Origin of the sequence: Arthrobacter sp. Marseille-P9274 (genome assembly GCF_946892675.1) — a bacterium.
Lineage (GTDB): Bacteria > Actinomycetota > Actinomycetes > Actinomycetales > Micrococcaceae > Crystallibacter.
Genome location: NZ_CAMPOV010000001.1, coordinates 2,623,898 through 2,677,974, shown reverse-complemented (window position 1 = coordinate 2,677,974; position 54,077 = coordinate 2,623,898). Strand labels below are relative to the sequence as shown.

At 68.5% G+C, this 54,077-nt stretch carries 57 protein-coding genes and 2 riboswitches (1 of these 59 cut by a window edge); of the genes, 29 read left to right on the top strand and 28 right to left on the bottom strand.

What is annotated here, in order from left to right:
• Window positions 1-159 precede the first annotated feature (159 nt).
• Window positions 160-783: an FMN reductase gene (locus tag OC550_RS12420; protein WP_262106074.1), complete on the top strand. Its 624-nt coding sequence runs from the start codon at window positions 160-162 to the stop codon at window positions 781-783.
• A gap of 68 nt (window positions 784-851) precedes the next feature.
• On the opposite strand, the gene OC550_RS12415 is transcribed toward OC550_RS12420, so the two are convergent.
• The 3 genes from OC550_RS12415 to OC550_RS12405 all read right to left on the bottom strand — a co-directional run bounded on the left by OC550_RS12415 (window position 852) and on the right by OC550_RS12405 (window position 5,404).
• Window positions 852-1,277: a pyridoxamine 5'-phosphate oxidase family protein gene (locus tag OC550_RS12415; protein ID WP_262106073.1), complete on the bottom strand. Its 426-nt coding sequence runs from the start codon at window positions 1,275-1,277 to the stop codon at window positions 852-854.
• A complete protein-coding gene (locus OC550_RS12410) occupies window positions 1,274-4,864 on the bottom strand; it encodes a TM0106 family RecB-like putative nuclease (RefSeq protein ID WP_262106072.1) in 3,591 nt (1,196 codons plus the stop codon). The genes OC550_RS12415 and OC550_RS12410 overlap by 4 nt, the downstream gene beginning before the upstream one ends.
• A 198-nt stretch (window positions 4,865-5,062) precedes the next feature.
• Window positions 5,063-5,404: a hypothetical protein gene (locus tag OC550_RS12405; protein WP_262106071.1), complete on the bottom strand. Its 342-nt coding sequence runs from the start codon at window positions 5,402-5,404 to the stop codon at window positions 5,063-5,065.
• Between the two features lie 15 nt (window positions 5,405-5,419).
• Window positions 5,420-5,583, bottom strand: a riboswitch (SAM riboswitch).
• Window positions 5,584-5,749: 166 nt separating this feature from the next.
• Window positions 5,750-5,873: riboswitch (SAM riboswitch) on the top strand.
• Between the two features lie 27 nt (window positions 5,874-5,900).
• Between OC550_RS12405 and OC550_RS12400 the strand changes: the two genes are divergently transcribed.
• The 5 genes from OC550_RS12400 to OC550_RS12380 all read left to right on the top strand — a co-directional run bounded on the left by OC550_RS12400 (window position 5,901) and on the right by OC550_RS12380 (window position 8,195).
• Entirely contained in the window at window positions 5,901-6,062 is a 162-nt protein-coding gene (locus OC550_RS12400) for a hypothetical protein (RefSeq protein ID WP_262106070.1), read from the top strand.
• Window positions 6,059-6,493, top strand: coding sequence for a PIN domain-containing protein (locus OC550_RS12395; protein ID WP_262106069.1), 435 nt, complete (start codon window positions 6,059-6,061; stop codon window positions 6,491-6,493). Before OC550_RS12400 ends, OC550_RS12395 begins: the two co-directional genes overlap by 4 nt.
• A 91-nt stretch (window positions 6,494-6,584) precedes the next feature.
• On the top strand, window positions 6,585-6,866 hold the full coding sequence (locus tag OC550_RS12390; RefSeq protein WP_262106068.1) for a hypothetical protein: 282 nt from the start codon (window positions 6,585-6,587) through the stop codon (window positions 6,864-6,866).
• A 116-nt stretch (window positions 6,867-6,982) separates the two neighbouring features.
• A complete protein-coding gene (locus tag OC550_RS12385) occupies window positions 6,983-7,780 on the top strand; it encodes an alpha/beta fold hydrolase (protein WP_262106067.1) in 798 nt (265 codons plus the stop codon).
• 10 nt (window positions 7,781-7,790) lie between these two features.
• Window positions 7,791-8,195 (top strand): YchJ family protein, encoded by a 405-nt coding sequence (locus tag OC550_RS12380; RefSeq protein ID WP_262106066.1) that lies wholly within the window; start codon window positions 7,791-7,793, stop codon window positions 8,193-8,195.
• Between the two features lie 22 nt (window positions 8,196-8,217).
• Here the strand turns inward: OC550_RS12380 and OC550_RS12375 are convergent, their stop codons facing one another.
• Together OC550_RS12375 and OC550_RS12370 are read right to left on the bottom strand one after the other, a co-directional pair.
• Window positions 8,218-11,550 carry a DEAD/DEAH box helicase gene (locus tag OC550_RS12375; protein ID WP_262106065.1) on the bottom strand — a complete coding sequence of 1,111 codons (3,333 nt, stop codon included), beginning with the start codon at window positions 11,548-11,550 and terminating at the stop codon, window positions 8,218-8,220.
• A gap of 63 nt (window positions 11,551-11,613) precedes the next feature.
• On the bottom strand, window positions 11,614-12,780 hold the full coding sequence (locus OC550_RS12370; protein ID WP_262106064.1) for a glucose-1-phosphate adenylyltransferase family protein: 1,167 nt from the start codon (window positions 12,778-12,780) through the stop codon (window positions 11,614-11,616).
• Between the two features lie 128 nt (window positions 12,781-12,908).
• On the opposite strand from OC550_RS12370, the gene OC550_RS12365 reads away from it, so the two are divergent.
• Window positions 12,909-13,259, top strand: coding sequence for a hypothetical protein (locus OC550_RS12365; protein ID WP_262106063.1), 351 nt, complete (start codon window positions 12,909-12,911; stop codon window positions 13,257-13,259).
• 96 nt (window positions 13,260-13,355) lie between these two features.
• Here the strand turns inward: OC550_RS12365 and OC550_RS12360 are convergent, their stop codons facing one another.
• A complete protein-coding gene (locus tag OC550_RS12360) occupies window positions 13,356-13,805 on the bottom strand; it encodes a lipopolysaccharide assembly LapA domain-containing protein (RefSeq protein WP_262106062.1) in 450 nt (149 codons plus the stop codon).
• A 124-nt stretch (window positions 13,806-13,929) separates the two neighbouring features.
• Between OC550_RS12360 and OC550_RS12355 the strand changes: the two genes are divergently transcribed.
• Window positions 13,930-14,199, top strand: coding sequence for a hypothetical protein (locus OC550_RS12355; protein ID WP_262106061.1), 270 nt, complete (start codon window positions 13,930-13,932; stop codon window positions 14,197-14,199).
• Between the two features lie 5 nt (window positions 14,200-14,204).
• Here the strand turns inward: OC550_RS12355 and OC550_RS12350 are convergent, their stop codons facing one another.
• From OC550_RS12350 to OC550_RS12335, 4 genes are read right to left on the bottom strand one after another with little or no spacing between them, the layout of a single operon-like run.
• Entirely contained in the window at window positions 14,205-16,049 is a 1,845-nt protein-coding gene (locus tag OC550_RS12350) for an IucA/IucC family siderophore biosynthesis protein (RefSeq protein WP_306556922.1), read from the bottom strand.
• Window positions 16,046-16,639, bottom strand: coding sequence for a GNAT family N-acetyltransferase (locus tag OC550_RS12345; protein WP_262106060.1), 594 nt, complete (start codon window positions 16,637-16,639; stop codon window positions 16,046-16,048). The genes OC550_RS12350 and OC550_RS12345 overlap by 4 nt, the downstream gene beginning before the upstream one ends.
• Window positions 16,636-17,976: a lysine N(6)-hydroxylase/L-ornithine N(5)-oxygenase family protein gene (locus OC550_RS12340; protein WP_262106059.1), complete on the bottom strand. Its 1,341-nt coding sequence runs from the start codon at window positions 17,974-17,976 to the stop codon at window positions 16,636-16,638. Before OC550_RS12340 ends, OC550_RS12345 begins: the two co-directional genes overlap by 4 nt.
• Window positions 17,973-19,502: an aspartate aminotransferase family protein gene (locus tag OC550_RS12335; RefSeq protein ID WP_262106058.1), complete on the bottom strand. Its 1,530-nt coding sequence runs from the start codon at window positions 19,500-19,502 to the stop codon at window positions 17,973-17,975. Before OC550_RS12335 ends, OC550_RS12340 begins: the two co-directional genes overlap by 4 nt.
• A 295-nt stretch (window positions 19,503-19,797) precedes the next feature.
• Between OC550_RS12335 and OC550_RS12330 the strand changes: the two genes are divergently transcribed.
• A complete protein-coding gene (locus tag OC550_RS12330) occupies window positions 19,798-21,105 on the top strand; it encodes an Nramp family divalent metal transporter (RefSeq protein ID WP_262106057.1) in 1,308 nt (435 codons plus the stop codon).
• Between the two features lie 237 nt (window positions 21,106-21,342).
• Here the strand turns inward: OC550_RS12330 and OC550_RS12325 are convergent, their stop codons facing one another.
• Entirely contained in the window at window positions 21,343-21,546 is a 204-nt protein-coding gene (locus OC550_RS12325) for a hypothetical protein (protein ID WP_262106056.1), read from the bottom strand.
• 103 nt (window positions 21,547-21,649) lie between these two features.
• The gene (locus OC550_RS12320; protein ID WP_262106055.1) at window positions 21,650-22,897 is read right to left on the bottom strand and encodes an FAD-binding oxidoreductase; all 1,248 of its coding nucleotides are present in this window, start codon (window positions 22,895-22,897) and stop codon (window positions 21,650-21,652) included.
• Window positions 22,898-23,006: 109 nt separating this feature from the next.
• On the opposite strand from OC550_RS12320, the gene OC550_RS12315 reads away from it, so the two are divergent.
• The 6 genes from OC550_RS12315 to OC550_RS12290 all read left to right on the top strand — a co-directional run bounded on the left by OC550_RS12315 (window position 23,007) and on the right by OC550_RS12290 (window position 27,313).
• Window positions 23,007-23,525: an Lrp/AsnC family transcriptional regulator gene (locus OC550_RS12315; protein ID WP_262106054.1), complete on the top strand. Its 519-nt coding sequence runs from the start codon at window positions 23,007-23,009 to the stop codon at window positions 23,523-23,525.
• Window positions 23,526-23,619: 94 nt separating this feature from the next.
• Window positions 23,620-24,102, top strand: a complete 483-nt coding sequence (locus OC550_RS12310; protein ID WP_262106053.1) for an SRPBCC family protein — start codon at window positions 23,620-23,622, stop codon at window positions 24,100-24,102.
• A 212-nt stretch (window positions 24,103-24,314) separates the two neighbouring features.
• A complete protein-coding gene (locus OC550_RS12305) occupies window positions 24,315-24,893 on the top strand; it encodes an NADPH-dependent FMN reductase (protein ID WP_262106339.1) in 579 nt (192 codons plus the stop codon).
• A gap of 168 nt (window positions 24,894-25,061) precedes the next feature.
• Complete coding sequence (locus OC550_RS12300; protein WP_262106052.1) at window positions 25,062-25,214, top strand: hypothetical protein; 153 nt, start codon at window positions 25,062-25,064, stop codon at window positions 25,212-25,214.
• Between the two features lie 250 nt (window positions 25,215-25,464).
• Entirely contained in the window at window positions 25,465-26,133 is a 669-nt protein-coding gene (locus OC550_RS12295; protein WP_262106051.1) for a superoxide dismutase family protein, read from the top strand.
• A 112-nt stretch (window positions 26,134-26,245) separates the two neighbouring features.
• The gene (locus OC550_RS12290) at window positions 26,246-27,313 is read left to right on the top strand and encodes an App1 family protein (RefSeq protein ID WP_262106050.1); all 1,068 of its coding nucleotides are present in this window, start codon (window positions 26,246-26,248) and stop codon (window positions 27,311-27,313) included.
• 25 nt (window positions 27,314-27,338) lie between these two features.
• On the opposite strand, the gene OC550_RS12285 is transcribed toward OC550_RS12290, so the two are convergent.
• Window positions 27,339-27,869: a CarD family transcriptional regulator gene (locus tag OC550_RS12285; protein ID WP_262106049.1), complete on the bottom strand. Its 531-nt coding sequence runs from the start codon at window positions 27,867-27,869 to the stop codon at window positions 27,339-27,341.
• Window positions 27,870-27,996: 127 nt separating this feature from the next.
• Here OC550_RS12285 and OC550_RS12280 point away from each other — a divergent pair, with 127 nt between their 5' ends.
• From OC550_RS12280 to OC550_RS12265, 4 genes are all read left to right on the top strand, one after another.
• Window positions 27,997-28,632: a TetR/AcrR family transcriptional regulator gene (locus OC550_RS12280; protein WP_262106048.1), complete on the top strand. Its 636-nt coding sequence runs from the start codon at window positions 27,997-27,999 to the stop codon at window positions 28,630-28,632.
• 39 nt (window positions 28,633-28,671) lie between these two features.
• Entirely contained in the window at window positions 28,672-29,910 is a 1,239-nt protein-coding gene (locus OC550_RS12275; protein ID WP_262106047.1) for a plasmid pRiA4b ORF-3 family protein, read from the top strand.
• Between the two features lie 71 nt (window positions 29,911-29,981).
• Window positions 29,982-30,413 carry a thioesterase family protein gene (locus OC550_RS12270; RefSeq protein WP_262106338.1) on the top strand — a complete coding sequence of 144 codons (432 nt, stop codon included), beginning with the start codon at window positions 29,982-29,984 and terminating at the stop codon, window positions 30,411-30,413.
• An 84-nt stretch (window positions 30,414-30,497) separates the two neighbouring features.
• Window positions 30,498-31,043, top strand: coding sequence for a DUF488 family protein (locus OC550_RS12265; RefSeq protein WP_262106046.1), 546 nt, complete (start codon window positions 30,498-30,500; stop codon window positions 31,041-31,043).
• A gap of 169 nt (window positions 31,044-31,212) precedes the next feature.
• Here OC550_RS12265 and OC550_RS12260 read toward each other — a convergent pair whose 3' ends face one another.
• Window positions 31,213-31,647, bottom strand: coding sequence for a DoxX family protein (locus OC550_RS12260; protein WP_262106045.1), 435 nt, complete (start codon window positions 31,645-31,647; stop codon window positions 31,213-31,215).
• A gap of 233 nt (window positions 31,648-31,880) precedes the next feature.
• Between OC550_RS12260 and OC550_RS12255 the strand changes: the two genes are divergently transcribed.
• The gene (locus OC550_RS12255; RefSeq protein WP_262106044.1) at window positions 31,881-32,639 is read left to right on the top strand and encodes a M50 family metallopeptidase; all 759 of its coding nucleotides are present in this window, start codon (window positions 31,881-31,883) and stop codon (window positions 32,637-32,639) included.
• 208 nt (window positions 32,640-32,847) lie between these two features.
• Window positions 32,848-33,150: a DUF4193 domain-containing protein gene (locus OC550_RS12250; RefSeq protein WP_262106043.1), complete on the top strand. Its 303-nt coding sequence runs from the start codon at window positions 32,848-32,850 to the stop codon at window positions 33,148-33,150.
• Window positions 33,151-33,205: 55 nt separating this feature from the next.
• Here OC550_RS12250 and OC550_RS12245 read toward each other — a convergent pair whose 3' ends face one another.
• From OC550_RS12245 to OC550_RS12235, 3 genes are all read right to left on the bottom strand, one after another.
• A complete protein-coding gene (locus tag OC550_RS12245; RefSeq protein WP_262106042.1) occupies window positions 33,206-34,021 on the bottom strand; it encodes a family 1 encapsulin nanocompartment shell protein in 816 nt (271 codons plus the stop codon).
• A complete protein-coding gene (locus OC550_RS12240) occupies window positions 34,012-34,401 on the bottom strand; it encodes a hypothetical protein (protein WP_262106041.1) in 390 nt (129 codons plus the stop codon). The genes OC550_RS12245 and OC550_RS12240 overlap by 10 nt, the downstream gene beginning before the upstream one ends.
• A gap of 92 nt (window positions 34,402-34,493) precedes the next feature.
• Entirely contained in the window at window positions 34,494-34,913 is a 420-nt protein-coding gene (locus OC550_RS12235) for a MarR family winged helix-turn-helix transcriptional regulator (protein ID WP_262106040.1), read from the bottom strand.
• 172 nt (window positions 34,914-35,085) lie between these two features.
• Between OC550_RS12235 and OC550_RS12230 the strand changes: the two genes are divergently transcribed.
• From OC550_RS12230 to OC550_RS12220, 3 genes are all read left to right on the top strand, one after another.
• Window positions 35,086-35,985, top strand: coding sequence for a glucose 1-dehydrogenase (locus tag OC550_RS12230; protein ID WP_262106039.1), 900 nt, complete (start codon window positions 35,086-35,088; stop codon window positions 35,983-35,985).
• Between the two features lie 80 nt (window positions 35,986-36,065).
• On the top strand, window positions 36,066-38,888 hold the full coding sequence (locus tag OC550_RS12225) for an aconitate hydratase (RefSeq protein ID WP_262106038.1): 2,823 nt from the start codon (window positions 36,066-36,068) through the stop codon (window positions 38,886-38,888).
• Window positions 38,889-39,098: 210 nt separating this feature from the next.
• Entirely contained in the window at window positions 39,099-39,383 is a 285-nt protein-coding gene (locus OC550_RS12220) for a DUF3040 domain-containing protein (protein ID WP_262106037.1), read from the top strand.
• Here the strand turns inward: OC550_RS12220 and OC550_RS12215 are convergent.
• Window positions 39,380-39,778: a hypothetical protein gene (locus OC550_RS12215; protein WP_262106036.1), complete on the bottom strand. Its 399-nt coding sequence runs from the start codon at window positions 39,776-39,778 to the stop codon at window positions 39,380-39,382. The two genes, OC550_RS12220 and OC550_RS12215, sit on opposite strands and share 4 nt — an antisense overlap.
• Before the next feature lie 149 nt (window positions 39,779-39,927).
• Window positions 39,928-40,218 carry a GNAT family N-acetyltransferase gene (locus tag OC550_RS12210; protein WP_262106035.1) on the bottom strand — a complete coding sequence of 97 codons (291 nt, stop codon included), beginning with the start codon at window positions 40,216-40,218 and terminating at the stop codon, window positions 39,928-39,930.
• A gap of 134 nt (window positions 40,219-40,352) precedes the next feature.
• Between OC550_RS12210 and OC550_RS12205 the strand changes: the two genes are divergently transcribed.
• The gene (locus OC550_RS12205) at window positions 40,353-40,793 is read left to right on the top strand and encodes a CrcB family protein (RefSeq protein ID WP_262106034.1); all 441 of its coding nucleotides are present in this window, start codon (window positions 40,353-40,355) and stop codon (window positions 40,791-40,793) included.
• Complete coding sequence (gene crcB / locus OC550_RS12200; protein ID WP_262106033.1) at window positions 40,790-41,155, top strand: fluoride efflux transporter CrcB; 366 nt, start codon at window positions 40,790-40,792, stop codon at window positions 41,153-41,155. The genes OC550_RS12205 and crcB overlap by 4 nt, the downstream gene beginning before the upstream one ends.
• A gap of 37 nt (window positions 41,156-41,192) precedes the next feature.
• Here crcB and OC550_RS12195 read toward each other — a convergent pair whose 3' ends face one another.
• The 3 genes from OC550_RS12195 to OC550_RS12185 are packed head-to-tail and all read right to left on the bottom strand — an operon-like array spanning window position 41,193 to window position 46,740.
• Window positions 41,193-44,549, bottom strand: a complete 3,357-nt coding sequence (locus tag OC550_RS12195) for an ATP-binding protein (RefSeq protein WP_262106032.1) — start codon at window positions 44,547-44,549, stop codon at window positions 41,193-41,195.
• Window positions 44,546-45,283 carry a DUF4194 domain-containing protein gene (locus tag OC550_RS12190; protein WP_262106031.1) on the bottom strand — a complete coding sequence of 246 codons (738 nt, stop codon included), beginning with the start codon at window positions 45,281-45,283 and terminating at the stop codon, window positions 44,546-44,548. Before OC550_RS12190 ends, OC550_RS12195 begins: the two co-directional genes overlap by 4 nt.
• Window positions 45,280-46,740: a DUF3375 domain-containing protein gene (locus OC550_RS12185; RefSeq protein ID WP_262106030.1), complete on the bottom strand. Its 1,461-nt coding sequence runs from the start codon at window positions 46,738-46,740 to the stop codon at window positions 45,280-45,282. The genes OC550_RS12190 and OC550_RS12185 overlap by 4 nt, the downstream gene beginning before the upstream one ends.
• Window positions 46,741-46,963: 223 nt before the next feature.
• Between OC550_RS12185 and OC550_RS12180 the strand changes: the two genes are divergently transcribed.
• Window positions 46,964-48,481, top strand: a complete 1,518-nt coding sequence (locus tag OC550_RS12180; RefSeq protein ID WP_262106029.1) for an MDR family MFS transporter — start codon at window positions 46,964-46,966, stop codon at window positions 48,479-48,481.
• Window positions 48,482-48,557: 76 nt separating this feature from the next.
• Window positions 48,558-48,965: a hypothetical protein gene (locus tag OC550_RS12175; protein ID WP_306556921.1), complete on the top strand. Its 408-nt coding sequence runs from the start codon at window positions 48,558-48,560 to the stop codon at window positions 48,963-48,965.
• A gap of 2 nt (window positions 48,966-48,967) precedes the next feature.
• Here the strand turns inward: OC550_RS12175 and OC550_RS12170 are convergent, their stop codons facing one another.
• A complete protein-coding gene (locus OC550_RS12170; RefSeq protein ID WP_262106028.1) occupies window positions 48,968-49,906 on the bottom strand; it encodes a hypothetical protein in 939 nt (312 codons plus the stop codon).
• Window positions 49,907-50,040: 134 nt separating this feature from the next.
• Here OC550_RS12170 and OC550_RS12165 point away from each other — a divergent pair, with 134 nt between their 5' ends.
• Window positions 50,041-50,274, top strand: a complete 234-nt coding sequence (locus tag OC550_RS12165; RefSeq protein ID WP_262106027.1) for a hypothetical protein — start codon at window positions 50,041-50,043, stop codon at window positions 50,272-50,274.
• Window positions 50,275-50,313: 39 nt separating this feature from the next.
• Here the strand turns inward: OC550_RS12165 and OC550_RS12160 are convergent, their stop codons facing one another.
• From OC550_RS12160 to OC550_RS12140, 5 genes are all read right to left on the bottom strand, one after another.
• Window positions 50,314-51,012, bottom strand: coding sequence for a response regulator transcription factor (locus OC550_RS12160; protein ID WP_262106026.1), 699 nt, complete (start codon window positions 51,010-51,012; stop codon window positions 50,314-50,316).
• Complete coding sequence (locus tag OC550_RS12155; RefSeq protein WP_262106025.1) at window positions 51,005-52,369, bottom strand: sensor histidine kinase; 1,365 nt, start codon at window positions 52,367-52,369, stop codon at window positions 51,005-51,007. Before OC550_RS12155 ends, OC550_RS12160 begins: the two co-directional genes overlap by 8 nt.
• Window positions 52,370-52,415: 46 nt before the next feature.
• Entirely contained in the window at window positions 52,416-53,030 is a 615-nt protein-coding gene (locus OC550_RS12150) for a hypothetical protein (RefSeq protein ID WP_262106024.1), read from the bottom strand.
• 67 nt (window positions 53,031-53,097) lie between these two features.
• On the bottom strand, window positions 53,098-53,559 hold the full coding sequence (locus tag OC550_RS12145) for a hypothetical protein (RefSeq protein WP_262106023.1): 462 nt from the start codon (window positions 53,557-53,559) through the stop codon (window positions 53,098-53,100).
• 274 nt (window positions 53,560-53,833) lie between these two features.
• Window positions 53,834-54,077: the 3' portion of a LysM peptidoglycan-binding domain-containing C40 family peptidase gene (locus OC550_RS12140; protein ID WP_262106022.1), read on the bottom strand. 626 nt of this gene lie beyond the right edge of the window; 244 of the gene's 870 nt are visible here — the last part of the coding sequence; its start codon lies off the right edge, out of view; it ends in the stop codon at window positions 53,834-53,836.

Here is a 54,077-nt window from a genome sequence, read left to right as displayed (position 1 = left end):
ATGCGATGTGCCCCGGCCGGGATTTGAGTGATGCGATGAGTGGGTTTCGGCCGGAATGAGGCATGCCCGGCCCAATGGGAGTCGCGGAATAATCTCCGGCGTCAACCGGTTTCAATGGTGAATGCAAACGCATGAAGATTCGAGGAGCAGGAGAACAGCATGTCCGAGCGCAAGATCGTTGTACTGTCCGCGGGGCTGGGCGTTCCGTCTTCCAGCCGCATGCTGGCCGACCAGCTGGCCAAGTCCGCTGCCACCCGCTTCGCCCTCTCGGACGAAAGCGTGGCGGTCGAGACCTTCGAGCTGCGCGAGTACGCCGTCGATATCGCCAACAATATGGTGACCGGCTATGCCGGGCCGAAGCTGGCCGCAATGATCGACGCCGTCGCTTCGGCGGATGCGCTGATTGCGGTCACGCCGGTGTTCAGCGCGTCCTACAGCGGCCTGTTCAAATCCTTCTTCGATGTCATCGATAAGGATGCCCTCGCCGGCAAGCCTGTGCTGGTCGGGGCGACCGGCGGAACGGCCCGGCACTCGTTGGCGCTGGACTACGCCATCCGGCCGCTTTTCAGCTACCTGCGTGCGCGCACCACGCAGACCGTTGTCTTCGCCGCTCCTGAGGACTGGGGGTCGGGCGAGGGTGGCGGCAGCAGCATCGAGCGCCGCTCCAACCGTGCGGCCGCCGAACTGGTGGCTCTGGTCCATGAAAGCGCTGCTCCCGAGACAGGTCGCGGCGGGGTGGAATCCCTAAGCTTCGAGGAAATTTTGGCCAACGTCGGCCACTGAGGCCGTAACCGGGCCAGGGGCGGGTCTGGGCGTGCCTGCCGCTGGCCCGGTGGCCCGGCCAGGGTGAGCTAGAAGCGCTCCGGTTGCTCGCCCAGAATGAAGTGGCGGCCGCTGATGTGGGTCGGCTTGACCTGGATATAGAAGTCCTTCAGCGTCGGCACCCAGGTCTTGAGCCCCAGCTGCTCCGCGGCCGCGATCTCCTCGCCGGACTGCAGCACCCTGGCGGTGCCTTTGACGACGACGCTCCACGCCTCATCGCTACCGATGCCGTCCGTCTCGAAGACGACGTTCTCGTTGATCGTGATCTCAGCGAGTTTGGTGCCCGGCGCGCTGCGCATCAGCAGGTGGTTGTCATGGGCGAGATAGTTGATGGGAAAGATGTCTGTCTCGCCAGCCGCCGTCAGGACTATCCTCCCGTGCTGGGTTTTGCTGAGCAGCTTCCAGGACTGCTCGTCGCTGAGTTCAAGGACCGGATCATCGTGTTCGAACATCATGCCCCTATTGTTCTACAGGTCGTAGAAGATTGGGAAGGGGCGGAGCCACAAAGGCCGATGAACGCACCGAGTTCTTCGAGTCCGAGCGGACGGGCGGGGAGATAGCAGGTCAGGGCCTTCGAACGGATAATGACAGCCCGCCATTGGCCCCGGGACACCGCCACGTTTGTCCGGTTGCGGTTCAGCACGAATTCCATGCCCCGAGGTGCCTGCGAGACATCCGACACCGCGGTCGAAACGATCACCACGGGCGCCTCCCGGCCCTGGAATTTGTCCACCGTTCCGACCCGCACGTCAGGGTAGCCGGCGGCCTCCAGGCTGCGGCGGATCAACTGCACCTGGGCGTTGTAGGGCGCGACGACGAGCAGGTCCGCCTGGGTCAAGGGGCGTGGTGCCGACCCGTGCTGCGGATCCGTCCACGGCAGGCCCAGATGATTCTTGACCTGCCGCACCGCCTCTGCGGCCTCTTCCGGGGATGAGGTGGAGTTTCCTTCGTGCTGCACGAGCACGCATTCGACGCCGGGGCGGGCTCCTTCCAGCAGCCGGCCGGCCGCGGCGGGCGCGCTCGCAAGGCGTCCCTCGTAGGAGAGTTCGGAGACGGCCCGGCACAGCTCCGGATGCATCCGCCAGCTCCGGGCGAGGAAGTAGCCCAGGTCCGTCGGCAGCGTGGCATGGCCGGCGGAAAGCCAGCCCAGGGCCGATTCGTCCACCGGTTCCGGGTGGGTGCCCTGCGTGACCTGCGGAAGCTGCTGCGGGTCGCCCAGGAGCAGCAGTCTTCGGCATGCACGGGACACGGCGAGCGTATTGGCCAGGGAGAACTGCCCTGCCTCGTCGATCACCAGCAGGTCCAGCGAGCCGGCGGGGACGCTGTTGCCAGTCATGGTCCACGCCGTCCCGCCGACCAGGGCGCCCCCGGGTCCGTCGAGCAGGCGGGCCACATCCATGTCCGTTGCCTGGCCCCAGGGAACCGGATTGCCGCTGGACTTCTTCGCCACCCGGTCCACTGGGACGCCGCCCTTGTCCACGGCAGCCGTCATCATGTGTTCGACGACGGCGTGGGACTGGGCAACGACTCCTACCTTCCAGCCGCGCTCCACCAGCCGGCCGATGACGTGGGCCCCTACATGCGTCTTGCCGGAACCGGGCGGGCCCTGGACAGCCAAGTAGGAGCGGTCGAGGTCTTCCACCGCAGCCAGGATGGCCTCGATGTAGGCGTCCGGCCCCTCGCCGACGGCCGGCAGCTCCGGCAGAGTGCCCAGCCTCGGAGGGAGCCGCCGCAGGAGGTCCAGCGCAGGCTGGGGTGGAAGTTGCCGAAGGCTGCGGCCCACCTCGGCGGCCAGGGCGGCCAACGCCTCCCGCAACGGCTTGGTGTTGGGAGGCGGGTCAGGAGTGAGCGCCAAAGGGAAGTCCGGGTACTCCTCGGCGCCCTTGGGCAGCCGGTCGAGGAGCAGCAGCACGTCCTTTCCGTCCTCGGCGTCGAGGCCAAGGACCTCGCTGCGAAAGCAATAGGTACGGTAGTTGACGCCGTTGTCCTGCCCGTCCAGGTGCGCAGGGGCCGGCGGGTCGTAGACCCGGCAGACCGTCGTCCCTTCCTTGATGGTGGAACCGGGCGCCAGCCTGCCCGTAAGACGGAGCCGCCGAACGGGGTTTGACCTTGCAGTCGGCTTTGCCCAGTCCTGTAGTACCTCGCCGGATTCCACCGTGAAGATGTCCCGGGATTCCCACCAGTCCGCCAGCGGCGCATTCAGCCGGTCGTAATGTCCCCACCAGAACTGTTTGTCTTCCCTGCGGTGGTATCCCACGGACGCCGCCACCATCGCAACGGCCTGCTCGTCCGGTGTCAGTTCTCCGCCGGCGTGCAGCGCACGCTCGGTGGCGGCCGCTACGTGCTCGAGCAGCCGCGCCTCGTCCGGCGAGGGTTCCTCAGGTTCCGGGCCGGGGTCCGGCTCCGCGGTCAGTGCCCGTGCTATCCCGCGCTCGTCGGCCCGATCCAACAGCCAGTCGCGGAGGCGGAGCGTCGAGAGGCAGTCGTACTCGTTGTAGTCGCGGATGCTGGCCAGGATCGCATCCGCTTCCTGGTGCCGGCCGCTGTCCCGGGCTTCGCAGTAGAGGGCGTAAGCGACGACGGACCCGCCGGCATCTTTGACGTCACCCGAGCGCAGGTGCGATCCCATGTACAGGGGCTCGAGCTTCTTGATGCTGTAGGACTTCTCGGAGATCCGCAGGCTGTTGCGCACCACGTCGTAAAGATCGACCAGCACGCCTTCGCGCAGCAGGGCATCCACGGCGTCCTCGCCGATGACGTGCTGCAGCGAGAGCCGGCGCAGCGCGGCCTTCTCATAGTTGGCGTAGTGGTAGATGTGCAGGTCCGGATGCTGCCTCCGCCGCCGGCCCACGTAGTCAAGGAATTCGGCCAGTGCCTTTCCTTCTTCGGCGCGGCTGTGGGCCCAGAACGGCAGGAAGGGCGGGGCGGCTCCGGGAGACGGCGGGTTCTCCATGACCCCGAACAAGTACTCCAGTCCCCAGGTCCCGGCCTGGTCCTGCCAGAGCGGGTCCCCTTCGAAGTCGAAAAAGATGTCTCCCTCGCTCGGCGCGGGGAGAGTCCCGAGCGCGTTCGCTGCCAGCACCCGGTAGGCGAGGCGGTGCCGGGTTCCGTCGCCGTCCGAGTACTGCACGGCTCCGTCCGGTTCCACTGCACCGGTCTGCATCCTCGCCTGGTCGCGCAGCCGGGCCAGCACGCCGTCCGGGGCCTCGCCCGGGGGCAGCTCCATGGCCGCCAGTTGGTCGATCGTGGTGACGCCCAGGTCCCGCAGCCGGCGGCGACGGGCCGGGCTCATGCGGGAAACCAGCAACACGTCCCGGTGCAGTGCTACCTGCTCGGCGCAGTAGTCGCAGCGCCCGCACGCCGTGTGCCGCTCGTCTCCCCACGCCACGGGGGCAGGCTGGGCCCGGTGGGCTGCAGTGAGCTCCAGGAAGCGGCTGCGGCGCTCGCGGAAGACCGGCAGCAGGTCCCGCAGGCTATGGTCGCTGCGGGAGCCGTCGCCCAGCACCAGGGTCACGGTAGGCGAGGGGGAGATGCCGGCTTTCAGCAGCTGGTCGCCGTAGGCCGCCAGCTGGAGCAGCGCCGTGACCTTGGCGTGCCGGGCTAGCTTGGAGTCATACACCGCGTAGCGGGGCGAGCCGCCGTCCTCCTCCTTGACCAGGAAATCCGAACGCCCGTGGAAGCTGCCGTCGAAGAAGGAGGCCTGGAACACCACGTCCGCACCGGAGCGCAGGGCGGCGATCGATTCGCGATGCTTGGCTTCAAGCAGCGGCCTGGTATAGCCCGCGATCTCGGCGATCTCCACTACTCCGGCGCCGAAAGTGTCCCGGAAGTCCTGGAGCACGCGGTGCTCGTGGACGTCGCCCAGCTCGGCCGTGCGCGCCAGCATCTCGTCCGGCGGGAACTCCGCCTTCGGGTTGCGTCCGAGCTTTTCATCCAGCTTCCGCAGCAGCTGGTATTCGCACTGGGCGGCCACCACCAGGTCGCTCGCGGTGAAGATCAGGTCCCGGGGCGCGCCGGGCGCCAGCGGATCGAGCAGGAACACGGTGCCTCCTGGAGGAGAAGTTGGTCCCGCCGGCGCCGAAACCCCTGTCGGGGGCCCCGGGCCGGCGGGCGGCTCATATGCTCAACTTCTATCAGCCGGGTCCGACAGTTTGCGCACGTTCCGCCGGACCGCCCGTATCCGGGCAGGCGGGAAACGCCATCAGCAAGGAGCGGACGCAGCACCGCGGCGTAAGGTGCGCTAGCTGCAGTCCCGCGGTCCGCCGTCGTCGTTCAACATCCTGCGCAGCGAGAAGAAACGGTTGCCCGCGCCCGGACGGGTGCTGGGAATGAGCAGCTTGGAGTACTTTTCGCACCACAGCGCGGACCCGTCCGAGTCCATGGCCGCTTCCAGCACGGCGCCGATGTCCTCGGAGTACAGCATTTTCTGTTCGCCGTCCTGGCACAACTGGACCAGGCTTAGCTCAGCCTCGATATGGACGGCAACCTCGACCCACTCGTCCAGGACAGTGTTGTCCCTGAGACGGACTGTGCGCTCGCGGTTGCTGCTGCGGCTGTCTTTTTCTATTGGATATGCACTCATCATTCTTGTTCTCTCCGGTTGTTCTTGCCCGCACCGAGTCCCCTTCAGAACCTCGTTGTCCTGTGAAATGCAGGCCGCTTCGTCATCCGAACCACCCGCGAACATGGGGTTGGTGTGTGACCGGTCGGAGCCTTGCAGCGCCCGGCGAGCCGGTGTGCTGCGGATCACATCTCGTGAAGCAGTACCAACTATAGGGTCCTGCATGCACATAGCCAAACGGTTGCTGCGAAGTAAACAATTTGTTGTAGGCCCGTTACCCCTCGTAACGGGATGTTGGGCCGTGTTACTTCCGGTGACGAAACGGCCCGTGACTGGCGGCACAAGCTCTGGTTATACTCGCTTCAGCTTCAGGAATTGCGGCCGCTAAGCTCCGACTTGGCCGCGTACCAACCCCACGCTCTCTGGGTGGTTCGGATGACGAAGCGGCCTGCATTCGCCCACGGGCAAATGGTGCGGGCAAGAGCACGTGAAAGGACCGGTGCCCGGCACCGCTTCCATGAGTACACCTAATCCTGCCCACGCCGGCCTGCGCGTGATGAGCCTTGCCGACTACGAACAAGTAACGGCCGTACGCCAGGAATTCGTCGACTTCCTGCTCGGGCCCGCCGGCCTCCCGGTCCGGCAGGATGCGCGGACGCCACGCGCGGCGGGCTTGTGAGGGGTCCCTCGGGCCTGTTGCTGGACACCGACGTCGTCGCCGAAGTGCGCCGCGCGGAGCCGCATCCGGCGGTCGTCGATTTCCTGCAGCGCCGCCGGCACCTCGGCATCTACATTTCCGCGCTGTCCGTGGCGGAGCTCCATCTGCTGGGCAGCCAGGACGCCGGGGGGTCGGACGACGGCGGCGCCTGGCTCGGCGAACTGGCGTCGCGCTTCTCGGGCTTTATCCTGCCGGTCGACCTGGACGTCGCGATGGCCTGGGCGCCGATGGCGGGGCATCCCGAGGTCACGGCGGTTGATTCGCTGATCGCGGCGACGGCCGTGCAGCACTGCCTGACGATCGTGTCCCGGAACGTCGAGGGGTACCGCAAGCTGGCGGTCCCGGCCATCGACCCGTGGCAGGTGGGGCAGTTCGCCGAGAGTCCGGTGTAGGGCTGTGTACGTCGCCTGCCGCCTTCCGGCACTTCCGGTTCGGCGGCCCGAGGGCGACAATGGTGCTACGGGCTCCCTGGAGGAGATGGCCATGGCACGCAAAGACAGAAGCACCCGCGGCGCGTACGGAACGGAGCGGGCGGAGGGCATGGGCCCGCTGCCGCTGCACGGCTCGGGAGACGATCCGGTGATGCCGAACCTGGCCGCGGCACAGATTCCCGGTCCCGGCACCGCCCACGTCAGAGCGGGGGAGGGCGGCGTCCTCCCGGACGATGCCTCCGACCCATTCGAGCAGGAGGGCCACCAGCATCCGGGGGTCGTCCGCAGCGGCGGTGGATTCCGGCGCTGGCTGAGACGTCTGCGCCGGGCCTGAAGGGCATCTCTCCTCCGGCGCGGCTGAACCGCCCGCGCCGGGGCCGAGTGCAGCCATCTTCGCCCTTCCCGCCGGTGCGGCACGGGCAGCGGCGGTGGCCTGCCTAGACTTGGACCATGCCCAACGCCCTAAACTCCGTGGACCGAACGCCGATCGCTTATGACGTCACTGGGGACGGGCCCGCCGTCGTACTCCTGCACGGTTCCGCGCTGTCACGGGCGATTTGGCGCGGGCTCGGGTACGTGGGAGCACTGGCCGGCGATTTCACCGTGGTCCGGACCGACCTGCGGGGCCACGGCCGCAGCGGCAAGCCGCACGACGCCGACGCCTATCGGATGCCGCTGGTCGTCGGCGACGTCCTGGCCGTCCTGGACGCGGAGGGGATCGCCAGTGCAGCGGTGGCGGGCTACTCCTTCGGGGCGCGCGTGGGATTCGCGCTGGCCGCCGCGGCGCCCGAACGCGTGGAACGGCTGGCCACGCTGGGCGGCACCTACAGGGCGCAGGAGGGGCAGGTGGCGAGGATCTTTTTCGACGGCTACCTCGAGGCGCTGCGCCACGGCGGGATGGAGGGCTTCATCGACGGACTGGAGGCGGCGGGGAGGTCGCTGGATGCCGCCACGAAGGCGGCCTTCAAGGCCAACGACCCCCAGGCCTTGGTGGCCTACTTCGAACGAACCGAGGAGGAACCCGGGCTCACCGAAGCCCAGCTGGCCTCGCTGGGGATGCCGGCCCTGCTCATGGCGGGCACCGAGGACACGGCCAGGTTCGCCGACTCCAGGCGCGCGGCTTCGCTGATGCCCGGCGCCGGCTTCGTCCCGCGGCCGGGACGCACGCACGCCTCGACGCTCTTCCCGGCGCATGAGGTCCTGGCCGAGCTGGTGCCTTTCCTCGGGGCCGGGCAGGCGGCGGCGTAGGGTGGCAGCCATGTTCCGCGAATCGATTGCGCCGTCCGACCCCTGTCCCTGCGGCAGCACGGCGGCCTACCGCGACTGCTGCGGGCGCCTCCACGCCGGTCTGGCCGAGGCGGGGACGGCCGAGGAGCTGATGCGCTCGCGCTATTCGGCTTTCGTCGCCGGGGACAGTGCCTACCTGCTGCGGAGCTGGTCTTCGGAGACAAGGCCGCGCTCGCTGGAGCTCGATCCGGAGCAGCAGTGGGAGGGCCTCGAGATCGTCCGGGTGGTGAGGGGCGGCGCGAACGACACGGCAGGAACGGTCGAGTTCCGCGCACGCTTCCGGACCGGTGGAGCGGCGCAGGAACAGCATGAAGTCAGCACGTTCGTGCGTGAGGACGGCCGGTGGGTCTACCGCGGGGCGCTCGCACTCCGCTGAGCGGTTGGTCCGGCCCGGCTACTCAGTTCTCCAGCAGGCCGCGGATGTCCTCGGCGGTCAGCTTGGAGGAGAACATCGCGTCGTCGTCCATCACCGACGAGAAGAGCTTGGCCTTGCTTTCCTTCAGCGCCATGACCTTCTCTTCGATGGTGCCCTTTGCGACCATCCGGTAGACCATGACGTTCTTGGTCTGGCCGATCCGGTGCGTGCGGTCCACGGCCTGGGCCTCGCTTGCGGGGTTCCACCACGGATCGAGCAGGAAGCAATAATCCGCCTCGGTGAGGTTGAGCCCGAAGCCGCCGGCCTTGAGGCTGATCAGGAAGACGGGTGCCTTGCCTTCCTTGAAGCGGTTGATCACTTCGGCCCGACGGCGCGTTGTGCCGTCCAGGTAGCTGTACTCCACGCCTTCGACGTCCAACCGGGCGGCGGCCTTCTTCAGGAAGCTGGTGAACTGGCTGAAGATCAGGGCGCGGTGGCCTTCGCCCAGTACGTCCTCCAATTGTTCGAAGAGCACATCGAGCTTGCTGGAGGGCACGGACGAGTAGTCCTCGTGGACCAGCGAGGCATCCAGGCTGAGCATGCGCAGCAGCGTCAGCGACTGGAAGATGGTGAAGCGGTGCCGGTCCATGTCCTCGACCAGCCGCAGGATCTTCTGGCGCTCCCGCTGCAGGTGCGTGTCATAGATCTTCCGGTGCTTGGGGCTGAGATCCACCTCCAGCACCTGTTCCTGTTTCGGCGGGAGGTCCGTGGCGACGGCTTCCTTGGTGCGGCGCAGCATGAGGGGGCGGATGCGTCGTCGTAGTTTGCCCAGTAATTCCGCGCTGCCGGAGCGTTCAATCGGCCGCTGGTAGTGGTCCGCGAACTTCTGCGCCGAGGGGAACAGGCCGGGGGCCGCGATCGCGAGGATGGACCACAGCTCCATCAGGTTGTTCTCCATCGGTGTGCCGGTGATGGCCAGCTTGAACCCGGTTTTCAGGTCGCGTGCGGCATGGTGCGCCTTCGTGGTGCGGTTCTTGACGAACTGGGCTTCGTCGAGGATGAGGCCGGCCCACTCCTGCGCCTGGTACTCCTGGGCGTTGATCCTGAAGAGCGCGTAGGAAGTAACGACGACGTCCGCCTCCGCAGCGGTTTCGGCCAGCGGCCGGCGGCTGCGCGCCTGGGTCTCGGCCACCGCGGCGACCCTCAGCCCGGGAGTGAAGCGAGCGGCTTCGTGGGCCCAGTTCGGCACCACCGAGGTGGGTGCGACCACCAGGAACGGGGCAGCAGGCGGGTCCGCGGATTCCTTGGCGTGGCTGATCAGCGCCAAGGCCTGCAGGGTCTTGCCGAGGCCCATGTCATCCGCCAGCACGCCGCCCAGGCGGTAACGCCAGAGGAAGGCCAGCCAGTTGAAGCCCTCGCGCTGGTATGGCCGCAGGTCGGCGTGCAGGCCCCGCGGCAGTTCCGTTGGCTCGACGGAGGAGAGCTGCAGCAGGCCGCTGACGGAGTCCTGCCAGGCCCTGGCCTGTTCCGTCTCGACGGCCAGCTCCTCGAGGTCCTCCCAGAGGCCGGCCTGGTAGCGGCTGATCTGTAGCTCCCCGCTGTTCCGGTCCTGCAAGGCCATCGCCTCGTCGACAAGGACGCGGAGCCGGTCGAAGACGGGCTGTTCGAGGGAGAGATAGGTCTTGTCGACCAGCAGCAGCTTCTTCTGGCCCTTGGAAAGCGCGCGGAAAATGTTGCCGAAGGGAATTTCGCGTCCCTCGATCTTGACCATGACGCCGAGGTCGAACCAGTCCGTCTGTTCCGTCTCCACGGTGCTGATGGTCAGCTCGGGCGTGGCGGTCAGCTCCCGGTAGTCCGGGCGCTCGCCGACGATGTCCACCCTGACGTCGTCCAGTTTCTCCAGCCGCGGGAGCGCGTCCTGGGTGAACTCGACGGCGGCCATATCCCGCAGCGTTGCTTCCGCCTGCGCAGGTTCGGCGCCCAGGACCCGGCGGACCGCGGCGCGCAGCGCGGTTTCGGTCTCCGTGTCGCGGTACCCGCCATCCGACGCGGCAGCATCGAGCGGTTTCCGCACCGCGTCTTCGCCGGAACGGTATTCGAATTCCCATCTGAGCTTCAGGGTATTGGACTTGCCGTACGTGGCGGTGAGCACGAGCTGCGGCGGGACGATCTCGGGCAGCTCGACGGACGCATCCGTGCTGGTGAGGCTGATGGTACGCTGCAGCCGGGGGTAGACCCGTTCCAGGAATTCCGGGACGTCCTCGGCAGGCACGCTCACGGTCGCGGGGCGCTGCAGCAGCTCCTGCTCTGCGCGGCTCAGCTTCCGGTCCACCGGAGCCAGGGTGATTTGCCGCAGCTCCGCCTGGTAGCTGTAGGCGCCGTGGTTGCCGATGGCTCCGGCCCCCTGGAGCGGCTGGATCTCGCCGTCAATGAACAGCACCGGATCGAGGTTGAGACCGGTTCCCTCCTTTGGGGAGCGCGCGTCCAGCCGCAGTTCCGCATGCCGGCCGATGACCAGGCTGGTGTCGGCCTTGGCGCCCATCAGCTCGATCCCCAGCTGCCTGGCCTCCTCGAGGAGGCGCCACAGCAGGGGGCTGCTGAACTCGTCCAGGTAGAGCCAGTCATTGTCCTCGCCGAAGTGCAGCTGGCCGTTGGCGCGGTGCAGCGGCACGAACTGCGAGAACCAGCGGTGCTGCTCGGGGTCCAGGTTCAGCCCGTACGTCTTGAAGCTGATCGAGTTCCAGCGCAGGTTGCTGCGCACCCAGCGGCCGTTGTCGCTCCGGACGACCGGACGGACGCCTAACTGCAGGCGGCTGGCGGGCACCCGGCCGCTGTGGCTGACGCCCGAGCCCGGCCGCCACCGTTGATGCGCCTGCAGGGTCTGGTCACGCACCTCGAACTGCAGGCCCAGCGGCTGAACCTTTCCGGCGGGCCGTTTGCCGGCGAGCCGGGGCGTGCGTGCGGAAGCTGCCGCCGCAGGCTCGAGCAGGGGACCCAGCGCCTGCTGCCACTGCGGCACTCCGGCGGGGGAGGCGGCCGGTGCCGGCAGCTTGAGCTCCTCCCGGGACTGGAGGTTGCTGAGGTTTGCGAAGAGCAGTGTGGCCGCGACATGCTTGCAGTCCCAGCCCACCGGACAGCTGCACGAGTTTTCCTCGAGCCGGTAGCCGGCGCCGGTCTGCTTCAGCCGGATGCGGCAGCGGTAAGGCACCGCCGCCGTGCCCTGGACGCGGCTTGCCAGCACGCCCGTATCCGGGTCCCAGCTCAGGTCCTGGACCGAGCGCCCGCTGGAGTACGTCTTTCCCCGGGCAAAGGCAGCCCCGCCGACGTGGCGGATGATTTCGCCGGCGTCGACCTGAGGGAAGGAAAGCTGTGGCACGCCTTCCATCTTTTCATGCGCGGCCGACGGGATGCCCTGAGCGCTTGCGGCTGTGGAGGACAACTACGGGGCCTCGGGGTCCAGTTCAGAGCCGGCCGGTACCTTTTGGTTTCGCGGCACGGAAGCGCCGCTGCCCAGGACGGTGATGTCGCCGTCGGAAGCGCCCGCCATGGCGCCTGCCTCTGCCTCGGAAGAAGCGTCGGCCACGACCCGCACCAGTTTGGCGCCGCTGCGCGCCTTGGCGTCCTGCAGGAGCACCGATTCCGCCACGTACGCGCCGGCCTCGACTACCGCGCCGGGCCCGATGACGCTGCGCACCACCGTGCCGCGGACGGTGGCGCCCGCGGAAACCAGGCTGTCCTCGATCCGTGCCCCGGCAGCGACCCGCGCAGGCATCAGCTGCGGGCTGGCGGTCAGGATGGGCCAGCCGGCATCGTGCAGGTCGAAGCCGTCATCGGTGAGCAGCTCCATGTGCGCTTCCCAATAGCTGCGGATCGTGCCGACATCCCGCCAGTAGCCCTCCAGCCGGTGTTCGGCCACGGTCTGCCGCTCGACGAAATGCGGGATCAGGCTGTCGCCGTAGTCCTTCAGGCCACCCTCTGCTTCCGCAAGCCGGTCCATCGCCTCCAGCAGGGCGTCCGCGTCGTACAGGAAAATCTCGGCCGCGACCAGGTTGGATCCGGGCCGCTCCGGCTTGTAGTCGAATCCGGTGACGCGCCCATGCTCCGCTTGGACCACGCCGTAACGCGAGGCATCGCCGTCCACGGTCGTGGTGACCATGGTCAACGCGGATTCCGCGGCCAGATGCGTGTCGACGACGTCGCGGAAGTCGAGCCGGTAGAGGTGGTCCGCGCTGAGCACCAGCACCAGGTCCGGATCGAATTCGCGGATCAGGGCGGCCTGCCGGTGCAGCGCGTCCGCATTCCCCTCGGCGAAGCCTTCGCCCTCCGCGCCCTCGTACGGCGGCAGGATGCGCAGTCCGCCGCTGGTGCGGTCCAGGTCCCAGGGCCGGCCGTTCGAGATATGGTCGTTGAGCGAGTACGGCAGGTACTGCTCGACAATCCAGACATCGGGAATGTGGCTGTGCTTGAGGTTGGAGAGCGGGATGTCGATGAGCCGGTAGTGGCCGCCGAAGGCCATCGCGGGTTTCGACCGCTGGTCCGTCAGCACGCCGAGCCTGCTGCCGGCACCCCCGGCCAGAATGATTGCAAGAATGGTCGGACGCTTCATTCCTCTAGCCTACTGACGTTCCGCCGCCCGGCGCTCATGCTCCCTTTACCGGTACCGCCGGGCCGGTTAGCGTGGGCTGTGCGCGGCCGATGCCGTGCGCAATGCAGCGCCAAGGCGAGGAGCACTCGATGAGCGAGGAACCGGAAGCAGCAGAGGACCGTCCGACGCAGGACGACCAGGACCGGCGGGCGCAGGAGGCGGCGCCGGAGCAGGAGCAGACGGCTGAGCCGGAGCAGGACCATGAGGGCAGCGGAGAACAGGCGGCCGAGGCGCCCTACCCGGGGCCCGAGCCGGTGGCGTACGAGGAACAGTCGCCCGACCTCGGTGCACCCGAGGTCGCCTCCGCCGACGACCCGCTGGCCAGCCCGGAGCACACCGCGTTCCCGGAACCGGGCGTGACCCCGGGGCCGGCCGAGGAACTGGACCGGGAGACTCCGGACGACCGGGGCCTAACCACGGAGACGTCCTCCAGCGGTTAACAGCCGCGAGCAGATAGCAGCCGCTCGAGGGCAACAGCTGCGGGCCGCCGGAATGTGCCGGCAATCCCTGTCCCGGTGAACTCCCCGGGCGTCCGGCTACCCCTCCGGGAAGCGGTCCCGACTTCCGGCCGGCGGCTCTGCGGCGGCTTCGGGTGAGCCGGCATCGCCGGCTCCCGCGTCAAGACGGCGCGGTTCCGAAACCGGTGCCTCGGTCGCGTCCGGGTCGGCCGCGCCGGGGGCCGGGCGTCCGTTGTGCCGCTTCCCCGTGCGGCGGGCCTTGATCCGCAGCGCGGTCACCCGGGCGATGCCGGAGATCGCGACCAGCAGGCCGCCCGCGACGGCGGCGATGAGCAGGGCGACACCCAAGGGCAACTGCCCCTCCAGCCCGAAGTAGCGGACCAGGACGGCGTCCTGGTTCTGCAGGATGAAGATGATTAAGAGGACGAGCAGGAGGAGGGCCGCGATCGTGAAGACCCAGATCATCGCGGTGCGGCTCGCGGTCCTTGCGCGTTCGGCCGGTCGGTTGGTTGGGGTTTGGTCTGCCATGGCACGGTTTCCCTTCTGTCCAGCGGATCAGGTAAGCCTGCTGACCAACGTGCGGTTCCGCTGTTAGCGTGGAGTCTACGGCCCCCGGGCCGCATTCTGCACCCGCCGACCCAAGGAGACGGCCATGAGCGAAGACAACGGTTCCCAGTCCCGCGCCGACGGCAAAACCGGCCCGGAAGGCACCATCCCCAATACCCGGAACGGCGTCGGAGTGGGCGCAGGTGGGGCTGACTCGACCTTTGAACCGGAGGAGACTCCGGAAGCGGCCCCGGAGACCGCGGGCACGGGTACGGACGCTCCGGAGCCGGACGAGGCCGCCGGTCCCGCCGAGGAGAAGGACCGGCAGACCTCGGATGACCGGGGCCTGACCACGGACACCACGCCCAGCGACTGACAGGCTCAGGGCCGGAACCTGGCCAGCGGATTGGCCAGTGTTCCGGCGAACTGCAGGCTGCCGGAGGGATCGGCGAGGTCCAGCATCTGCCGGTTGTTGCGCAGCTGCAGGCGGTTCAGGCACGAGAGTGCGAACTCCGGGGCAAAGAGGTCGTACTTGGCGAACTCCGCCCGCAGGTCCTCATGCCCCGCCTGGTAGGCCGCCACGGTCGCGGCGACCGTGCGCCAGAAGGCGGTCTCCTCCAACTGCCCGTCGTCGTCCAGGATGGCGGCGAGAAAGCGGAAGAAGCAGTCGAAGACGTCGGTGAAGATGGACAGCAGCTTGTCCTGCTCCGGCACGTTGACGCGGACGCGGGCGGCCTCGTCCGGCAGCCGGACGGTGTCTGCCATGAGCACGACCTCTTCGCCGATGTCCTTCAGGATGGCCCGCACCGGGACGCCGTCCTCAAGCACGAGGATGATGTTCTCGCCGTGCGGCATGCTCACGAGCTGGTACCGGTAGAAGCAGTGCAGCAGCGGCACCAGGTAGGCCTCCAGGTACCGCCGCAGCCATTCAGCGGCGGGCAGCCCTGACCGCCGGATGTATTCCGACACCAGCGGGCGCCCTGAGCCGTCAAGGTGCAGCAGGGAAGCCATGGTAGCCAGCTGCTGCCCCGGCTTGAGCTGCGGCAGCGGACTCTCCCGCCACAGCGCGGCGAGCATCTTGCGGTGGCCCGAACCGCTCGGTGCGCCCTCTTCGTAGTACCGGTTCCGGTAGCCGATCGCCGCAGTTTCGCGGAGAATGCTGAAGCCGTGCCGCCGCAGCGTCGGATCGGCCGAGACCAGCTCGTGCAGCCACTGGTTGATCGCCGGCGTCGCGGCCATGTACTCCGCCGAGAGCCCCCGCATGAATCCCATGTTGAGCACGGACAGCGCCGTCTTCACGTAGCCCTTGTGCGGCGCGGTCCGGTTGAAGAAGGTGCGGATCGACTGCTGGGCCTGGTAGCTCTCCGTCCCTTCGCCGAGCAGGACGATCCGGGACTGGGCGATCTCCGCGGCGAAGGTCACCGCCAGCTTGTTCTCCCATTGCCACGGATGCACCGGCATCATCAGGTAGTCCTCCGGCAGCAGGCCGCGGGCTTCCAGCTCCGCTTCGAAGGCGGCCAGCATGCCGCTGCCCAGTTCAGCGGCCAGATGTTCGCGGAGGCCGAGCCCGGGCAGCGCGCTGAACGCGGCGTGGTCGCGGTGGACGGCGATCCAGACCAGCCGCACCGGCTGGCCGGTTTCCGGCGCATAGGCAAGGTAGTCGGTGAGCCCGAAGCCCAGCCGGCCGTTGTTCGCCACGAAGCAGGGATGTCCCTCCGACATGCTCCGTTCGATCTCCTGGAAGTCCGACGCCGGGTCCTGGCCGGCGCTGGATCCTGCGGCGAGCCGGGGCGCGCCGGGGTCCTGGGCCGTGAGCTTGTAGGCGTGCCCGGCCAGCGTGCTGCTGATTTCCTCGAGGTACACCGGCAGCATGTCCTCGCCGATGCCCAGGGCGCGCCGGAACTCCAGGATGAAGTCCAGCGCGTCCGGCGCTAGTTCCCTGCCTTGGCGCACCCGGTGGATGCTGGCGGCGGGAATGCTCCAGTGGTCCAGTTCCAGCCGGTCGGCGGCGAAGTGGTAGACCGACGTGCCGTCGTCGGAGGCGAGCCGGTAGGCGCCGCCGCCCAAGGGCTCGGGGTGCAGGAGGCGCTCGTGCGAGAACTCGGCGATCGCCTTGCGGACCAGCCGGCGGTTGGCGGCGGCCCAGGCATCGGCCCGCAGGTGGGCGGGGTCCGGCATGGCCGGGCGGCCGGGCGTCATGCTGTCGGGGAGTGCTGTGGCGGTCATGGGGTGGCTCCTTCGGGCGTGCGGGTGGAAGTTCGGGCTGAAGTCGGGACGGAGAGGGAGAGGCTGGCGCGGGCGAAGTCCTCACGGCTGCAGAAGCTCAGCCAGGCCTCCTTGTCCGGCAGCCGGATGCGGTTCTGCCGGACGAAGCCCAGGCGCCGGTTCAGGGCCAGGATCTTGGTGTTGCGGACGTCCGGCTCGACGACGATCCGGCGGACGGTGGGGGAGGAGAAAAGGAATTCCAGCACGCTGCGGAAGACCGCCGTGGTGTACCCCGCCCGGGGTGCGTCCGGTGGCCCCACCAGCAGGTGCATCCCGATGTCGCCCTCCGCCGCCGGATAGAACCCGGCCAAGGGCGAATGCTGCGGCAGGTACCGCTCCATCAGAAAGGCGGGAACGCCGCCGTCGTACCCCAGCCAGGCCTCATGGTGCGGGTTGGCGGCGATGCCGGCGAGCTCGCCTCGGACGTCGTCGGGGGAGGCCTCGAGCATGCCCCAAAAGCGGGCGTAGTCGCGCGTGACCCAGCCGTGGAGCAGCTCGCCATGGAGTTGGGGGTCCGCCGGCACGAAGCGGAACGTCGGCGGCGCGCTCATCGGACGGCCTCCGCGCCCGCGGGAACCGGAACCGGACCTGCCGCGCCCGGCGGCGGCGCTCCGAACTCCTGGAAGGCGATGCGCCGCTCCACGGGGTAGTACTCCCAGCCGAGCATGTCGCGGATGATGCAGGAATTCCGGTAGGCGGCCATCCCCAGGTCCGGCGTCACGAAGCCGTGGGTGTGCAGCTCGGCGTTCTGCACGAAGATTTCGGCCGGCTCGGTGCCGATGCTGTAGTTGCGGGAGACGTCGAACCGTCCGTCCGGCCCGCGGCGGATGCGGTGGCCGATGCCGGCGAGGAAGTCCGGTTCGCGGTACTGATAGCCGGTGGCGAGCACGACGGCGGCGCTGTCCAGGCGGTGGCGGCGGTCCTGTTCGCCGTGGTGCAGTTCCAGCCGGTGGAGGCCGGAGGCCGGGTCATAGGAGGCGCCGGTCACGGCGGAGCCCGGCAGCAGCCGGGTGCGGACCGGGCCGGCGAGGCTCTTCGCGTAGAGCAGGTCGTAGATCGCATTGACCAACGTCCCGTCGATGCCCTTATAGAGGTTCTTCTGCTCCGCATTGAGCTGCTGCCGGGTGCCGCCGGGGAGGGCGTGGAAGTAGTCCACGTACTCGGGCGAGGTCAGTTCAAGGGTCAGCTTGGTGTATTCCAGCGGGAAGTACCGGCCGGAGCGGGTGACCCAGTTGAGTTCGTAGCCGTGGGCATCGATGTCCTGGAGCAGTTCGTAGTAGATCTCCGCGGCGCTCTGGCCGCTGCCCACGATCGTGATGCTGGGGCTGGCCTGCAGCTCGGCCTTCCGCGCCAGATACCCGGAGTTATGCAGGGCGGCCCCGCCGGCGCCGACAATGTCCCGGCAGGCAGTCGGTACGTAGGGCACGGTGCCGGTGCCGAGCACGAGCCGGCGGGCGCTGCGCACGGTCTCCCCGCTGCGGTTCCGGGAGCGCACGCGGTAGAGGCCGCTGCTGTAGTCGATGCCGGTCACGTGTTCGCCGAACAGCACGTTCGGCAGCCGGCCGGCGACCCACTGGCAGTAGGCGTTGAACTCGGCGCGGAGCGGGTAGAAGTCCTCGCGGATGTAGAAGCGGTACAGCCGGTCGGCCTGCTTCAGGTAGTTCAGGAAGGAGTACGGCGAGGTCGGATCCGCCATCGTGACGAGGTCCGCCATGAACGGGACCTGCAGGTGCGAGCCCTCGAGCATCATGCCGGGATGCCAGTCGAACCCGGGGCGGGACTCGAGGACGAGGCCGTCGAGCTCCGCGATGGGTTCGGCCAGGGCCGCCAGCCCCAGGTTGAACGGCCCGGCGCCGATCGCGAGGTAATCGTGGACTCGGGTGCTCATGCTTCGCCTCCGTTCAACCAGGCATCGCCGGTGCGGCTGACGAGCTCCAGGATCCCGGCCAGGTCGGCCAGGGTGGTCTCGGCGTTGAGGAGCGTGAGTTTCAGGAAGTGCCGGCCGTCCACAGTGGTTCCGGCGACCACCGCATCGCCAGAGGCGAAGAGCGCGCGCCGAATATGGCGGTTGAGGTTGTCGGCGCAGTCCTGGCCGACGCCCGCGGGACGGTAGCGGAAGACGATGGTGCTCAGCTGCGGGGGAGCGGCCAGTTCGAAATCCGGGTCCGCTTCCAGCAGCCGTGCGGTCCGGAAGGTCAGGTCGATCGCCGTGTCGAGCAGCGTGCCGATCGCATCCGCACCCATCATGCGCAGCGTCAGCCACAGTTTGAGGGCGTCGAACCGCCGGGTGGTCTGCAGGCTCTTGTCCACCTGGTTGGGAATCTGCTCGCCGGCCGCGCTCGCCGGGTTCAGGTAGTCGGCATGGAACGTGACGTGGCGCAGCATCGAGCCGTCCCGGACCAGCACGGCGCTGGAGCTGACCGGCTGGAAGAACGTCTTGTGGAAGTCCACGGTGACGGAGTCTGCGGCGGCAATGCCGTCCAGCAGGTGCCGGTAGCGCAGCGATGCCAGCAGGCCGCCGCCGTACGCCGCGTCCACGTGCAGCCAGCTGCCGGCCTCGCGCGCCAGCCGAGCCACCGGCCCCAGCGGATCGATGCTGCCGAAGTCGGTGGTGCCCGCGGTGGCCACCACCGCCATGGGGTGCTCGCCGCGGGCCCGGCTGTCCGCGAGGGCCGTGCGCAGCGCGTCCGGATCCATCCTGCGGTGACGGTCGCACTCGACGGGAATCACGGCGTCGTACCCCAACCCCAGCAGCGCGGCGGACTTGGCGATGCTGAAGTGGCAGGCGCGGGAGGCGAAGATCCGCAGCGGGGCGAGGGCTTGCGGCAACCGCAGGCCGCCGTCCACCCCGTGCCGCTGTTCGACCGCGTGGTTGCGGGCCAGCAGCAGCGCCTGGAGGTTGGACTGCGTGCCGCCGCTGGTGAAGACGCCGTCGGCCGCAGGGCCGAGCCCCAGCCTTTCCGCCGTCCAGCTGACCAGCCGGCGCTCGATGAGCGTGGCGCCCGCACTCTGGTCCCAGGTGTCCAGCGAAGAATTGACCGCGGAGAGCACCGCCTCGGCCACCAGCGCGGGGATCACCACCGGGCAGTTCAGATGGGCGGCGTACTTGGTGTCGTGGAAGTAGACCGCGTCGCGCAGGTAGACGGTTTCGAGTTCCTCCAAGGCCGCGGCCGTCTCGCACAGGGGGCGGTCCAGATCGATCGCGTCGACGGCGGGACGCAGCTGTGCAGAGGACATGCCGGTGAATGGTTTGCCCGTCGCCGCGATCTTGGCCGCCACGGCGTTGACGGCCTGCAGCACGTCCGCTGCATACCGTTCCGCGTTCCGCGGATTGAGCAGCTGCCCGCCCGGTTCCGGGGCAAGTCCGACGGCGGAGCCGAACCTTAGGTCGTCGAGTTGGGGCGAGAGGGTCATGGGGAGGACTCCTTGTAGGCCGAGCCGGTCAGAACATAGGCAAGCCTTACTTAGGTGATCCTTAACAGCAAACTTTTGTGTCGTAATTTTGAAATCCGGCTTCGCATCCGGATTTGCCCCTGTTTGGCCCTTCACCTGAAGATCCGGTGGTGGTAGATTACGCCGCCGTTTCGCGTCCGAGGGGAATTACCGACTGACCGGTCGGATCCTGTGGGAGAATACACGGGGCCCTGTGACGGCCGGGACACGGCGGCCAGCGGCTCGCGCACTCTGATAGGTAAGGAATTCCCCACAAATGTCCTCTGAAAACATCCCCGCGGGGACGGTGAACCACGCCGACCGTGTCGACAACGACGGCGGCGCACCCGCGAAATGGAAAATTATCGGCCCGGGCCTCGTGGTCGCGGCCACCGGCGTCGGTGCTGCGGACATGGTGGCCACGCTCGTGGCCGGCTCCCAGTTCGGCTACCAGCTGTTCTGGGCCGTGATTGTCGGCGTCATCCTGAAGATCGTCCTGGTCGAGGGCGCCGGCCGCTACACCCTCGCCACGGGCAAAACGATCTTCGAGGGCTGGCGCTCGCTGGGCCGCTGGACCACCTGGTACTTCGGCCCGTACATCCTCATTTGGGGTTTCGTCTACGGCGGTACGGCCATGTCCTCGGCGGCCCTGCCGCTCGCCGCGCTGTTCCCGGTGCTGCCGTTGTGGGCCTGGGCCATCCTGATGGGCCTGGCCGGCTTCGTCATGGTCTGGTTCGGCAAATACGCGACGTTCGAGAAGATCACCGCCGTGCTGGTGGGCATCATGTTCGTCACCGTCGTCGGACTGGCGGTCATCGCCATGCCCAACATCCCCGAAATGCTGAAGGGCCTGGTCCCGTCCATTCCGGAAGAGGGCGGCCTGCTGTCCACCTTGGCCCTCGCCGGCGGCGTCGGCGGCACCATCACGCTCGCCGCCTACGGCTACTGGCTGCGTGAAAAGGGCTGGTACACCCCCAAGTGGATGCGCGTCATGCGGATCGACAACTCGGTCGCCTACATCATGACCGGCATCTTCGTCCTGGCCATGCTGGTTGTCGGCGCCGAGGTGGTCCGTTCCGCGGGTGTCTCGATCAGCGGCGGCGACGAAGGCCTGCTGGACCTGGCCGAGGTCCTCAACGCCCGCTACGGCGAGGTCATCGGCACCAGCTTCCTGGTCGGATTCTGGGCCGCCTCGTTCTCCTCCATCATCGGCGTCTGGAACGGCGTGTCCCTCATGTTCGCCGACTTCTGGGGCCACATGCGCAAGAAGGAATCGGGCCACCCGGACACCCGCGTCGGCGGCAAGTACTTCAAGTTCTACGTGCTCTGGCTGACGTTCCCGCCCATGATCCTGTTTGCCCTGGGCAAGCCGATCGCGCTGATCCTGGCATACGGCGTGCTCGGTTCGCTGTTCATGCCGTTCCTGGCGCTGACCCTGCTGGGCCTCCTCAACGGCAAGCGCGTTCCCAAGGAATGGGCCAACCGGCTGCACACCAACATCGCCCTGGGCGTGTGTGCCCTGCTGTTCGGCGTCCTCGGCATCCAGCAGCTGGTGAAGGCGATTGCTCCGGTCTTCGGCGGCTGACAGTTCTCGCCAAAGCGGGTCCGTTGAGGCTGGCCGGCGGCACTGCCTGCGCACCCTAGCGGTGCGCAGGCAGTGTGCTTTAACGACGACGGCGGATGGCGGGGCATCGGCGTCAACGTCCGCCGTGCGCCTCATCGTCATGGGCGGGCGCCGCCATGAGCGGCGCAATGGAGACGACGCCATGCCCGCCCTCACGGAACGCGTCCTCACCGGACGGTCCGGCCAGCGCTTGCGGCTCTAGGTCGCTGAGTGCTTGGGCTTATCAGGCCCGGGCTCGCCGACCATCGAGGCCAGGAACTCGTCGGCTTCCGTCAGTCCCCGTGCGGCGCGGCACAGAATGGCCCGCGCCTCAGCTTCCAGCGTTCGCCCGTGGGACTCGGCCAGGATGCGGAGCCCCTCCATGATCCGTGGCTCCAGATCGGGTATCGTCAGCGCTTCCATGACCGCCACCTTCCTGCGTGAAGTCCATGCTAGACCTGCCGCTGGCGGCTGTCATCGCCCCGGAGCCGCCTTGCGGGTGGCCGGAACCTCTCGGCGCGGACCGCTAACGCAGCGGATCGAAGGGCTTGAGCTCCTCGGGCACGGTGCCGTTGACGATCTGGCCCGCGAGCAGTTTGCCCGTGGCCGGGCCGAGGACGATGCCCCACATGCCGTGGCCGCCGGCAACGAAGACGCCGGGGGAGCGGGTGGCGCCGATGACCGGCAGCCCGTCCGGAGTCACCGGGCGCGGGCCAACCCAGAGGTCCTCGAGCTGCTCCAGGTCCAGGCCGGTGAAGAGCGGCCGCACGGCGGCGAGGATGGCCTCGATCCTGCCCGTCTGCAGCGGCTCGTCCGGTCCGCGGAACTCCATGGTGCCGGCGATCCGCAGCCGCCCCTGGTACGGGGTGCACGCGACGCGGCGGGCCGGGAAGTAGATCGGGAACTCGGCCGGCTCCTCGGTCGCGACGCTGAACGAGTACCCGCGGCCGGCCTGGATCTGCGTCCGCACCCCGAGCGGCTTGGCCAGCTTCGGCAGCCACGCGCCGGTGGCCAGGACCACGACGTCGGCGGACAGCGGATCGTGCCCGTAACTGTCCACCGCGATCCCGCCCGGGCCGTGCCGCAGCCCGCGCACGTCGGCGCCGGAGATGATGGACGCGCCGCGTGCCCGCACGGCGTCCGCAAGGGCCTCGACGAACGGCCCGGGTTCGATGAAGCGCTGGCCGTCCATCTCGAGGACGGTGCTGACCCCGGCGGAAAGCTGCGGCACCTTCAGCCGCGGGTTCTCGAGCGGCCGCAGCGGCACGCTTTGCCCGGCCCGCTCCACCTGCTGGATCTCGTGGATGAACGGCTTGCTCTCCTGCTCGTTCTCGAAGCCGACGATGAACGGCCCGCTGCGGGTCCAGGAGTCCACTCCGTTCGAGGTCAACTCGTCGAAGGCATCGAGCGCGATCCGGTCGATGGGCGTCAGCGCATCCATCGTGCGCTTCCACGCCCTGGACGTGGCATGCAGCCCGAACCGCGCCAGGAACATCCACAGCCTGACGTCCAGCCGTGCCGGGATATGCAGCGGGGCGGTCGCGTCCAGCAGTGCCTTGGGGGCGTAGGACCACAGGGTCGGGTCGGCCAGCGGCATGGCCATACCGGGCGTCAGCCATCCGGCATTGCCCCAGGAGGCGCCGGCGGCGACGCCGGACCGGTCGACGACCGTCACCTCGATCCCGTGTTCCTGCAGGTGCCACGCGGTGGACAGGCCCACCATTCCGGCCCCAACAACGACGGCGGTCTGCGGCTTGCGGGAACGCGAATACATACACTCTCCTTGGTCGTGATCTACGACACGTACTCTAGCTTCATTGTGAATATTTGGAGGAGACGTTGCACTAAGATTGAAGATCATTCGTCGAGAAGGGCGGTCAGGCATGAATACTGCGGGAACCCGGCGCAGCACCCCCGCTGGGCCGAAGAACCTTCGGGGCGCTGAATTGGATGGCACGGACCGGTTGATCCTGCGCCTGCTGCAGGATGATGCGCGCCTGCCGAACAATGCCATCGCGGCAGCGGCGGGCATCGCCGCCTCGACCTGCCATGCGAGGATAAGGTCGCTGCAGGAGCGCGGCGTCATCCGCGGCTTCCACGCCGACGTGGACCCCGCCGCCGTCGGCCGCGGACTGCAGGCGCTGATTTCGATACGGCTGCAGGCCCACGCGCGCGCCAATCTGACGCGCTTCGAGGAGTACCTGGCCGAACTGCCGGCCGTGGAGGGCATCTTCTTTGTGACCGGAGACCGGGACTTCCTCATCCATGTCGCCGTTCCGGACTCGGATGCGCTGCGGGAGCTGGTCGCCAACAATCTCAGCGTCCGGCCGGAAGTCGCCGGCACCAGCACCGCGGTGCTCTTCGACTACGTCAGGCCCGGCGCGGCGCGCCCGGCGGGCTGAACGCGCACCCGCCGATTCGGGCCTTGACGCGACGGGCCGGCAGGCCGATGCTGAAATCCGGGACGGGCGGCGCGGCGAGTAAGGGGTTGGCGGCATGCAGACGTTGGATCAGGACGAACTGAGCATCCATATCAACGCCGCGCCGGAAGCCGTCTACAAACTGGTTGCGGACGTCACCAGGACGCCCGAATACAGCCCGGAGGTCAGTGCAGCCAAGTGGGTGAAGGGCGCACAGGGGCCGGCGGCCGGAGCGAGGTTCCGGGCGACGAACACCATCGGAAAGTTCTCCTGGCACAACACTCCCATCGTCACAGCGGCCGAGCCCGGCAGGGAGTTCACCTTCGCCCGGACGGAGCGACTCTGCGGCACGGTGCAATGGCGGTACCGGTTCGAGCCGGAAGCCGACGGCACCCGCGTCACGGAGTCCTACCTCGTGGTCCGTCCGATTACCCGCATCGGCTGGGTCCTGGTCAGTGGCATGGGCACGGACAAGAACCGCCGCCGGACCATGCACGAAGGGATCAGAGCGAGCCTTGAACGTTTGCGGACGGTAGCAGAATATGAATCCTCCGCCTAGCAAGGGCGCGCGGTGTTGTTGACGTGTCAATCAGGTTCTGCGACAGTGATTGAAACGTCAACCAACTTGTGAAGGTAGAGATGTCCTGGTTCAAGAAGCTCTTTTCGTCCAAGGCGCGCACCGAGAGCACGCCAACTCCCGCTGAGGCTCCTACCGGCAAACACGCTGCTGCTCCCGTCGCCGCACCCGCCGAGCAGGTGGCCGAACAGTCCCTGCCGCGCATCGCCGTCGTTACCGGCAGCACCCGGCCCGGGCGCGTCAACAACTCCGTGGCCGACTGGGTGATGGCCGAACTGGCCGAGCGCAGCGACGCCGTGTTCGAGCTTGTCGACATCAACGACTTCAACCTGCCGCTGCTGGACGAGCCGGCGCCCGCCGCCTACCAGAGCTACCAGAACGAGCACACCAAGGCCTGGTCCGGGAAGATCGCCGCCTTCGACGGCTTCATCTTCGTCGCCAACGAGTACAACCACACGGTGGGCCCGGCCCTGACCAACGCCCTGTCCTTCCTGAACGTCGAGTTCAACAACAAGGCCGCCGGCATCGTCTCCTACGGTTCCATGGGCGGCGTCCGCTCCGCGGAGCACCTGCGCAACATCCTGGCCGAACTGCAGGTTGCCGTGGTCCGGAACCAGGTCATGTTCAGCCTGTTCACCGACTTCGAGAACTTCGCCGACTTCAAGCCGACGGAACAGAACGCCGGAACGCTGGCGCCCATGGTGGACCAGCTGGTTCCGTGGGCCAAGGGCTTCGCGGCCGTCCGCAGCGAACAGGCCGTCGCCGCCGCCTGACCGGGCCGCGCCAGACTATCGAAAACCGCCCTGCCGCTGAGTGCGGCGGGGCGGTTTTCCTTTAGTCCTTACCAATGGAACGCCACACTGTTAATGTGGAAGTACCGGCAGTTGGGCAGGCCGGCCGGCCGGGGGAAGTCAGAGGCGCCAGCCTGCAGGAGGCGGACAATGCGAACGCAGGACCAGATGCAACAGAGTGCGGACCAGCCGGTCCCGGATCCCGGCACCACGGGAACTTCAGCCCATGAGGATGTGGAATTGGACGAGCCGCTCGGGCACGAGGACGGGCCCAGCAAGGAGGCGGTCCCGGAAACGGACTGACCTTCCACGCAGGAGGCTGGAAGAGGAAGTGCCCCGCACAGGCGCGGGGCATTTTCATGTGGCCGGGCCACTGAACGGGGTTGCCGGGCACGTGCACTCCCGTTGCCGGTAGTGCGGGCCCTGTGGCGGCATGCGCCAGCAACGGCGGCGGACGCCGGTTTCCGTCGGATCGATCGCCAGTGTGCCCTGTCGGGTCCGCGGCCAGGTGGGTAGGCTGCGAATCGTAAGCCAATCACCGATTCAGGAGCCGATGATGGAGAACAAGTACGGATTCCCGCTGCTCGGCGCCGCGGCGCTGGCAATGGTCCTGACAGCCTGCGGACCTGCCGAACCTGACCAGGAACTGCCCGATAACCCCTCCCCGCAGACGGCGGTGCCAACCACCCCGGGCGCCACGCCCGGTGGGCCGGCTGCGAGCGGCTCGCCGAGCACGCCGGCCGGCGCCGAAAGCGAGGTGTCGGCCAAGTTCGAGTCCTACTCCGCGGGCGCCACCGCCATCACCTACGACCCCCAGCGCGTGCCCGTCGGGGCTGAGGTCGAGGTGGAAGCCGAAAACGAAGACGGTGGCACCAAGGTCAAGCTGAAGGTCGAGGGGCTGGAGGCGGACACGGCCTTCGGTTCGCACGTGCACGTCGCCGCCTGCGGCGAGAGCCCGGACGACGCCGGCCCGCATTACCAGGACAAGGCTGATCCGCAAAAGCCATCGACCGATCCGAAGTATGCCAATCCGCAGAACGAGGTCTGGCTCGACTTCACCACTGACAGCAAGGGCGAGGGCGAGGCCGAAAGCAAGGTCGGTTGGACGCTGCGCGAGGGCGAGGGCCAGTCCGTGGTCATCCACGCTATGCCGACGATGACCGAGGCGGGCAAGGCGGGGACTGCCGGCGACCGGCTGGCCTGCATCAATATCCGGCAGTAGGGCCGCTCCGGCCGCCGGCGCATCGTCCGGGCCCACCATCCGGGCGCATCCGCGGCTGCGCGGAATGGGTCCGGTTTACGCCGCGGCCGCTCCAGCGTGGCAAACTGTCGGTATGTCATCGCGGACGGAACACAAGACCGAGATCCAGGACAAGGCCGCGCACATCGGCATGCGGATCGAGGACCGGTGGCAGATCTGGCGTGAAAGCCGTGCGCGGGAGCGCGGGGACCTGGCGACCGTTCTGCCGTTCACTGGCTACGGGTCGGCGGGCTGGGTCCGCGTGCTGGGGCGGGTCGTGATGGCCAAGCCGGACGCATTCGAGAACGGCCGGGTCTCTTCCAGGCTCATCGCGGACGGCATCCGCGGGTGGCGCAATTTCATCAGCCCGCCTGTGGCCAGCGCCAAGGTCAGCATCCAGGTCGACGGCCAGCAGCACGAGGTTACCGCGGACCGGGGCGGCGTCATCGACGCGCACGTCCCGGCGGACCTGCCCGAGGGGTGGAACACCGTCCGCCTCAGCTGCGAAGGCTCGACGCCGGTGGAGGCGCCGGTGTACATCGTCCCGTCCGCCAAGACGTTCGGTGTGGTGTCTGACGTCGACGACACCGTGATGGTCACCGCGCTCCCGCGTCCGATGCTCGCCGCCTGGAACACCTTCGTGCTGGATGAGCACGCGCGCAACGCGACTCCGGGGATGGCCGTGATGCTCGAACGCGTCACCCGCCAGCACCCTGGCAGCCCGGTGCTCTATCTATCGACCGGCGCCTGGAACGTGGCGCAGACGCTCACGCGCTTCCTCACGCGCAACATGTACCCGGACGGTGCGCTGCTGCTGACGGACTGGGGGCCCACCAAGGACCGGTGGTTCCGCAGCGGCATGGAACACAAGACCACGCAGCTGATGCGCCTGGCCCAGGAGTTCCCGCAGGTGAAGTGGCTGCTGATCGGGGACGACGGCCAGCACGACGAAGCGATCTACGCCGGCTTCGCCCAGCGCTACCCGGACCATGTGGCGGCCATCGCCATCCGCCAGCTTTCGGTCAGTGAGGCCGTGCTCGCCGGCGGCCGCTCGCAGGCAAAGCCCGGCAATGCCACGCCCGGCATTCCGTGGATCTACGCGCCGGACGGGGCCGGCATCACCGCCCAGCTGCGCGAGCTGGGGATCATCACCGCGGACTGAGCCCCGGCGGGCCCCGCTGAGGCGCTCAGCTCGCCTTGGCGCGCTTCGCCGTCGTACCTTCCTGCTGTACGTCCTCGGGGAGCAGGATGTCGTCGATGATGGCGCCGGCGCCGTCGGCGTCCGTCTGCTCGGACAGGGCCAGCTCGGACACCAGGATGCGGCGGGCCTGGTCCAGCTGCCGCTTTTCGCCGGCCGGTGCCAGTCCTGCCTGCAGCCGCCGGGTGAGGTCGCGGACGACTTCGGACACCTTATAGACATCGCCGGTGGTGATCTTCTCCTGGTTCGCCTTGAAACGGCGCGACCAGATTTCCTTTTCCATCGAGGCCGGCTGGCGCAGGATGCTCACGATTTTCTGCACGCCCTTCTTGCCGATGGCAGGGCGGACGCCGAGGTCCTTGGCCTTAGCTGCGGGCACCTCGATGGTCAGGCCATCGTGGTGGACGCGGAACTGAACATAGGAGGTCTCGGTCTCTTTGAAAGTCCGGTTGGTCAGACCCGTGACCGTGACGGCGCCGTGCGGCGGGTAGACAAGGTTTTCGCCCACTGTAAGTTTCATTTTGTCCTCTCATGCCATTGTGGCAGATACTGCCATATTGGCATGGGGAGCGCAAATGTGCGATATCGTGGAAGCTCACGGCTTTCCGGATGTTACCGGCGGCCGGCTGAAGAATTGGAAGGGGCCCATGAGCGCAAGGACCGCGGAATTACGCGCCACCAAGCCGGCCGGACAGGGCCTGCGGGAGCGACGGCGGCAGCAGACCAGGGCCGAAATCACGGATGCCGCGCTCGAATTGTTCGCTCAGGGCACAGTGGCGGCCACGACGGTGGACGATATCGCGGCTGCCGCGGGAGTGTCCCCGCGGACCTTCTTCCGCTACTTCTCCAGCAAGGAGGAAGCAGCCTTGCCGGTGCACCAGGAGTTCAACGAGGCCCTCGCCGACGGCCTGCCCTCCGTTGATCCGGGCGGCGACCTGCGCAGGGAGGTCAACGGGCTGTACGGGCTGATGGTGCAGCCCTACCTGGACAATGGTTCGACCGCGGCACAACGGATGCTGCAGGTGAGCCGGCTGATCCGGAAAGAGCCGGCGCTTCGCGCGGCCATGGTGCGGCAGAACCTCGAGCGCACCGAGGAGGTGCAGCAGGCTCTGGCGGCCAGGCTCGGGCCGGAGCGGACTGATCCGCTGGAACTGCGGCTGGCCATCGACGTCGCCTCGGTCGTCGTGCGCGCCTCGCTGGACACCTGGGCCTCGCAGTTGGAAGCCGGCGGGCCCGCGGATCTTGCGGCAATTTACCGGCGGGCCCTCGCCTTCACTAAGTAGGTCTGCCGAACGGCCTCGCTGACTGGCAGAATGTCGTTCATGCGAGCCGCCGTGAAAGCCCTCGATCTGCATATCGTCCTCGCCGGGACGGCCGAGCCGATCTGGCGCGACGTCCGCGTTCCGGCCGGGCTCACACTGCCTGAACTGCACCGCGTCATCCAGCTCGCGTTCGATTGGGAGGATCGGCACCTCCACCTGTTCCGGACCGGCGGTCCCGGCGGCCGGGAGCGGATCTTCGCCGGGGACGAGGACACCGCCCTGGAACTCGGGATGGAGTCCGCCGAGGGCTACACGCTGGAAGACATCTTCTCCGCCAGGAACACCCGGCTGGTCTACGAGTACGACTTCGGTGACTGCTGGCTGCACGAGATCGAGGTGGCCGGACACGCCGTCGTGCCCGCCGGGGAACTGGTCTGCCTGGCAGGCGCCAACCGGGGACCGGTGGAGGACTCGGGCGGGATGGACGGCTACGCCCGGCTCTGCGCCGCGGCCCAGGACCCCGCGCATCCGGAACACAAGGCGGTGCAGGAGTGGCTCTATGGGGTCGCGGGGGAGCTGTCCTTCGATCCGGCGCACTTCGACCGCGAGCAGGTGAACCGCAGGCTCACCCGGCTGGGGCTGCGGTGGTCCGACGCGCCGCCGACGTCGGAGGAGATCGCCGCAGTGGTCCGGCCGGTCAAATGGCTGCTGCAGCGCGTGGGTCCGGACGGGCTGGAACTGACCAAGGATGGCTACCTTCGCCCTGCCGTGGTGCAGGAAGCGGTCGTCGCGCTAGGGCTGGCCGGGCGCGTCTACGGCAAGGGGAACCGCGAGGTCAACACCCGTGAGGTCCTCGGGCTGCGCCGGCAGGTGCAGGAATGGGGACTGCTGCGCAAGTACAAGGGGCGGCTGCTCCGCACGCCGGCGGGCCGTGAGCATTGCGACGACGACGAAGGGCTCTGGCGCTATCTCGCGTCGCGGATGGCCAAGCCGGGCAGCCTCGGAGAGGACTTCCTGCACCGGCTGTTCACCGAGTGGCTGGTGGAGAACCAGCTGCCCCCGGTGTCCGTGCGCGGCGAGATCCTGGTGGAGATCATGACGGCGGAGGGGTTCCACGGGCCGGACCGGCGGCCCATCGCGCTGCCGGCGGGCCGGGACCTCGCCCGCCGGATGGCGGACACGTTCGGGCATCTGAATATCTACCTGCCCTCGAGCAAGCCGTGGCTGAGCCAGGAACTCTCCGAGGCCGGCATGAAGTTCCTGCTGGAGGTCCAGCGGCGGCAAAATAGTTTCCGATGACTGATACAAAGGCTGTGAACCGCAATCCCGGCGGTCCGGCGGCAGGCCTGCGGCTGAGCTGCAGCGTGCCGATGCGCTGGGGAGACATGGATGCCTACGGGCACATCAACAACGTGGAGATCCTGCGCATCCTCGAGGAAGCGCGGATCCACGCCTTCGGCCCGCCGGCCGGGACCGGCGGCGAAGGGCTTGAGGTGGATCTGCCGGTCTTCTCCGACCTGCCCGCGGACACGCAGGCACTCGTGGTCGAGCATCGGGTCAGGTATGTCCGGCCGCTCAATTACCGGAACATCCCGGCGCATGTCGAGGTGTGGATCAGCGCGTTGAAGGCCGCGAGCCTGACCATCGGGTACGTGGTCAAGGATCCGGTGACCCTCGAAGAGTGCGTGAAGGCGGAGACGACGCTGGCGTTCTTCAACGAAGCCACAGGCCGGCTGCTCCGGGTGACCGCGGACCACAAAGCGCGGCTGGCTCCGTACGTGGGGGAGTCCAACTTCCCGTAGGGATCCAGGGCCGGGGTATTGCGTCGGCACCCACTGCCCGGGCTCCGCTGGACACTGTCCGCCGGAGGCGCCGAAACTGGGCAGATGGCACCCTCCTCGGCGAAACGGATCTTCACCCTCGGCCACGGGACCAGCAGCACCGACGAGCTGGCCGGAGTGCTCACCGACGCCGGGGTCGAGGTCCTGGTGGACGTGCGCCGTTTTCCCGGGAGCCGCAAGCATCCGGAGATGGCCAGGGACGCGCTGGGCGAGTGGTTGCCGCGGGCCGGCATCGGCTACCGCTGGGAAGAAGACCTGGGCGGGCGCCGGCGTATTCCGGCAGGGGAGCCGGAACCTGACATCTGGTGGAAGGTCGAGGCGTTCCGGGCCTACGCGGCCTATACCCGCACGCCAGCGTTCGCGGCGGGACTCGGCCGGCTCCTGGACCTGGCTGCGGGCGAAGCCGCCGCGATCATGTGCAGCGAGACGGTGTGGTGGCGCTGCCACCGCCGGCTCATTTCCGACGTCCTGGTCCTGCGGCACGGTGTGGAAGTCGTCCACCTGATGCCTGGTGGAAAGCGGTCCGCGCATGGCCCTTCCGAAGGGGCGCGGATGACAGACGACGGCCTCGTGTGGGACCGCGCCGCTTAGCGCCCCCGTCGAAGCGCCGCAGAGCGGCGGCACCGTAACAATGCAGGCGCCCAACGGGGTGCCGAATAAAGGCGCCCGCAGCCTCGGACCGGCCTAGCCGCTCAGGCGGGCGGCGGGCGGATCGAGGCTGCGGGCGTGTTTCCCGAAGGGAAGGAAAGCTTCGCGTGGGCTACGCGAGGACGCTGAGCTTGGAGTCCTTGCGGCCAAACAGCGCGTGGTCCACCGAGATGCGGCCCGGGCCCACCAAGGCGATGGCCAACGCGGCGGCGGCCATCAGCAGCACCAGCTCGTAGCCACCATTGGCGGCGAAGACGCCGGCGCTAATGTGGACCAAAAACATGGCGCCGAGCATGTTCAGCATCAGCAGGATGGCCATCGGGCGGGTGAGCAGGCCGAGGATCAGGGCGATGCCGCCGGCGACTTCCAGGACGGCCACCAGCGGGGCGGCAATCTCCGCGGCCGGGATGCCCATCTGGCCGAAGGCGGCCTGTGTGCCGGCGATCGTCCACTCGTTGAACTTCTGGAAGCCATGGGCGGCAAACAGGAAGCCGAGGACAACGCGCAGGACGGTGCGGGCGGTCGTGTTCAAAGCGGGGTTCTTCATGATGTTTTCACCGTTTCGTTTGGTCATTGGATCGGCCGTCTGGAACGAGCGACAAGCATCAATTGTTGACGCTTCAATAAAATGCTGACAGGTAATAGGTTGAACTGTCAAGTTTTCAGTCCTGTCATGCCTGTCACATGCCCTCCGGAAGGTGGGACGGCGGATCCGAGGCCGTACAGCTTGGCCTGCTACAGTCCGCAAACGAAATAGTCGGAGCCAACACCGAGGACACGATGGACCTGAACGACGTGCAAGGAATCGCCGCCGAATGGTGGAGCAGGATCCTCGCCGGCTTCCACCGGGACCCGGGCCTGGAGCCGACGCTGCTGGAGCTGGCCCTGATCCTCGCGGTTGCCCTGGCGGTGACCGTCCCGAGATCCAGCTGGCGGTACTTCGGGCTGTTCGTCACCACGGTCCACGAGCTTGGCCATGCCTTCGCGGCGCTGACGACCGGCCGCCTGGTCAGTGGCATCCATCTGAGGTTCGACCAGTCCGGCGCAATGATGAGCCGCGGGTCCCGCCGGGCGGGTGCGGTCTGGACCGGCTTCTGGGGCTATCCCGTGCCGGCGGTGGTCGGCTGCGTCCTGGTCCTGGCGGCCTTCAATGGCTGGTCCTCCTTGGTGCTCTCCGTCAGCGCGCTGCTGCTGCTGGCCACCCTGCTGTTTATCCGCAATGCCCAGGGCGCGGTGATCGCCGTCGGCCTGGCCCTGGCATCCAGCCTCCTGGTCTGGTTCGCGCCGGACGGCTGGCTGGGCCACCTGACCCTGGCCCTGGGGATCGGTCTGCTCGTGGGAGCGGTCCGGGACTGGCTCAACCTGCTCGGTGTCCACACCCAGAGGCGGCACCAACTGGCCAACTCGGACGCCCACATCCTCTCCCGCCGAACGGGTGTCCCCGCGGCCCTGTGGCTCGCCGGTTTTGCTGCCGTGATCACGGCCTGCTGGGTGCTGGCCGGAATGGCCCTCGCCGCGGTGGCGGGCTTCCCCGCCTGAGCGGGCCGGCCAGTCGTCCGGCCCCGGATTCGTTCCCCCTCCGGCCGTCGATCCATGCCCGAAAATCGGCCTGCACGCGGGAATTACTGGCCCCCGCCGCTCGTTATCATCGCGACGAGGAAAATAGATGTTGATTATTCAGTGCGAAACGCTAAAATGGGCCGACACCTCGTCAATACGACAACAGCTTCAGGAGTTCTAGACCCGCATGGCAACCGACTACGACGCACCCCGCAACAAGGACGAAGACCAGAGCAACGAGTCCCTGGAAGCGCTGCAGTCCCAGCGTGGGGGCGGCGCCAAGACCGCAATCATCGATGTTGAAGATTCGGACACCGCTGAAGGCATCGACCTCCCCGGTGCCGATCTTTCCGGCGAGGAACTGGTAGTCCAGGTCGTCCCCCCGCGCGAGGACGAGTTCACCTGTTCTTCCTGCTTCCTGGTCCGCCACCGCAGCCAGGTGGCGCGCGAAAAGAACGGCGAACTGTACTGCCGCGACTGCGAAGGCTAAACAGCCCGCGTACAGCCAAGATAAACCCCGCGCCCGCCGGCGCGGGGTTTTTTGGTCAGCCGCTGCTGGTCAGGTGGATGCCCGCCTCCGGCGTCGCCACACGGAAGGAGAACGACTCCTCGATATACAGGTACACCTTCTCCGCGTCGTGATGGTCGTAGCCCAGCGACAGGTCCTGGCCGGACTCGAACAGGAAGTCGCCGCCGCGCATGCTCATCACCACGGCCCCGCGGACACCCGGCGCCCAGACGATCGGGCCGTCGAGGATCCGGCGGAGGTGCTCGGACAGCAGGTAGCCGCCGCGTTCGGCGGTTTCGACGACGGCGGTGTAGTGGCCGGGGCCAAGCGCCAGCCCGAACGGACCGCCGATGCCCGCCTTGAGCAGCACCGCCACGGCCTTGGCGATCCGCTTCGGGTAGTCGTTGAAGTCCTCCACCCTCGGCACGGGGGACAGCGGCGTGGCCGCCGTGACGCCGGTGATGCCCGCGCCCTGCCAGCCGTGGAAAACCGCCACGTTCTCGGCGCTGGCGATCCGAAGGGCCGCCTCGTCCAGGTCGGTCAGATCGACGTCCGCGGCGCCCCGGTCGTGGTTCAGCAGTTCGTGCCGCGACACCGCGAAATCGGCCCGCACCTCGACCAGCGGCAGGATCCGCCGGCGCAGCGCCGAGACGCCGTCGGTGGGGGAGCCGTCCACGTCCTCGGTCCGGCCGAGGTTGGTGGCGGAGTATTCCCAGCCGAGCGGGCCTTTGAAATCCACTAGCTTCCGGGCGCCCAACGCGACGGTGAGCCGCTGCCGGGCCTCTTCGTCGAGCAGCCGCCACGCGCCGTCGGAAATCGGCGCGTGCTCGCGCAGGAGATGGTTCATCGCCATGACTGTTGCCCCTTCAGGCTCCCGATGCCGAGTGAGGGATCGGAAGCCGCCGGATCTTCGGCGGAGCCGTTCGCGGCCGCCTCCGCGGCCTCGCCGTGCTCCACGATGTCCCCGTCGCGGAACAGCACTCCGCGGGCTGTCTCGCGCCATTTCGGTTTGCGCCGCAGCAGGAACTCCAGGTCCATGCTGAAATGCTTGAACTCCTCGCCCATGGAGTCCTCCATGATCGCGCGGGCGGCTGGATCGGGTTCCAGCGAGATCCGCTGCTCGTACCAGCCGATCGCCTCGGCTTCCTCCGTCAGGTTCGCGCACATGCGGGCGAAGGTGCGGGTCTCGGCCGAGAGCTCCCCGGCCGGCTCGTGATATTGGTCAAAGCCCATCGGACGTCCTTTGACGTTGGTCGTCGGAACCGTGCACAGTGCCTATCCGCCAGCCTAGCGAGCCGCACCGGGCTTGACTACCCTGCGGCGGGTCAGCCGTCCCAGCCCAGGTTGCGCGCCATCCGCTGCAGCACGTCGAGGGCCGCGTCGTATTCGTCCGCGGACACGCCCTCGGTGATCCGTTGACGGTTCCGGTCCACGACCTCGCCCAGCGACGCGAGGCTGCTGCGGCCCAGATCGGTCAGCGAGAAGCGGTCGCCCTCGTTGGACACCCAGCCGCTCTCCAGCAGTTCGTCGAGGTGCTCGGCGGACGACTCATCCGCGGTCTGGCTGAAGAACGGCTTCAGCGCGTCGTTCAGTTCGGCCGCGGTCGAGGGCTGCTCCGCCAGCACGTTGAGGATCTGCCATTGGCGCCGGGTGACGCCGTGTTCCTCGACCATGGTGTCGAACTGCTCGTTGATCAGGCCGTCGACCAGCCGGAGCCAGAATCCAAGGGGACGTTGTTCTGCCATGCACCCACCATACAAAGCCGGTCAACAGTTAGGGCAAGGGGCGCAAAACAACGACGGCGGTGCCCGGCTTGGGCGGGTGCCTTGCCGCGGTGCCGGGGCGCTTATACGGTGAGGAACGGGCCCGCGCGGGCGAACAGCGGGCCCGTCTGCACCACCTGACAAGGAGGACAGCATGAGCGAGGAGCCGCACGGGACGCTGGAGAGGGAGAACCCCCGTGAACCGAAGGTCGACGTTTCCACCGAGACCCAGGAGTATCCGGGCTTCACGGAGGAGATGCAGCCGCGGCCGGATCATGGCGAGGACAGCTATCGCGGCAACAGCCGGCTGGAGGGCAAGAGGGCGCTGATCACCGGCGGGGACTCGGGCATCGGCCGCGCCGTCGCGCTCGCCTTCGCCAGGGAGGGCGCCGACGTCGCAATTTCCTACCTGAAGGAGGAGGAAGAGGACGGGCAGGACTGCCTCGAACTGATCCTCGCGGAGGGCCGCAAGGCCGTCGCGGTCCCGGGTGACGTGCGGGAGGAAGACTACGCGGCCAAGGCCGTTGCGGAGGTGGTCGAGGAGCTGGGCGGGCTCGACATCCTGGTCAACAACGCCGGCTACCACCTCGAGCAGCCTAACGGGATCGCCGATATCAGCGCCGGGCAGCTGCGCCGGACCTTCGAGACCAACGTCTTCGGCACCTTCTGGATGATCCAGGCCGCGCTGCCGCACCTGTCGCCGGGCTCGGCCATCATCAACACGACTTCGATCCAGGGCTACCACCCGTCGACGGGGCTGATGGACTACGCCGCGACCAAGGCCGCGCTGAACAACCTCACCTTCAGCCTTGCCGAGCTGCTGGGGCCGAAGGGCATCCGCGTCAATGCCGTGGCGCCGGGGCCGATCTGGACGCCGCTGCAGCCGGCCACCACGTCGCCGGAGAAGCTGGAGAGCTTCGGCGACGCGACGCCGCTGGGCCGCGCCGGGCAGCCGGCGGAGGTCGCCGGGGCGTTCGTCTACCTGGCTTCGAACGACGCGCGCTATGTCTCCGGCGAGGTCATCGGCGTGACCGGGGGCATGCACCTGGCCTGACGGCAGTCCATATACAAAAGACAGGCAGCGAAATAGCCTAGTCCTAGCCCCACCCATCGGTCTTTCGAAGGGATCCAACCATGGCTTCAGTCAATTCATTCGGTTCGCAGGGCACGCTGGATGTGGCCGGAACCGGCTACCAGATCTACCGGCTCAATGCGGTGGACGGCGCCGAGCGTCTTCCCTACAGCCTCAAGGTGCTGCTGGAGAACCTGCTGCGCACGGAGGACGGCCAGAACATCACGGCGAACCACGTCAATGCGCTAGCGCAGTGGGACCCGGACGCCGAACCCTCCACCGAAATCCAGTTCACGCCGGCCCGTGTGATCATGCAGGACTTCACCGGCGTCCCGTGCGTGGTGGACCTAGCCACCATGCGGGAGGCCGTGGCGGACCTGGGCGGCGACCCGAAGCGCGTCAACCCGCTGGCGCCGGCGGAACTGGTGATCGACCACTCCGTGCAGATCGACGTCTTCGGCAATGCCCAGGCCCTCGAGCGGAACATCGAGATCGAGTACCAGCGCAATGGCGAGCGGTACCAGTTCCTGCGCTGGGGCCAGACCGCATTCGACGACTTCAAGGTGGTGCCGCCGGGCATGGGGATCGTGCACCAGGTGAACCTGGAGTACCTGGCCCGCACCATCATGACCCGCGACGTGGAGGGGACGCTGCAGGCCTACCCGGACACCTGCGTCGGCACGGACTCGCACACCACCATGGTCAACGGCCTCGGCGTGCTGGGCTGGGGTGTCGGCGGCATCGAGGCCGAGGCCGCGATGCTGGGCCAGCCCGTGTCGATGCTGATCCCGCGCGTGGTCGGCTTCAAGCTCACCGGCGAGATCCCTGCCGGTGCCACCGCTACCGACGTGGTGCTGACCATTACCGAGATGCTGCGCGAGCATGGCGTCGTCGGCAAGTTCGTGGAGTTCTACGGCGAGGGCGTTGCGGCGGTGCCCCTGGCCAACCGCGCCACCATCGGCAACATGAGCCCCGAGTTCGGCTCCACCGCCGCGATCTTCCCGATCGACGACGTGACCCTGGAGTACCTGCGGCTGACCGGCCGCTCCGACCAGGACGTGGCGCTGGTCGAGGCCTACACCAAGGAGCAGGGCCTCTGGCACGACCCGTCCAAGGAGGTCAAGTTCTCCGAGTACCTCGAGTTGGACCTCTCCACCGTGGTTCCCTCCATCGCCGGGCCCAAGCGCCCGCAGGACCGCGTGGAACTCACCAACGCGAAGATGCAGTTCCACCGGGACCTCGAGAACTACGTGCACAAGGAGGTGGAGGCCGAGGGGCCGAGCGTGGACGAGGCCGTCGAGGAATCGTTCCCGGCATCGGACCCGCCCACCTACACGGACGCCGGCAGCAAGGCCAAGAACCCGTCGCACCTGACGGTGAAGAAGACCGACCCGGACTCCGGTCGCGCCACCCATCCGGTGGAACTGACGATGCCTGACGGGCGGAACTTCTTGCTGGACCACGGGGCCGTGACGATCGCCTCGATCACCTCCTGCACCAACACCTCCAACCCGTCGGTGATGCTGGCGGCCGCGGTGCTCGCGCGCAACGCCGTCGAGAAGGGCCTGGCCTCCAAGCCGTGGGTCAAGACCTCGGTCGCCCCGGGCTCGAAGGTCGTCACGGACTACTACGAGCGATCAGGCCTGACCCCTTACCTGGAGAAGCTCGGCTTCTACCTGGTGGGTTACGGCTGCACGACCTGCATCGGCAACTCCGGGCCGCTGGAGGAGGAGATCTCGCAGGCCATCGGAGACAACGACCTCGCCGTCTCCGCCGTGCTGTCCGGCAACCGCAACTTCGAGGGCCGGATCAACCCGGACGTGAAGATGAACTACCTGGCCTCGCCGCCGCTGGTGGTGGCCTACGCGCTGGCCGGTTCCATGGACTTCGACTTCGATGACGATCCGCTGGGCCAGGACGCGGACGGCAACGACGTCTTCCTCAGGGACATCTGGCCTGATCCGATCGAGGTCCAGCGCATCATCGACTCGTCGATCGACAAGGAAATGTTCACCTCGAGCTACGAGACTATTTTCGACGGCGACCAGCGCTGGCAATCGCTGCCGACTCCTTCCGGAGACACGTTCGCCTGGGACCCGCAGTCCACGTACGTCCGCAAGCCCCCGTACTTCGAGGGAATGCAGGCGCAGCCGGAACCGGTCACGGACGTCAGCGGGGCCCGCGTCCTGCTGAAGCTGGGGGACTCGGTCACCACGGACCACATCAGCCCGGCGGGCTCCTTCAAGTCGGAGACCCCGGCCGGCAAGTACCTGCTGGAACACGGCGTGGAGCGCAAGGACTTCAACTCCTACGGTTCCCGCCGCGGCAACCACGAGGTGATGATCCGCGGCACGTTTGCCAACATCCGCATCAGGAACCAGCTGCTGGACGGAGTGGAGGGCGGCTTCACCCGCGACTTCAGCCAGGACGGCGGCCCGCAGTCCACGGTCTACGACGCGGCGATGAACTACCAGGCCGCCGGCACTCCGCTGGTGGTCCTGGCCGGCAAGGAGTACGGTTCCGGCTCGTCCCGCGACTGGGCGGCCAAGGGCACCGCGCTGCTGGGCGTCAAGGCCGTCATCGCCGAGAGCTTCGAGCGCATCCACCGGTCCAACCTGATCGGCATGGGCGTGCTGCCGCTGCAGTTCCCGGTGGGGGAGAGCGCGGCGTCGCTGGGTCTCGACGGCACAGAGACGTTCGCGATCGAGGGCGTCACGGCGCTCAACGACGGCGCCTCCCCCCGGACCGTGCGGGTCACCGCGACGGCGGCGGACGGGACGCAGAAGCAGTTCGACGCCGACGTCCGGATCGACACCCCGGGTGAGGCCGACTACTACCGCCACGGCGGCATCCTGCAGTTCGTCCTCCGCCAGCTGGCAGTGTAGGGAACCCGCGGGAAGGCACCGGCGCGGCGGCCCGGACAACCGAGCCGCCGCGCCGGTATTTTTCCCGGCGCGCCGTGCACGGCCGGGCTGCGGGAGATCTCGTAATCTGTTCCAGGCCACAACGGTGGCAGCAGGCCCCACGGGAGAAGACCATGGAACTTTCAGCGCAAGGACGCGTGCGTCCCGACTTCACAGGAGTCGGAGACGGCGATGCCGCTTTCTGACGACGAACGCGAACAGCTGCGGCTGCTGGAGCAGCAACTTAGGATAGAGGCCCCGGAGCTCTATGAGTTCCTGGCCCCGCCGCCCCACTCCAGAAGGAACCGGCTGCTCGCCGGGTGGCTGCTGGCCTTCCTCGGCGCCGTGGCCATCCTGCTGGGCCTGTACGCCTCGCTGGTGCCGGTGGCGTCGATCGGCCTCGTGGGAATCGCCGTCGGCCTCTTCGTGGCCCATGGCGAGCAGACCGGGCCCGCCGACGTCACGCCGGCGCGCTAGGAGATCCCGGCCACGAGCCAGGCACCGATCCGTTCCCGCCAGAGCATCTCCACCGTTGCCTGCGTGCCGGCAGGCAAGGTGGATCGGACGGCCACATCAACCGCCCCTCGCTCGGGGTGCGTGCTGCCTGCCAGGTAGTCCGGCTCGGGAATGGCCTCCACGATCCGGGCCGCCGCGCTGAAGTCGCCCCAATCGGCCAGCAATTCGGGCACCACCAGGCTCTCCAGCGTGGCCCGGTAATGGCGGCGGTCCAGGAGCGCCTCGCAGAACAGGGCGGCCACTTCCACCGCGTCCCGGACCGCAGACTCGTCCGGCAGGGCGGGCCCGCGGGCTGCGTCATAGCCGCTGCGGCGGTGGCCCAGCCAGTGCACGTCCGGGGGCAGATTCGGGTCCATGCCAACACCTTAGTCACCGCCACTGACAGGCACGCTCCTGCCGCGCCGCACAAGTGAGCTGGCACGGACGGCTGCCTCGCGCGACAGGCGCGGGCGCCGTCGTCGTTGGTTGCCACCCGTGACGCCGGCGGCCCGCGGCAGCAGGCGACCTAGCGAGTGGCCAGGGAATGCGCGGACACGGCCTGGCGACGGGCCAGCAGGTGGTGGTACTCGGGATGCTCCACCATGGTCTTGCGCACCGTGCGGTCGAACGGGCGGACCGCAAGGTGCCGGCGGTGGGCGCTGTCGAGGGCGTTCATCACCAACACGGTTTCGAGATCCCGGTTCCTGAAGCCACGGTCGATCGTGGTGCGCAGGAACCAGATTTCATTTCCCTCGAGCCGGTAGCGCAGCGAACCGGCGACTACTCCATCCCAATAAATCGTGAATTGTGCGCTCATGTGGTCGTCTTGGACGGCAGGCATCGGAATCCCCCCTTTGGCGAGTCCGGCACGAGGAGAACGCGCCGGATACTCCTTAGACGTAAGAGTGAGGCATCAGGTTCAATGGGTCAAGGAAAATTTTCAGGAGGCGCATGCACACCCCGACCGACGGTCCAGACCAGCGTCCGCTGCACCTGCAACCCGGCGCGATCCTGCTCGTGGTGGCCGGCGGCACGCTCGGAACCCTCGCCCGCTTCGGCGTCTCGCAACTGCTTCCGCCGGCCGCTGGCTGGCCTCTGGGCACGCTGGCGGTCAACCTCAGCGGCGCCTTTGCGCTGGGCCTGATGCTGGAGTTCCTGCTGCTGCGGGCACCGGACGACGGCGGTCGCCGGGCCTTGCGGCTAGTGGCGGCGACGGGGTTCATCGGGGCTTTCACCACCTACAGCACGCTCGCGCTGGAGGGCAACCTGCTACTGGCGGCATCCGGGCCGGGCCAAGCGGCTGCCTACTGGCTCCTCACTCTGGTCGGCGGCTTCCTGGCGAGCCTGGCCGGAGTAGCCGCGGCGTCGCACTGGGGCGGCCGCCGCGCATGACGCTGCTGCTGATGGCACTGGCCGGAGGCGCCGGTGCCGGCACCCGCTTCCTGATTGATGGGCTCGTCCACCAGTGGGTGGAGCGCGCCGCGTTTCCGCTGGGGACCCTCCTGGTGAACACCACAGGTGCCTTCCTGCTGGGACTGCTGACCGGCGTCGTATTTTCACACCACGCCGGGCCGGAACTGCAGCTCATCCTGGGGACCGGATTCCTCGGCGGCTACACGACCTTCAGCACAGCCAGCGTGGATACGGTCCGGCTGGTCCAGCAGGCACATTGGGGGTCCGCGCTCACCAACGCGCTCGGGACCCTGCTGCTGACCGCGGTGGCCTGCGCGGCCGGCCTGGCGCTGGCGGCCTGACCCGGGGTGCAGTTCGGCCGGCCCCCGGCCCTTCCCCTCAGCGGAGCACGATCTCGGTGGCCGTCGCGGGCGATTTGCCGGAGACCACGAAGCCGGAGACGTTCGCATCCGGGTGCTTGATGATGTCGGTGATCGAGCCAAGGTGCCGCGACAGGTCCACCTTGTCTTCGGGCGCGGCCAGCAGTAGCTGGAAGCCGAATTCCTGCAGCGCGTTGATGCCGGCGCCGGCATATTCAGAGTTGGCCTGGATGAAGGCCTCGTCGATCATGACCGTGCCGTAGCTGCTGTAGCCCTGGCTGGCGATGCCGAGCTGGTAGGCCAGCGCGGCGCCCATGATGAACGAGGTGAAGCGCTGGCCTTCGCCGCCGGAGAGCGTGCCTGGCTCCAGGCCGGTCTCGATCTCGCCGTTGGGCCGATGTTCGTTGCAGCTGATGGTGACGTGCTGGCGGACATCGAGGACGGTGTCGCGCCAGTGCTGCCGGGCCGGGTCGTTTAGCGCTTCGACGATCCGCTCCAGCGCCCTGTAGCTGGCCGACATCTGCTCCGGCGTCTGCTTCACGTAGGCGTTGCCGAGCGCCTCCTTCAGCTGGGTGCGGAAGGTCCGCGCCTCCTGGGGAATGGTGGTCCTGACTTCGATTTTGAGCCGGCTGCCGTGATCGAAGGGGACGTCGGCGAGGATCTGGTTCAGGGGCAGGATCCGCTCCTCGATGGCGCGGCGTTCCTCTTCCAGCAGCTGCAGCAGGTCGGAGAAGCGTTCGTAGGAGCGGTTGTTGAAGTATTCGCGGAACTCGTCCTCGCGCTGCGGCAAGCCTTCGTCGATGATGCTTTCGTAGAGCGCCTCGTACTGCGCGGCGCTTTCGACGCCGGTGCCGAAGGAGGCGTTCAGGTGCTCGCCGAAGTCGCGGGCGAAGAACTTGAAGGTATCGGTCAGCGCGGCTTCGGTGCGGTGCAGTTCCTCGCGGAGCGCGGCGGCTTCCTCGTTCAGCTTCAGGTGCGCCGCGTGGAACCGGGCCTCGAGCGCGTCCAGTCCGGAGGGAGCGGCATGCCCGGCCGAATCCGCCGCTGCTCCGTCGGACGGGGACCGTTCGTCCTCCGGTGCCGGGGTATAGACGGCGAGCGCTTCGGCGGCCCAGTCGGCCGGGGCGTCGGCCGCGGCCTTGGCTTCGGTCTGTTCCCAGGCGGCGCGGGACTTCTCCAGCCGCCGGTCCAGGCCCTGCAGCTCATTGCGCTGCACCGCCAGCCGGCCGACGCAGGCCTCCAATTCGGCCTTGGCCGCCTTGAGTTCCGCATGGATGCCGGCGAGGGTTGCGCTGCTGTCCACGGTTTCGCGGAGCCGGTCCTCCAGCGCCTCCAGCGCGGCGCGCAGCGGGGAGGCGTCGACGGCGGCAAACTCCCGCCGGTCCGCGGCCACGCGCTGCAGGGCCTCCAGCCGGCCGGAGAGGGCGTCCTTGGCCTTGCTGCGTTCGTCGGCGAGCTCCGCGGCGTCCTCCTGCTCCTGCCGGATGGCCTCGGCCTCCGCCTGGAGCTGGGCGATCTTCTCCGTGTTGTTGAAGCCGAGCAGGTAGTCGCCGGGGTTGACGGTCCGGGTGTCGCGCTCGAAGGCGCTGCGGCCGAGTTTCAGGGTGCCGGCCAGGCTGATGGCCTTGTCCTCGTCATGCAGCCCCTCGTCCGATTCGACACAGGTGAAGGCGTAATCGGCGGTTATTTTGCCCCGCAGCCAGGCGCCGGCGTCGGAGTTCTTAAATTCCAGCTTGGTGACCAGGTCCGCCGGGCCGGCGGTGGCCGGGCGCGGCTCCGAGGCGATGTTGATCCAGCGCAGCTTGCCGTGGGCCTGCAGCCCGTCGATGGCGCGCGTGACGGCGCGGAGGTGCTCGCCGCGGACCAGCAGCGTGGTGGCCAGGGAACGCAGCGCCTTCTCCGCCGCGGGACGCCAGGCCAGGTGCTCCGGCCCGATATCCACGAGCTCGCCGGCAAACGGCATGTCCTCGAAGGCGATGCCGGTGGCGGCGCTAATCTGCCGGCGGGCCGCCGCGCTGGCGCCGTCGATGTTGCTCCCGCGCCGCTGGTAGGAGGCGATCTCCGCCCGCAGTTTCTTCTCGCGGTCCTTGGCGTTGATGCTCGCGGCGACGGCTTCGTACTCCAGCGTCCGCGCAGCCTTGGCCTCCTCGGCGAGGGAATCGACGGTCCGCGCGGCCTCCTCGCGCGCCGCCGCCAGACCCGCCTCGGACCACTCAAGCCCCAGTCCTGCGTCGTCCATCTCCCGCCGGACCTGCGACTCGATCCGTTCGCGCTGCTCCAGCTCCACGCCGGCGGCGCGGATGTCCCGCTCCAGCGACTCAATGGCCCGGCCGCCGTGGCTGGCATGGCGCTCCTCGAGCGACCGGACCTGTTCTTCCAGGCTTTCCTTGGCGGCGGCCTCGGCCTCGATCTGCGCCGCCGTGTCCGCGCGCCGGTCTTCCAGCTGCTTCGTCCCGGCCGCCAGCACCGCCGCGGCCTGCTGCTGCCGCAGCAGCGGCAGCTGGACGGTGGCCAGCTCGGTGTTGCGCCCGAGCAGGCCGGCCAGTTCCCGGTACCGGCGGTGCTGCTCCGGCACCTTGGCCAGGGCGTCGCGCTGGCCGCGGGCGTCCTCCAGTTGCCGGTAGATCCCGCGCAGATGGCTGAAGTCCTCCGCCGCGCCAGCCGCCGCGGCGAGGGTCGACGGGATGTCCAGTACCTCGTAGCGGAAGAACCTATTCACACCCTTGTCGAGGCCCTTGCCGTTCTGCAGCGTGCGGAGCAGGCTGAAGGCCTTGTCATTGTCGATGCCGAGCCGGCGGCGGAACCGTTCGGCGAAGGCCTTATGGACGTCGAAGGCTTCGCAGCCCGGCAGGGCCGCCTGGAGGGAGGTGGGGGAGAAGCGGCGTCCGCCGTGGTTCTCCAGGGCGGCCGTGTCGAGCGGCCGGTTGTGGATGACGTAGTGCTTGCCGACCTGGCCTTCCAGACCGTTGGCCGGCAGGTCGAACAGAGCCGCGATGCTCACCTGGCGGCCCAGGCCGTCGTCGTACACGAGGGCGATGGCCGACCACGTGGCGCCGGGACGCTGGTAGGTGACCCCGGCGGCGGTCTTGGCCTTGCGCCCGCGCATGTAGCTGTACGTGGTGCGCCGGTCCTGCCGGTTGCTGGCCTCGTTGGCGGACTCGTTCAGGCGCGGTGCCGCATAGAAAATGTGCTGGATGCCGTCGAACAGGGTGGACTTGCCCACGCCGGGATGGCCGGTCAGCAGGGTGCCGGCCCGGTCGACGTACATGGCGTGCCGCCCGTGGAACGTGCCCCAGTTGATCACCTGGATGCTGCTCAGCCGGTACTGGCCCGGATTGATCTCTTCGCCCAACGGCAGCGTCTGCGCGATGCTCACAGCTCGTCATCCTCTTCTTCGGCCGCGGCCACCAGGTCGGTCTCGTCCGCCGCGCCGCCGCCCGCGTCGGCATCGTCGGTGTCCTCGTCGGCGGGCATGGTCCCGGCGGTCCGCGCCAGTGCCTCCAGATAGGGCGGGATCTCATCGATGTGGTCGAACGGCAGCGCCATGGCCAGCGCGTTGCTGACCCGGTAGACGCCCTCCAGGTCCGTCGGCAGGAGCAGCCGCAGGGACAGGAGCCGGTGGATCGAGGCGTCGGTGAGTTCCTCCAGCCGCTTGTCGTCGGCCGAGCCGGGCTGCCGGTGTTCCTCGAGGATCTCGCGCGCCCCGGCACGCGAGATCGTCGCGTCCGTGCCGGAACCGGCGTGCCGGTCCAGCAGCAGGCGCAGCCGAAGCGCCAGCAGGGTCTCCTCGCGGCGCAGTGGCTTGCGCGGCTGGATCGCGGTGGTATGCACGGCGTCCACCTCCGCCGGGGCCAGCATGGCAATCTTGCGGTCCGGGTCGAGGCTCAGGACCAGAAAGATCTCGCAGAAGTAGTCGGCGATGGCACTGCGGTTGTCGAGGATGGTGCTCCAGAGCCGCGGCTCGGCCACGCCGTCGATATACGGCCCCCGCAGCAACCGCACGATCGCCTGCCGCAGCGGCAGGGCGAAGGTGCCGGTGTCGCCGTCGAAAAGCTGCCGCTCCGCGCGGTAGCCGTTTTCGACGTCGGAACTGAGGTCAGTGGCGGTCATGCGGATTCCTTCGTGAACGTGATGAGCGGCAGGTAGGCCTTGCGGCTGGCGCCGCCGAGTTCGGTGAATTCGACCGCTTCGAAGCGGTCGCCTGAGATGTCCTGCCCGGTGTTGCGCGCAGTGAGCACCAGGCCGCGGACGGTGTTGATGTGCCGTTGGTCCGCCGGCAGTCGGTCCAGCACCGCCCCCAGCGTTGCCCGGCCGCCCGGTGCGGCCGTCGTCGCCTCCGCCACCGCCGCATCAATGGCGGCGAAATCCGCCTTCGGCGTGGACGGCGTGCGCTGGATGTCTGCCTCGCCCAGCCTCGGCGGGTCCGCCAGCTTCGGCGGGGGAACATGGTCGTCGGGGTTGAACAGGCCGATCCCGGCGAGCGTCTCGAACTCCGGGGCGAACAGGTGGAGCCGGGCTACCGGCGTGCGGGTGCGCAGCGCGGGGGAACGGGCGACCGAGAGTTCGGCGCTCCGGATCGCCCGGCGCAGCAGCATCGATTCGCGGAACTCGTCGCTCTGGACGTAGGTGTGCAGGCTCTCCGACAGCCGGCCATAGATCGCGTGCACCTCGGAGGCCTGCCGGCGCAGCTCCCGGACCAGGTTCGCGAGCGTGTGGCGCTCGTCCGCGGCCAGCTCCTCGACGAACTCCCGCTCCAGCACCTCGCACACGGCCTGCCGGAACCGCGCCTGCTGCTGCGGATCGTTGAGGAATTCGGTGAAGCCGCGGAACGTCTCGCCTTCGGCGGTGCTGCGCAGCTGCCGGTCACCTTCCAGGACCTGTCCGACGGCGACACCTTTGGCCACGCTCGATTCCATGATTTCCTGCCGGATCGCGTGCAGCATCCGCTCGACGCCGTCACGCATCCGCTTGAAGTCCGCCGGCAGGCTGGAGGCCAGGTCCAGGATGCTCCGCGCGGCCGCCACGGCCGTGTCGTGCGGGAGCACGTCGGGTTCCGCGCCGGCTTCCAGCGCACGGATCTGGGCCTGGCGCTCTTCGATTTCCGCCTCGAGCTGCCGGATCCGGGCGTCCGCATCGGGGTCGGTTTCGTGGGCGAGCGACTCGATGCTCGTCAGCAGCGTATTGAGCCGCGACGAGTTCAGGTTCGTCCGCTCCCGGGTCAGGCCGTCGATGAAGTTCAGCACGCGCTGGGTGGACGCAGTCGGTTCGTAGACGAACTGGCCGTCGATCATGGGGCGCGCCAGGAACTGCTGGCGGACCCACGAGTCCGCGTAGTTCGATGCCTGCCACTGTTCGTTCAGGCTCAGATGTTCCTCGCGCAGTTCGGCGATGAAGGCGGCCAGCGCCGCGTGGAACTCCTCCATCCCGATCCGCGGCCGGTTCGCGGTGAACTCGGACCGGAAGAAGGCGACTGTCCAGGGGGCGGCCGACAGCAGCTTCCACGCGGGAGAGAGCTTGAACTCCTTCTGGGCATGCCAGTTGGCGACGGCTTGCTGAGTGGAACGCATCAAGAACTTTCTGCCAGCCGCTTGGCTGCGGTGGGACTCTGGCTAACGTGGGACCCGACCATCGATCTTAATCGATGCAGCACCGGTCCTCCTATTGGGGAATAGACCTGGTCCCGGCTGGCGTTTATGCTTTTGCCTGTGCGTTCCTGATTGAGAGATGCCGATCACTCCGGCAGACTTCCATTCCGCCCTATATTCTTCTCCCGTTCCTTAAGGAAAAACTGTGCCTGAAAACAAATCGACCCTTGCGTCCGAGCAGGCACTGCAGCAGCCGCCTCAGGGGCCCACTGAATCCGCGGCCGTCGGGGACAAGCTGTCCCCGCGCGACCGCACGGTGATCACACTGCTCCTGGTTTCGGCGTTCGTGGTGATCCTCAACGAGACCATCATGGGTGTGGCACTGCCGCGCCTGATGGAGGACCTGGACATCACGGCCGGTGCGGCGCAATGGCTGACGACTGCCTTCATGCTGACCATGGCGGTCGTGATCCCGGTGACGGGCTTCCTGCTCCAGCGCTTCAACACCCGGCCGGTGTTTGCCGCCGCGATGAGCCTGTTCAGCCTGGGCACCCTGGTGTCCGCGCTGGCACCGGGGTTCGAGGTCCTGCTCGCGGGCCGGGTGGTCCAGGCGACCGGAACCGCGATCATGATGCCCCTGCTGATGACCACGGTGATGACGCTCGTGCCGCCGTCGTCCCGGGGAAAGGTCATGGGCAACATCTCGATCGTCATTTCCGTGGCGCCCGCCATCGGCCCGACGATTTCCGGTTTCATCCTTAGCATTCTTGACTGGCGCTGGATGTTCTGGCTGGTGCTGCCGATCGCCCTGGCCGCACTGACCATGGGCCTGCTGCGCATCCAGAACGTCACCGAGCCCAAGCACAAGCCGATCGACGTCCTGTCCGTCATCATGTCGGCCTTCGCCTTCGGCGGCCTGATCTACGGGCTGAGCCAGCTCGGCGAAGCGACCCACGGCGGGGGAACGGTGCCTGCGTGGCTGCCGCTCGTCGTGGGCGGGGTGGCACTGCTGCTGTTCGTGCTCCGGCAGCGCCGGCTGGAGCGCGCGGACCGGGCGCTGCTGGACCTGCGCACGTTCGCCTCGCGCTCCTTCACCATCTCCATCCTGACGGTCGTCGTGCTCATGATGGCGCTGTTCGGCATGATCATCGTGCTGCCGATCTACCTGCAGTCGGTACTCGGGCTGGATCCGCTGGCCACCGGTGCGCTGCTGCTGCCCGGCGGCCTGGTCATGGGCCTGCTCGGGCCCGTGGTCGGCCGGATCTACGACGCCCGCGGCGCCCGCATCCTGGTGCTGCCCGGGTCCATCCTGGTTAGCCTGGCGTTCTGGGGCCTGGCGATGATGAATGAAACGACGCCGGTGTTCCTGGTGCTGGTCGCGCACGTGTGCCTGAGCGTGGGGCTGGGACTGACGTTCACGCCGCTGCTGACCTCGGCGCTGGCGTCGCTGCGGCCGGAACTGTATTCGCACGGTTCCGCGGTGGTCGGCACGGTGCAGCAGCTGGCCGGTGCGGCCGGCACGGCCCTGTTCATCTCCGTGATGACGCTGCAGTCGGCCGCCCTCGCGGCCGCCGGCGCAGGGGAGCAGCACGCCCTGGCCGGGGGCATCCATGCCGCCTTCCTGTGCGGCGCGGTGATCTCGGTGCTGGGCATCGTCGCGGGCCTTTTCGTCCGGCAGCCGCAGGCGGCGGCACCGGCGGAAGAACTCGCGCCGGCCCACTGAGCCGGGCGGCACGGCTCCTGCGCTGCGGGTGCACCGTTCCGGGTTTCCCGGCCCGGACGGGTAGGCTTGGTCAACGATGCGCCGTTACTCAGCCCTGATCCTTGTGCCCCTCGCCCTCCTAGCCACCGGCTGCAGCGCCGTGGAGGATGCCGCCTCCGACGCCGCGAACCAGGCCGTCAATGACATCGCCGACGCCGCCGTCCAGGAAGTGACCGGCCAGATCTGCGGCGTGCTCGAGGACGGCGCAGTCAGCGCCTCCGAGCAGCAGTTCCTCGCTGGCCTGGTCTCGGCGGCCGAGGCCGCCGGCGCGCCGGAGTCCATCACCGGGCCGCTCAACCAGGTTGCCCAGGCCGGTGACGAGGTTCCCGCCGAAGCCGTCCGGCAGCTGAGCCAGAGCTGCTCCGGCTCCTCCCAGCAGGCGGACGAGTCTGCGGATTCCGAGCCGGCCGAGAATGCTGAAGATCCGGAGAACGGCGAAAACTAGCGTCAGCCGAGCTGGTCCAGCCGCTTCCGCGCCCGGTACGCCTCGGCCTGAAGCTTGCCGAGGGCAGCCTCGGCCTCGTCCTGGACCCCCTGGGCAATATCCGCCTCCCGGTCCGCGGCAGCGATGTCCTTGTCCAGGTCGCGCATCCGGTTCTTGAGCTCCGCCAGCTCTTCGGCCAGTTCTTCCCGCCGCGCTTCCACGTCCTGGAGCCGATGCTGCGCCTTCTCCACGTCCGCCTCGGCCTTGGCCACCCGCCTTTCGGCCCGCTCCAGTTCCGCGCGGGCCTGCTGCGAGGCATGCGCCGCCTCCTCGGCCTTGCGCTGCTCGGCGCGCTCGGCCCGGTCGGTTCGCCGTTTCCCAGCGGTAACCGGCTCCTCGACCACCTTGGGCCGGGTCGATTTCGCCGGTCGGCCGGTCCGCGCCGAACGCACGGAGGGCAGCGGCCCTGCCACGGCGCCGTCGAGCTCTACCGGCTCCAGCCCGCTGGCGGTCAGGGACCGGACCAGCCGCCCGCTGGCCACGGCGGCGGCCGCGTCCGCATCCGTCATCGCCGCCCGGAGCGTCTGCTCTGCCTCGGTACCGATGGCCTCGCTGACCGGATGTCCGAGTTCCCCGGCCAGCGAACGACCTTCCTTGACGACGGCGGCCAGCACCTGGTGACGCTGCCGGCCGAGCTCCTTCAGCTGCCGAGGATCCAGCTCCTCCTGCGCCTCGCGCAGCGCCGCCCCCAGTTCCAGCACCTGGTCCGTTTCCTCGCGCCGCCGCGCCACCAGCATGTTGACCAGCCAGGCCGCCGCGGACGGTTTCGGAAGCGTCCTGACCTCCTTGGCCAGCTCCTTCTCGCCGGCCGCGGCAAGTTCCTTCGCCTTCGCGTTCCGGGCCGCAGTGAACTCATCGGGCATCAGCGCGTACAGTTCGACGGCGATGGTCACGAGGTCCACGGAGCTCACCTTACCCGCGGGGCCGGCCGAGGACGTTGCAATTGGCGCGACAGCGAGTAAGTTGGCTCGTGCCGGATATGGCAACGGCAGCCGGCGGCTCCGATGGCCGGCGCGATCGAAGAGGGAGCCTGATCATGGCGACTTGCGATACCTGCGGCAACACCTACGACAAGACCTTCACCATCACGAAGGGCTCGGAGACCAAGACCTTCGACAGTTTCGAATGCGCGGTCCAGGCGATGGCGCCGACCTGCGCGCACTGCAGCTGCCGGATCCTGGGCCACGGCGTGGAGGCCGGCGGGCAGATCTTCTGCTGCGCCCACTGTGCGCGCGAATCAGGGCATACGGATCTGGCCGACCGAGCGTAGCTATCCGGGGCCCGGCTCCGCTGACTGCACCAAGAGCTGCTACTGGCCGGGACGGATGAACCCGGACTCGTAGGCGGCGATGACGGCCTGCGTCCGGTCCCGGACACCGAGCTTGGCCAGGATGGAGCCGATGTGGCTCTTAACGGTCTCGATGCCGAGGAACATCAGCGCGGCAATTTCCTGGTTGCTGCAGCCCTCCGCCACGTGCCGCAGGACCTCGGCTTCGCGGGCGCTGAGCCCCGCCCGCGACACGAGGTCCTGCCCGGTGGCTGGTCCGCCCGCCGCAACGCCCTGGCCGCGGGATTGCCTGCCGGCCACGAGTTCGCGCAGCTTGGCCGGGAAGACAATGGACTCGCCCGCCGCCACGGCCCGCACGGTGCGGATGAGCTCGTCGGGGCGAGCACGCTTGAGGAGGAAGCCATCGGCACCGGCCCTGAGTGCGTCATAGACATAGTCGTCGCTCTCGAACGTGGTCAGGATCAGAATCCGCGGCACCCGGTTGAGCCGCTCTGAGTTGGCCACGAGCTGAGCAGTGGCTTCGATGCCGTCCATCCGCGGCATCCGGACGTCCATCATCACGACGTCGGGTTCCAGCTGCCGTACCTGGGTCCAGACCTCCGCGCCGTCGCCGGCTTCGCCGACGACGGCCAGGTCCTCCTCCATGGACAGGATGGCGGACAGGCCGGAGCGGATCAGGGGTTCGTCGTCGGCGAGAAGGATGCGGATCGGGTCACTCATGCGGGTCACTCCTGTTGGCGGCGTTTGCCGCCCGTCTCACGGCCGCGGGCTCAAGTGTCGGGGGAGCGGGAAGCCTGACCTCGAGGATCCACCGCCGGTCAGCCATGGCGGCGTGCGCGGTCCCGCCGACCAGCCGAGCGCGTTCGCGGATGCCGTCGAGGCCGCGGCCCCCGGCGGAGGCCGGAGGGGGAGCCCCGGCAGCGGAGGGGGCGTCCGCAGGTACCGGCGCGGCAGCGGCATCTTGGGTTGAAGCCACAGGCCGCCCGGCCACGGGGTTGCTGAGCCGGACCAGCAGGGTGCCGGCGTCGGCGCGGATCCGGAGCCGGGCCCGCGTCGGGTGCGCGTATTTCAGGGCGTTGGTCAGGCCCTCCTGCAGGATCCGGAGCGCGGCGGCGGAGACGTCCCGGGGGAGTCGGGAGAGCCCCTCGCCGTCGTGATCATGCTCCACCTCCAGGCCCTGGCCGGCGAGACGGGCGAGCACGAGCGGGAGTTCCTCAAGGCCGGCGGCGGGTTCCTCGGGGACGGGCGACCGGAGGATGCCGATGACGCGGTCCAGTTCCGCGAGGGCCGTCCGGCCGGTCTCGGCGACGGCCTGCATGGCGCGAGCCGCTGCCGCGGGATCCCGTGCCAGCAGGCCCTGGGCTGCCGTGGCCTGCAGCGTGGTCACGGTCAGCGCGTGCCCGACCGAATCGTGCAGTTCCCGGGCCAGTCCGTTCCGCCGCGCCTCGTCCCGGGCGCGCTCCTCGTCCAGAACGGCCCGCTCCTTGGGGCTGGGCCCGAGCAGGCCGCGGGCCCAGTGCGGCAGTGCGCTGCCGGTCAACACCGTGAACAACAGCACGGCCAGACCCAGCCCGACCGCCCACAGGGCGGCCGCCGTCGTATCCGCAAAGGGGACGACGGCGGCGGCCACCTCCGCGACGGCCTGCCGCCGCCCTGCGACCCAGGAGAAGGTGATCGAAAGGACCACGGGGCCGGCAACCACCAGGGCGAGCAGCAGCAGGGACCCGGACAACAGGTGGGCCAGGTACCAGGCCGCGCCGCGCCAGGGCCGGCCGAAGCCGGGCCTGCCGGGCAGGGCGGACACGCCCGGCGGGCCGGGCAGGTCCACCGCCAGCAGCTCACGCACGGCCGTGCGCTCGAGTTCACGCGTCACGGACAGCAGCGCGGGGACGGCCAGGAGGACGAAAAGGATCGCGAAGGCGAACGACGCCAGGCCGGCACTCACCGCCGCCAGCTGCGTGGCCCAGATGAACACCGCGAAATACGGCACGGCCAGCAGGGCGCCGATCATCATGAACACAAAGTGCCTGAAGATCAGCCCTGCCCGCCGTGCCATTGGGCGGCGCGACTCGGTCATGGCCCTATTCTTGCCTATCCCGCCGACAGGATGCTCCCGCACCCGGTCAGCCTTCGCGCCCGCAGCGGGGGCAGCCGGTGCGCCGCTTCAGGTAGTAGGCCAGCGTGGCAGCCGCCAGCAGCGGGCCCCACACGACCCAGAGCAGGGTGGGCGCGCCTGTGGCCCAGTTGACCGCATCGAACGGGATGCCGGTGGAGATTCCCGAGGTGAAGATCCTCAGGTAGGTGGCGCCGGCCGGGACAACCACGACGGAGACCAGGCCGGCCGGAATGGCCGCGAGCAGGATCGGCACCCGGCGTCCGCCCAGCCAGGGAATCCAGCGGGGAAAGACCGAACCCCAGCGCTGGATGAGCCCCAGCGTCAGGAGCGTCCCCAGCAGCGCCATCGAGGCCAGGCCGAGGCCGGCGTAGACCATGCCGGTCTCCTGCATCATGGCCAGGAATTCCGGGCTGATCCCGAGCGGGATTCCGGCGGCCCAGGCGAACCGTGTGGCTCCATAGGCCGCGGGAACCGCCGCGGCGGCGAGGGTCACGGGCGTACCCCAGCGGCGGGCGGCGCCGGCGGTGAACCAGCCGAGGCCGCCGTCCCTGCGGCCGCAGCGCAGGCACGCGCCCGAGGACGTGCGGAGGCCGGCGGCGGCGGTCATGCCCCAGAGGGCCATCCCGGCCAGCAGTACGAGCTGGTGCCCAACGATCGGCCAGCCGTAGTCCTCCGGCAGGGCCGCCGGGTCAGTGAAGGCGAGGACCAGCAGGAACGGGACCGTAGCCCAGCATCGTCAGGAGCCGGGTGTCCACGATGAGCAGCAGGACCACAGCGGAATAGAGGACGGCATACCCGGCGGCGGCACCGGCGAGCAGCCGACCCGGGCGCCGGCGTACGTGGACCGCCAGCGCCAGCCCGCCGCCGAGGACGGCGGCGGCGGGCAGCAGGTACCTGAGCACCTCGCCGAGCGGACCGTTCAGCGGGGCCAGTTCCACCGGTACGGCGGGGTCGGCAAGGGGCAGCTTCTGGCCGGAGAGAACGACGGCGAAGGCTGCGGCGGCGTACGCGAATGCGGCTACCGCGGTGGCCAGCGGGGCGGCGGAAAGCATGGCACGCGCGGAGAGGCGGCGGGGCCGTCCGGAGCCGGCGTCCGTCGGCGGACCAGAGGGCGGCAGGGGACCAGGGGATGGTGCGGGTGAAGTAGTCATGGCTTGAGTCTGGCCGCGCGCCGGCCGCCGGAGATCCCCCGGACGGGCGGATCGGCTCCCTCGGAAGGGGGAACCGGAACGCCTGGTCCGCCAGGCGCCGAGGCGATTTCCGGCCACCCCGGGGGAGTGCCGGTTTCCAGCAGCCCGCGGAGGCATGAGCCGTTCCCGGGTTCCGAAGTTAAAAGGAGCCGCCCCGCAGGAATGACTCCTGCGGGGCGGCTCCGTAATCCCGGGACGGCCGATGGGGGAAGGGCCGGCCCGGGAAGCTTTGGCCTTAGCCGGCGGTGTAGTAGCCGTCGACGCTCATCCAGCTGGTCGGGTGGACCAGGGTGCCGTCGCCCGGGTTCAGGGCGCTGACCATCTTGCCGCCGCCGAGGTAGATGCCGATGTGGCTTCCGCCGTTCTGCGACACCAGGTCGCCCGGCTTCGGGTTGCTGGTCGGGGTCAGGGCAGCGGCCTGGGCCTGGCTGGTGCGGGGCAGGTCGATTCCGGCCTGGGCGTAGACCCACTTGGTGAAG

Bases quoted from the DNA above. Each gene is read 5' to 3' on its own strand.
- OC550_RS12365 (WP_262106063.1), top strand. From the start codon at position 12,909: ATGAGCGAGGAACCGGAAGCAGCAGAGGACCGTCCGACGCAGGACGAC.
- OC550_RS12225 (WP_262106038.1), top strand. From the start codon at position 36,066: ATGGCTTCAGTCAATTCATTCGGTTCGCAGGGCACGCTGGATGTGGCC.
- OC550_RS12370 (WP_262106064.1), bottom strand. From the start codon at position 12,780: ATGAAGCGTCCGACCATTCTTGCAATCATTCTGGCCGGGGGTGCCGGC.
- OC550_RS12345 (WP_262106060.1), bottom strand. From the start codon at position 16,639: ATGAGCGCGCCGCCGACGTTCCGCTTCGTGCCGGCGGACCCCCAACTC.
- OC550_RS12380 (WP_262106066.1), top strand. From the start codon at position 7,791: ATGTTCCGCGAATCGATTGCGCCGTCCGACCCCTGTCCCTGCGGCAGC.
- OC550_RS12190 (WP_262106031.1), bottom strand. From the start codon at position 45,283: ATGACCGCCACTGACCTCAGTTCCGACGTCGAAAACGGCTACCGCGCG.
- OC550_RS12270 (WP_262106338.1), top strand. From the start codon at position 29,982: ATGCGCTGGGGAGACATGGATGCCTACGGGCACATCAACAACGTGGAG.
- OC550_RS12300 (WP_262106052.1), top strand. From the start codon at position 25,062: ATGCGAACGCAGGACCAGATGCAACAGAGTGCGGACCAGCCGGTCCCG.
- OC550_RS12400 (WP_262106070.1), top strand. From the start codon at position 5,901: ATGAGTACACCTAATCCTGCCCACGCCGGCCTGCGCGTGATGAGCCTT.
- OC550_RS12175 (WP_306556921.1), top strand. From the start codon at position 48,558: ATGCGCCGTTACTCAGCCCTGATCCTTGTGCCCCTCGCCCTCCTAGCC.
- OC550_RS12385 (WP_262106067.1), top strand. From the start codon at position 6,983: ATGCCCAACGCCCTAAACTCCGTGGACCGAACGCCGATCGCTTATGAC.
- OC550_RS12240 (WP_262106041.1), bottom strand. From the start codon at position 34,401: ATGGGCTTTGACCAATATCACGAGCCGGCCGGGGAGCTCTCGGCCGAG.
- OC550_RS12160 (WP_262106026.1), bottom strand. From the start codon at position 51,012: ATGAGTGACCCGATCCGCATCCTTCTCGCCGACGACGAACCCCTGATC.
- OC550_RS12420 (WP_262106074.1), top strand. From the start codon at position 160: ATGTCCGAGCGCAAGATCGTTGTACTGTCCGCGGGGCTGGGCGTTCCG.
- OC550_RS12205 (WP_262106034.1), top strand. From the start codon at position 40,353: ATGCACACCCCGACCGACGGTCCAGACCAGCGTCCGCTGCACCTGCAA.
- OC550_RS12185 (WP_262106030.1), bottom strand. From the start codon at position 46,740: ATGCGTTCCACTCAGCAAGCCGTCGCCAACTGGCATGCCCAGAAGGAG.
- OC550_RS12340 (WP_262106059.1), bottom strand. From the start codon at position 17,976: ATGAGCACCCGAGTCCACGATTACCTCGCGATCGGCGCCGGGCCGTTC.
- OC550_RS12165 (WP_262106027.1), top strand. From the start codon at position 50,041: ATGGCGACTTGCGATACCTGCGGCAACACCTACGACAAGACCTTCACC.
- OC550_RS12335 (WP_262106058.1), bottom strand. From the start codon at position 19,502: ATGACCCTCTCGCCCCAACTCGACGACCTAAGGTTCGGCTCCGCCGTC.
- OC550_RS12360 (WP_262106062.1), bottom strand. From the start codon at position 13,805: ATGGCAGACCAAACCCCAACCAACCGACCGGCCGAACGCGCAAGGACC.
- OC550_RS12415 (WP_262106073.1), bottom strand. From the start codon at position 1,277: ATGATGTTCGAACACGATGATCCGGTCCTTGAACTCAGCGACGAGCAG.
- OC550_RS12285 (WP_262106049.1), bottom strand. From the start codon at position 27,869: ATGAAACTTACAGTGGGCGAAAACCTTGTCTACCCGCCGCACGGCGCC.
- OC550_RS12145 (WP_262106023.1), bottom strand. From the start codon at position 53,559: ATGACTACTTCACCCGCACCATCCCCTGGTCCCCTGCCGCCCTCTGGT.
- OC550_RS12315 (WP_262106054.1), top strand. From the start codon at position 23,007: ATGAATACTGCGGGAACCCGGCGCAGCACCCCCGCTGGGCCGAAGAAC.
- OC550_RS12405 (WP_262106071.1), bottom strand. From the start codon at position 5,404: ATGAGTGCATATCCAATAGAAAAAGACAGCCGCAGCAGCAACCGCGAG.
- OC550_RS12290 (WP_262106050.1), top strand. From the start codon at position 26,246: ATGTCATCGCGGACGGAACACAAGACCGAGATCCAGGACAAGGCCGCG.
- OC550_RS12320 (WP_262106055.1), bottom strand. From the start codon at position 22,897: ATGTATTCGCGTTCCCGCAAGCCGCAGACCGCCGTCGTTGTTGGGGCC.
- OC550_RS12350 (WP_306556922.1), bottom strand. From the start codon at position 16,049: ATGACCGCCACAGCACTCCCCGACAGCATGACGCCCGGCCGCCCGGCC.
- OC550_RS12355 (WP_262106061.1), top strand. From the start codon at position 13,930: ATGAGCGAAGACAACGGTTCCCAGTCCCGCGCCGACGGCAAAACCGGC.
- OC550_RS12295 (WP_262106051.1), top strand. From the start codon at position 25,465: ATGATGGAGAACAAGTACGGATTCCCGCTGCTCGGCGCCGCGGCGCTG.
- OC550_RS12235 (WP_262106040.1), bottom strand. From the start codon at position 34,913: ATGGCAGAACAACGTCCCCTTGGATTCTGGCTCCGGCTGGTCGACGGC.
- OC550_RS12310 (WP_262106053.1), top strand. From the start codon at position 23,620: ATGCAGACGTTGGATCAGGACGAACTGAGCATCCATATCAACGCCGCG.
- crcB (WP_262106033.1), top strand. From the start codon at position 40,790: ATGACGCTGCTGCTGATGGCACTGGCCGGAGGCGCCGGTGCCGGCACC.
- OC550_RS12265 (WP_262106046.1), top strand. From the start codon at position 30,498: ATGGCACCCTCCTCGGCGAAACGGATCTTCACCCTCGGCCACGGGACC.
- OC550_RS12220 (WP_262106037.1), top strand. From the start codon at position 39,099: ATGCCGCTTTCTGACGACGAACGCGAACAGCTGCGGCTGCTGGAGCAG.
- OC550_RS12250 (WP_262106043.1), top strand. From the start codon at position 32,848: ATGGCAACCGACTACGACGCACCCCGCAACAAGGACGAAGACCAGAGC.
- OC550_RS12150 (WP_262106024.1), bottom strand. From the start codon at position 53,030: ATGGCCCTCTGGGGCATGACCGCCGCCGCCGGCCTCCGCACGTCCTCG.
- OC550_RS12155 (WP_262106025.1), bottom strand. From the start codon at position 52,369: ATGACCGAGTCGCGCCGCCCAATGGCACGGCGGGCAGGGCTGATCTTC.
- OC550_RS12255 (WP_262106044.1), top strand. From the start codon at position 31,881: ATGGACCTGAACGACGTGCAAGGAATCGCCGCCGAATGGTGGAGCAGG.
- OC550_RS12325 (WP_262106056.1), bottom strand. From the start codon at position 21,546: ATGGAAGCGCTGACGATACCCGATCTGGAGCCACGGATCATGGAGGGG.
- OC550_RS12280 (WP_262106048.1), top strand. From the start codon at position 27,997: ATGAGCGCAAGGACCGCGGAATTACGCGCCACCAAGCCGGCCGGACAG.
- OC550_RS12330 (WP_262106057.1), top strand. From the start codon at position 19,798: ATGTCCTCTGAAAACATCCCCGCGGGGACGGTGAACCACGCCGACCGT.
- OC550_RS12390 (WP_262106068.1), top strand. From the start codon at position 6,585: ATGGCACGCAAAGACAGAAGCACCCGCGGCGCGTACGGAACGGAGCGG.
- OC550_RS12210 (WP_262106035.1), bottom strand. From the start codon at position 40,218: ATGAGCGCACAATTCACGATTTATTGGGATGGAGTAGTCGCCGGTTCG.
- OC550_RS12260 (WP_262106045.1), bottom strand. From the start codon at position 31,647: ATGAAGAACCCCGCTTTGAACACGACCGCCCGCACCGTCCTGCGCGTT.
- OC550_RS12245 (WP_262106042.1), bottom strand. From the start codon at position 34,021: ATGGCGATGAACCATCTCCTGCGCGAGCACGCGCCGATTTCCGACGGC.
- OC550_RS12230 (WP_262106039.1), top strand. From the start codon at position 35,086: ATGAGCGAGGAGCCGCACGGGACGCTGGAGAGGGAGAACCCCCGTGAA.
- OC550_RS12215 (WP_262106036.1), bottom strand. From the start codon at position 39,778: ATGGACCCGAATCTGCCCCCGGACGTGCACTGGCTGGGCCACCGCCGC.
- OC550_RS12275 (WP_262106047.1), top strand. From the start codon at position 28,672: ATGCGAGCCGCCGTGAAAGCCCTCGATCTGCATATCGTCCTCGCCGGG.